This is a genomic window from Pseudomonas sp. FG29, assembly GCF_057809355.1.
Genome location: NZ_JBMDJU010000004.1, coordinates 1 through 55,670 on the forward strand (window position 1 = coordinate 1; position 55,670 = coordinate 55,670).

Sequence of the window (55,670 nt, forward strand, 5' to 3'; positions counted from 1 at the left end):
TCTAACGAGCCTTGGCCAATTGCAGGTCGAGATAGTCGTAGGCGATGCGGCGTGCTTGTGCGGTGTCGAAGGCCTCACCGGACAGCGCGCCGCGCAGCCAGAGTCCATCGATCAGCGAGGCCAGGCCACGGGCGGCGAGGCGCGCCTGATCCTGCGGCAGGGCGCGGCGGAACTGGCCGCAGAGGTTGGAGTAGAGGCGGTGATCGTTGACCCGCTGCAGGCGCTGCAGGGCAGGCTGATGCATGCTGCTGGCCCAGAACGCCAGCCAGGTCTTCATCGCCGGGCCGCTGACCTGGCTGTCGTCGAAGTTACCGTCGATCATCGCGCGCAGGTGGGCCTGTGGGCTGTCATCGGCCAGCGCTTCACGTCGCCCGGCCACAGCCTCGCGCAGTGCCTTCATGAGGTGGCGCATGGTGGCTTCGAGCAGGCCGTTCTTGTCCTTGAAGTAGTGGCTGATGATGCCATTGGACACCCCGGCCAGGCGGGCGATATAGGCGATGCTGGCGTCGGCCATGCCGACCTGGTCGACGGCTTCCAGGGTGGCAGCGATGAGTTGCGAACGACGAATGGGCTGCATGCCGACCTTGGGCATTGCACTCTCCATGGCGAGACAGGAGGGCGCAGTCTAGGCGGATTTTGATCGTCCGATCAATTAAACGGGCGCGCCGGGTGAACCGCAGAAACGACGAAGCGGGCCGCAGCCCGCTTCGTCTTGAGGTTGGATAACCTTATTTCAGCCACTCGGCAACGCGATCCGGGTTCTTGGCGATCCAGGCCTTGGCGGCTTCGTCCGGCTTGGCGCCTTCGCGGATGGCCAGCATGACCGAACCGACTTCTTCGCCGCTCCAGGAGATTTTGCTGAGGAAGGCAGCCGCGTCGGCAGCCTTGGTTTTCAGATCCGGGTTGGCCACGGTGTCGACGTGCTCGTCATCACCGAAGACTTTCTTCGGATCTTCCAGGAAGCGCAGTTTCCATTTGGCGAACATCCAGTGCGGAATCCAGCCGGTGACCACGATGGCCTTCTGGCCTTTTTCGGCACGGGTCAGGGCGGTTGCCATGGCCGGACCGGAGCTCGGCATCAGCTTGATGCTGGCGAGGTTGTATTCCTTGATGGCGTCTTCGGTGCGGCGCATGACGCCGGCGCCGGCATCGATACCGGTGATCTTACCGTCGAAGTCCTTGGCGTACTTCTCCAGGTCTTCGATGCTCTTGGCTTGCACATAGTCCGGCACGATCAGACCGATCTTGGCGCCTGCGTAGTTGGTGCCGAGGACTTCCACCTTGTCCTTGAGCTTCTCGTAGTACTCGCCGTGGGTGGCGGGCAGCCAGGCGGAGAGGGTGACGTCGAGGTCGCCACGGGCCACGCCCTGCCACATGATGGCGGGTTCGACCGGCTTCAGTTCCACCGTGTAGCCCAGTTTGCTTTGCAGGATTTCACCGGCGACATGGGTGACGGCGACACTGTCATCCCAGCCGTTCACGTAGCCGATTTTCAGGGTGGGTTTGTCGGCAGCGAAAGTGCTGCCCATGCCGATGGCCAGGGCGGCAGCGCCGAGGCAGAGTTGCTTGAGTACGCGCATGTTTGTTGTGCTCCGTCAGTTGAGTGGCAGTTGCAAAATCGTTGACTGGCTCGTTCTCATTGCGGGCCTTGCGAAACCGTGTTGCGCAGCAGATTGCCGGTTCGCGGGCAAGGTCTCCCCCGTCACGGCCGAAAATGGGCCGCTAGCGTTAAGCGAGGAGGTTTCCGGGCTCGCCCCCTGAGGAGGAGCGAGCCCGAATCGGGTCGCGGCTTGTTACAGCCCGACGTGTTTCTTCACGGCGGCTACGCCATCCTGACCATCGAAGGTGGTCACACCGCTCAGCCACTGATCCAGAACGCCCGGGTTGGCCTTGATCCAGGCCTTGGCGACGTCCTGCGGATTTTCCTTCTCCAGCACTTTCTCCATCAGCTGGCTTTCCTGAGCGACGGTGAACTGCAGGTTGTTCAGCAGTTTGCCGACGTTCTCGCAGCGTGCTTCGTAATCCGGCGGTACCACGGTGTAGACCTTGGCTGCGCCGTAGTCGGGGCCGAACACATCGTCACCACCGGAGAGGTAGGTGATGTCGTACTGAGTGTTCATCGGGTGCGGCGCCCAGCCGAGGAACACCACCGGCTCCTTCTTCTTGATGGCGCGCGAGACCTGCACCAGCATGCCGGCTTCACTGGACTCGACCATGCGGAAGCTGCCGAGGTCGAACTGGTTCTTCTTGATCATGCCGTCGATCAGCAGGTTGCCGTCGTTACCCGGCTCGATGCCGTAGATCTTGCCGCCCAGCTGATCCTTGAACTTGGCGATGTCCTGGAAGCTCTTCAGCCCGGCCTCGGCCGCGTAGGTCGGCACGGCCAGGGTATATTTGGCGCCCTCGAGGTTGGCCTTGGGCAGTACCTTGACGCCGTTGTCCTTGAGGAAGGGCTCGATGACCGAGTCCATCGATGGCGCCCAGTAGCCGAGGAAGACGTCGACCTGGCCACTCTTCACGCCGGTGAAGGCGATCGGTACCGAGGCCATGATCTTGCGTGGCTGATAACCCAGGCCTTCGGTCAGGGTCATGGCCACGCCGGTGGTGGCGGCGATGTCGGCCCAACCAATTTCGGCGAAACGCACTTGCTTGCAGCTCGCTGGCTCCGCGGCCATGGCGCCCTGAATCATTGCGCACGACAGCAGGCCGATGACGGCGGTGGTCTTGAACGATTTCATCTGCGGTTCCCTGTGAAGTGAAAAAGTGGTTATTGGCGCTGCAGCTTGCCGCTGAACCAGGCGAACACGCCACGCTTGACGGGCTGCTTGGTGCCGAAGCTTTCGGTGATGCGGTCGAGGATGATGGCCAGCAGTACCACAGCCATACCACTCTCGAAGCCTAGACCGATATCCAGACGCTGGATACTCGCCAGCACGTCGTTACCCAGGCCACCGGCACCGACCATGGAGGCGATGATCACCATCGACAGGGCCATCATGATGGTCTGGTTGACCCCGGCCATGATCGACGGCATGGCGTTGGGCAACTGCACCTTGAACAACAGCTGGGAACTGGTGCAGCCGAAGGACTGACCGGCCTCGACGATTTCCTTGTTCACCTGGCGAATGCCCAGGCTGGTCAGGCGCACGGCGGGCGGCATGGCGAAGATCACCGTGGCGATAATGCCGGGCACGCGGCCCAGGCCGAACAGCATCGCGGCCGGGATCAGGTAAACGAACGCCGGCATGGTCTGCATGAAGTCGAGGATCGGGCGGATGATGGTGGCCACGCGTTCGCTGCGCGCCGCCCAGATACCCAGCGGGATACCCAGCAGCAGACTGATCAGCGTCGAGGAGAAGGTCAGCCCGAGGGTGACCACGGTCTGCTCCCAGAAGCCGGTCATGACGATGAGGATGAAGGCCACGGCAGTGAAGACCGCGAAGCGCACGCCGATGCGCCACAGGCCGAGGCCGACGAAGATGGCGATGAGCAGCCAGGCCGGCGGCAGCATCAGCAGGCTTTCGATGCCCTCGGAGAAGCCACTGACCACTTTGCCGATGTTGTCGAACAAGCCGCTGTAGTTGTCCAGCAGGTGCTGAACGACGTCGTTGACCCAGCTACCCAGGTCGAGTTTCTTGTCACTCATAGGATTCTCCCTGCAGGCGGGTCAGCAGACGCCCCTTACTGATGGCGCCGCAATAGTGACCTTCGGCGTCCACCACCGGGATTGGCCCTTCGTTGTCGACCAGGCGGCTGATGACGTCTTCAAGCGGCATGTCTTCCGGAACCGGGACGACCTGTTTGAGCGCATTGGCCTCGAGTGGTTTGGGATCGTCGCCATCGACCATCAGGGCGATCTTCTCCAGGCTGATGGAGCCCTGGAAGTTGTTGTGCTCGTCGACGATGAAGGCGTAGTGCTTGTCCAGCGCCTGCAGCTCCTTGCAGATGCGTGTGGCATCCGGTGCCTTGCCGTTGTACACGTAGGTCGGCACGCTGTCGGACTTGAGCTGGCCTGCTGTGAGGTAACGGCTGGTGTCGACGGTGTCGAAGAAGTTGCGCACGTACTCGTTGGCTGGGCTTTCGATCAACTCTTGCGGGGTGCCGACCTGGATCAGCTTGCCGCCTTCCATGATGCCGATGCGGCTGCCGATACGCATGGCTTCTTCGATGTCGTGGGAGACGAAGATGATGGTGCGGCGATGGGTCTTCTGTAGCTCCAGCAGCACGTCCTGCATCTCGCGGCGCTTGAGCGGGTCGAGGGCGGAGAACGCCTCGTCCATGATGATCATCGACGGGTTGACCGCCAGGGCTCGGGCCAGGCCGACGCGCTGCTGCATACCGCCGGACAGTTCGTTCGGGTACTTGCTGGCGAAGGGCGCCAGGCCGACCTGCTCGAGCACTTCCATGGCGCGCTGCTCGCGTTCCTTGCGGCCGATACCGGCCACTTCCAGGCCGAAGGCGGCGTTGTCCAGCACGCTGCGCGAGGGCATCAGGGCGAAGGACTGGAAGACCATGCTCATGTCGCGGCGACGCAGGTCGATCAGTTGCGACTGCGGCAGCTTGGCCACGTTCTGCCCATCGATATAAACATCGCCAGCGCTGGGCTCGACCAGGCGATTGATCAGGCGAATAAGGGTGGATTTGCCAGAACCGGACAGGCCCATGAGAACGAAGATCTCGCCCTCTTCGACGCTGAACGACACATCACTGACGCCGATCACTGCACCTTTCTCGGCAAGGATCTTCTCCTTGCTCCAGCCTTCCTTGAGCAGGTCGATGGCTTCTTGTGGGTTTGAGCCGAAGACCTTGTACAGGTGCTCGACCACGATCTTTCCAGACTGCATGGGACGTTTCCCCTTCAAACGATATCCTTTCGGCACGGGCACGGCTGGGCACGCATCAGCGAAGCGTAGAACAGCTGCGGCAGGGCTCTGATACCTGTGTGGGTGTTTGCTGAAAGTCGAGGTAGGTAAGTGTTTCGCTGCGCTGGCGGAGGCGACACTCGGGCACAGGCTGTCGACACGCTGGCGGTCGAGCATGCTGACCGTAGCGCCGTTGAATCCTGTAAATGAGTGAGCATTGCCTTGCCGTGCTGCAAACCGCTTTCCAAACCCTCTGGCAGTGTTTCGAAATCCAGTCCGTTGGAGGTTCATGTTCCTTCCTGGAACATGCGTACATCCGAAATTTCTTGTTGGGCTGGCGCCCGCAAAGTTGGTGGGCCAGCGCTTATCTGTTCTTCGGTCCGGGGTTGTGGGGCCCCGGTCTGCCGCTCCCCCTGGGAGTCGGCAGCGACGTCATCGGCTGACTCAACGATATAGCCTTGGAGTCTGCGTAGTTATCGGTTTACGACTCTGACGTGTTGGGCGACGACATAGCGCTGTCCTCTGCATGCACCAATTTTTCACCGGGTCGCCGAGTGAGGCCAAATTCCTCTCTGCACGAGATTTCGAATGGGGTGATTGGGTACACGCGTAAAAACCTTAACAGACCTTTTTACCCCCAGGTCAAGTCTGAAAGCCGCGCGCGGCGCGGTTCTCCGGCTTTCGATGACGCTCCAGGCGCCGTCTCATGGGGGCTACGCTTGTGTTGAAAAAAATTGACAGGAGACCGCCGGCAGGGTTCATTTTTTGCCCAAAAGCGCCATCTGCCGGTTTTGAAGTGTGGGTTTTTTGTGCGTCACCTGGGGGCGCGCGCACCCTTGTCGAAGAATGCCGTTATAGGCTGAAGACTTTTCTTTGTTTTTCAGCTTATTTGTCTGGTTTTTCCGTTATTTCGAAGATTTTAATGAGTTTTCATTGCTGACGCTTGCTGATGCCCAGAATCCAGCCGTTGACCAGCTCGGGATTGTTCTCTATCCACTGCTTGGCCACCCGTCGACGGTTGGTATTGCCTTCGAGTACGCCGCTCATGAGCTGGTTTTCGGCGGCGATGGTGAAGGTCATGTTGCGAAACAGCTGGGCCACGTTCGGGCATTCTTCGGCAAATCCACCGCGCGCCACGGTGTTGACCTGCGCAGCGCCATAGTTGGGGCCGAAATACTTGTCGCCGCCGGAGAGGTAGAACATGCGCAGTTTGTCGTTCATCGGGTGCGGTTCCCAACCCAGGAACACGGCCGGACGTCCCATCTGCTGGGCGCGCTCGACATGGTTGAGCATGCCCTTCTCGCTGCTTTCAACGAGGGTAAAGTCGCCCAGGCCGAAGACGTTCTCCTTGATCATGGTCTTGACCATGCCATTGCCCTCATTACCCGGTTCGATGCCGAATATCTGGCCACGAAGCTGATCCTTGAAGCGATGGATGTCGGCGAAATCATGCAGGCCGGCGTTATAAGCCGGCTCCAGTACGGCGAGGGTGTAGCGCACGGTTGGCAGGTTGGTCTGCAGCTTCTCGATGCGCCCGGTTTTCAGATGCGGATCCAGCAGTTGTGTCTGCGCCGGCATCCAGTTGCCGAGGAAGACATCGACCTGGCCATCGGCCAGGGACTGGTAGGTATCCGGTAGCGACAGCCTCTTCACCTGGGTGCGGTAACCCAGGTCGGTGAGCACCAGGCGGGCGACGGCGGTGGTCATGGTGATGTCGGTCCAGCCGACATCGGCCAGTGTGATCAGCTCGCAACGTTGCGCCTCGGTAGCCTGTGCGCTGGTGCCATACAGGAAACCAAACGCGAGCAGCCAATGAGCGAGCCTTTTCATGTGCGCGTACCTGCCTGTTCTGAAGTGAGTGGTCGAATCACGGACTACAAAGCAATTGACGGGCCGCCTCCCTGAGGAAAAGCGACCTCGGCATATCCAGAACTGACCTTTTGCCACCAATCCTGTGCCGATCGAGCGGATGGCGAGGTGGCGATGAGCGCGATTGGCTGTTTTTCGGACAGCGTGCCACCGGCACTTCGTGGGCGGCTTGGCAACTGCGTTCTCAGGGTCGCTGATATGACCGTTGGTGCCACCCGACGGAGCCCCTGAAATGCCCGAAGCAGAGACGACGCCGAGCATTTTTTCGGTGCCGCGACCTATCTGTGCCGAGCTGGGGCAGGAGCGTCATTTGCGCCAACTTTTGGTGCGCTCGAATCCGCTGGCGAACAGGGCTTGATGGCAGCTGTTACCGCCCATCCGTTACTGCTTCCAGACGGCTACGACGCGCTATCTTTAACAGTGCTACCGAAATGCACAGACCCCCTTGAGACCGGGCCTCTGCGGGGGATCGAAGTTGTGTTACGGCAGCCTGGAAAGCCCGCATGGCGCGTGCGTCATTTTTTATTGAAGGGCCGATCAACTTAGGCATGGGCTTTGCCTGGGTTTAGTGACCAGCTGGTCTCGAATCAGCGCCATAACAAAACCACGATCCGCTCACCGTCGGATCGATACCGTGCTTAGCGTGAGGGCTTCACCAATGTCGCAGTTCAGCCAAGGGGCGCAGCCCCAGAACCGTGTCCCACAGTCCGTCGGCTTCTTGCTGTTGGACAACTTCACGCTGATCTCGCTCGCATCGGCGGTAGAGCCCCTGCGTATGGCCAACCAGTTGTCCGGCAAGGAATTGTATCGCTGGCATACCATCACCCTGGACGGTCAGCCGGTGGTTGCCAGCGACGGCCTGCAGATCACCCCTGACGCCGGTATCCACAGTGCGCCGGTACTGGATGCGGTGATCGTCTGTGGTGGCGTGGATATTCAGCACACCGTCAAGCGCGAGCATGTCAGCTGGCTGCAACTGCAAGCGCGCCAAGGCCGCCAGCTCGGTGCGGTATGCACCGGCAGTTGGGCGCTGGCCAAGGCCGGGCTGCTCGACGGCTACGATTGCAGTGTGCATTGGGAATGTCTGGCGTCCATGCAGGAAGCTTTCCCACGTGCCGCCATCACCACTCGCCTGTTCTCCATCGATCGCAATCGCCACACGTCGTCCGGCGGCACCGCGCCGATGGACATGATGCTGCACCTGATTGGCCAGCAGCATGGTCGCGAACTGGCAGCCGGCATCTCCGAGATGTTCATCTACGAGCGCATCCGCAACGAGCAGGATCACCAGCGCGTACCGCTCAAGCACATGCTCGGCAGCAACCAGCCGAAGCTGCAGGAAATCGTCGCGCTGATGGAGGCCAACCTGGAGGAGCCGATCGATCTCGACGAACTGGCCTGCTTCGTCGACATCTCGCGTCGCCAGCTCGAACGCCTGTTCCAGAAGTACCTGCACTGCTCACCGTCGCGTTACTACCTGAAGCTGCGTCTGATTCGTGCACGCCAGTTGCTCAAGCAAACCAGCATGTCGATCATCGAAGTGGCCTCGGTCTGTGGCTTCGTCTCGACGCCGCATTTCTCCAAGTGCTACCGCGAGTATTTCGGTATTCCGCCGCGTGATGAACGTGCCGGCCAGCAGGGCAACAACCTGGTGGTGTTGCTGCCGATTCCGGAGCAGCAGGTCAATTCCAGTGCGGTGTTGGCACTCAATCGTGCCCAGGGCGAGTCGACCTTCGCCAGCGTACGAATCTGACTCGAGCCGCAATGAAAACGGGGCGCCAATGGCGCCCCGTTGCGTTTGTAGTCGGTGTAGGGTGGGCTTTAGCCCACCAAGCTCTGCCTTGCAGGCCTTTGGTCGGCCGAGGCGGATCGCTCCCGGCTCACCCGGCACGTCTTAAGCGGATCAAGCCGGTTTCGGCACCAACGCCGGTAGCAGATGCTTGCTGATAGCTTCGCGTACGTTTGGTAGCAACGTGGCGCTGCCGCCAAGTAGCTCTTCCACCAGGCGGCGCAGGGCTACTGCGCGCTCGGCGCTGAGGCCGCTGACGGCCAGCTCGCAGGCCTGCTCGGGCGAGGAGCCCGATGGAATGCTCAGGCCCAGCGCTACCAGGCGCTCGCGGAAATCTTCCTGGTCGATCAGATCGGCATGCATCATGGTCTTAGCTCCTCGGCTTGAGGCGTCAACGCAGGACGCCTTCCTCAATCAGTAGCTTGAAGATAGCTTCCGCGCCGTCTTGTGGCGAGACATCCTTGAGCACTTGGCCGCCACCACCGCTGGCTTTGGCCGTCGCTGCCTTCATCCGTTCCGCACCGGTCTTGGCCTTGATCACCTTGAGGCGCTTGGGGCGTGGCTTGGCGGGCTGCAGGCTGGCCTCGGCCAGCAAGGTGTCATCCACCACGGTGACTTCATGCGCTTCGATCTGCCCGCGACGGGCCGGGCCGAAAGCGCTCTGGCGGGCGACCGGGGCGGCGTTGTCGACACTGGCGACGCACGGCAGGCGCACCTTGAGACGACGGCGCTGACCGCGTGGCAAGGCTTGCAGCACCTGAGCCACACCGTTTTCCACCTTTTCCACCTCGGCCAGGCCGACGACCATCGGCCAGCCCAGGCGCTCGGCCAGCAGGAAGGGCAGCATGCCCGAACCTTCGCCGGTTTCTGCCTGGCTACCGGTCAGCACCAGTTGCGTACGGCTGCCTTGCAGGTAATCGACCAGCAGCGGCAGGGCGTCGGCGCCCTCCGGTTGTTCCAGCACATCAAGCTGCTCCAGGCCCATGCCCAGATAGCCTCGGAGGGCTTCGGCCTGCGGGTCGCCGGCGTGCAGCAGTTGCAGGTTCTGACCGCCCAGGCGCAGGCCAAGCTCCACTGCGCGGGCGTCCTGCTCGGCGCGGCGTGGGCGGCCCGAGGTCGGGTGGGCGCCGACCGAGACCAGAGCGACGATATTCAGATCAGTCATGGTGTCCCCGTAGCCCGGATGCAATCCGGGAAAGCTGGTGGTGAACCCGGATGGCATCCGGGTTACGCCGCATCACGTTTTCCTTCCTGGCGCCAGGCAGCAACGCGTTCGATCAGTGCGGCAAGGATCGCCGCCGAGTCGCCGATCACCGAAAGGTCGGCGCGTTTGATCATGTCGCAGCCAGGATCCATGTTCACCGCCACCACCTTGTCGCAGGCGCCGATGCCCTGCAGGTGCTGGATGGCACCGGAAATACCGACGGCCAGGTAGACGCGGGCGGTGACCCAGGTACCGGTGGCGCCGACCTGGCGATTACGTGGCATGAAGCCATCGTCGACCGCGACGCGCGAGGCGCCTTCGGTGGCGCCGAGGGCTACGGCGGCCTGGTGGAACAGCTCCCAGTTCTTCACGCCGTTGCCGCCGGAGAGGATGAACTCGGCTTCGGCCATGGGAATCTGCGCCGGATCCACGGCCACCGGGCCGAGATCCTCGATACGCGGCAGGCTGTGAGCGATCTTCTCGCCCAGATCCAGACTGCGTGCTTCATGGCGTGTGTCACTGACCGGCTCGGCGCATTCGGCCGCGGCCAGGATCAGTCGTGGCAGGGCGCGCTGGATATCCTGCTGGCCACTGCCGGCACGGCCAGTAGCCTGTTCGCCAGCGACTTGCCAGACGCGTGTCGCCGGGCGCTCACCGAGCTTGGCGGCCAGGCGGCGGCCCAGTTCGCCACCACCGGTACGGCTGTCGGGTAGCAGCCAATGGCGGGGGGCCAATTGGCTCTCCACGGCGCTCAGTGCGAGTACGCGAGCTTCCGGGGCGTAGCCGTCGAAGGCATCGCCGACGATACGCAGCAGACGGTCGACGCCGGCCGTGTCGAAAGCGCTTTCCTTGTCTTCACCGAAGATCACGGCAACTACGGCACCGCTATCGCCGGCCAGCTTGCGCGCCAGGCCGAGCAGATCCTTGTCATGGCTGGACAGACGGCCACCGACCATGTCCGGTACCACGCAGATGTGGAACGCAGGCTGCTCGACGACGTGCAGCGGCAGTTGCACCTCGACACTGGCGCTGCTGCGTTTGCCGCTGGTGCCCTGTTGGGCGCCGCTGCGGTCGATACGCTTGAGCCCGGCCGGGCCGATGAACCCGGCGGCGATGGCATGCGGGTTCTTCCGGATGATGCCGTTGGGCCCCATCCAGCTGGTTTCGGCCTTCTGCATCGACGCATGCAACGGGTGCAGGCGGTTGCGGGCGATCCACTCGGCGCGTGGGTCGCGGCGGATGATGTCGCTCATTGCACAGCCTCCAGGGTGAGCGTAGGGCGGGTGCAACCCGCCGTACAGGTGTTGGCGGGTTGCACCCGCCCTACGTCCTTTGCTGTATGCAGTCGCTTCATCACTGCACCTCTGCCATTTCGCGCTTGGCGGCGGGCCGCTTGGCCGGTACTTCAGTGGCTTCGATCAGCACTTCTGCAACCAGCTCGGCGATGTCCTTGATCTCCGGACGCGGTGCGACCACACCTTCGAGCATCGCGGTGCACTGCGGGCAACCGACGGCGACCAACTCGGCGCCCGTTTCCTTGATGTCGACCATGCGCATATCAGGAATACGTTGCTTGCCGGGGATGTCGGTGATCGGTGCGCCGCCACCGCCGCCGCAGCAGCGCGACCGGAAGCCGGAGCGTTCCATCTCCTTGACCTCGATACCGATGGCCTTGAGCACCGCGCGGGGCGCTTCGTACTCGCCGTTGTAGCGGCCGAGGTAGCACGGATCGTGGTAGGTGACGCTGGCGGCCTTGCTCTGGCCGAGATTCAGCGAGCCCTTGCGCACCAGCTCGTCGATGAAGGTGCTGTGGTGCAGAACCTGGTAGTTACCGCCGAGCGCGCCGTATTCGTTCTTCAGCACGTGGAAGCTGTGCGGATCGCAGCTGACGATGCGCTTGAAGCGGTACTTGGCCAGGGTGGCGATGTTGCGCTTGGCCAGGTTCTGGAAGGTCGCCTCGTCACCCAGGCGGCGAGCCACGTCGCCGCTGTCGCGTTCTTCCAGGCCGAGTACGGCGAAGTCGACGTCGGCAGCCTTGAGGATCTTCACGAAGGCGCGCAGGGTGCGCTGGTTGCGCATGTCGAAGGCGCCATCACCGACCCAGAACAGCACGTCGGTCTCTTTCTTGTCCGCCAGTAGCGGCAGGTTCAGGTCGGCGGCCCAGTTCAGGCGACCGCCCGGATTGAAGCCGCCCGGGTTGTCGGTGGCGATCAGGTTGTCCAGCACCTCGGCGCCCTTGTTCGGCGTGGCGCCCTTTTCCAGGGTGAGGTGACGGCGCATGTCGACGATGGCATCGACGTGCTCGATCATCATCGGGCATTCCTCGACGCAGGCACGGCAGGTGGTGCACGACCAGAGGGTCTCGGCATCCACCAGGGCCTTGCCTTGCAGCGACACGATCGGCTGATGCGGGCCGCCGCTGTGTTCGCCCAGTGGCTTGCCGGGGTAGGGCGAGCCGGCGAAGTTGGCGTCATTGCCACCGGCCAGGCCGATGACCATGTCCTGGATCAGTTTCTTCGGGTTCAGCGGCTGGCCGGCGGCGAAGGCTGGGCACATGGCCTCGCACTTGCCGCACTGCACGCAGGCGTCGAAGCCGAGCAGCTGGTTCCAGGTGAACTCGGTGGGCTTTTCAACACCCAGCGGCGCTTTCGGGTTGTCCAGATCGAGAGCTTTCAGGCCGGTCGAGCGACCGCCGCCGAAACGCTCGGCGCGGCGGTGCCAGGCCAGGTGCAGGGCACCGGCGAAGGCGTGCTTCATCGGGCCGCCCCAGGTCATGCCGAAGAACAGCTCGGACACGCCCCAGGCCACGCCAACGGCGAGGATGATGGCCAGCACCCAGCCACCGAAGTTCTCCGGCAGGATGCCGGCAACCGGCAAGGTGGCGATGAAGAAGCTGGCGGCGAACATCAGCAAGCTTTTCGGCAGGCGCATCCACGGGCCTTTCGACAGGCGTGAGGGCGGATCCAGGCGCCGCTTGGCGACGAACAGGGCGCCGACGAACATCAGCACCGTGGCGGCCAGCAGGGCGAAGCCGAGGATACGGTTATGCAGGCCGAAACCGTGCACGACGATGGCCAGCACGGCCGCCAGCACGAAACCACCGGCGGTGGCCACGTGGGTCTTGGACATGTACTTGTCGCGCTCGACCACGTGGTGCAGATCCACCAGATAGCGACTCGGCATCTTCAGCAGGCCGCCGATCCAGTCGACCTTGGCAGGACGACCGCGACGCCACATCAGGAAGCGCTTCAAGGCGCCCAGCACGGCGAGTGCCAGGGCAGCGAAGAGCAGAATGGGAAGAATGGTTTGCAGCATGAGCGTTGGTCTCCGTTGATCGCTGCCGCGCGCTGCGTAGCAACGATTCGCCGGACGCTAGGCGTCCGGCGCGTGTGACGCAGAGCGTCACGAGTCGGGGGTTCCCACGCGGGCGGTTGTACGCCGCGACGTGGGAGCCATCAGTCGACCGTTGTCAGATCAGAAGTCCTTGCACAACCGCAGGGCGTCGTAGATCGCCGCATGGGTGTTGCGCTGAGCCACGCAGTCGCCGATGCGGAACAGCAGGTAACCCCCTGTCTCGCTCAGGCAAGGTTGCGGCTTGATCGCGAACAGTGCGTCGACATCGATCTGACCCTTGTTGCGCGAACCGTCCTTGAGCGCGTAGTAGAGGCCTTCGTCCGGACGGACGCCGTTCTCCACCACCACCTGATCGACCACTCGCTCTTCCTTCTGGCCGGTGTACTCGTTCTCGAGCACGGCCACCAGCTTGTCGCCTTCGCGGTAGACCTTCTCCAGCATCATGTCCCCGGTCATGATCACTTCTTTCGGGTACAGGCTGCGGTAGTAGGTGGGGAAGGTGGTGCCGCCCATGGCCACGCCCGGCTTGATGTCGTCGGTGACGATCTCGACCTGCGCGCCCTTGTCGGCGAGGAAGTCGGCGACCGACATGCCGGTGAATTCGCAGATGGTGTCGTACACCAGCACATTCTTGCCCGGTGCGACCTTGCCGGCCAGTACGTCCCAGCTGCTCACCACCAGGCCTTCGGCGGCGCCCCAGTGCTCGTTCTGCTCGAGGAAGGAGTGACCGCCGTTGGCCAGCACCACGACATCGGGCTTGAGGTCGAGGATGGTGGCTTCGTCGGCCGGAGTGCTCAGGCGCAGGTCGATGCCCAGGCGTGCCAGCTCCAGCTGATACCAGCGGGTGATACCGGCGATCTGGTCACGCTGCGGGGCCTTGGCTGCCAGGGTGATCTGGCCACCCAGTTGATCCTGCTTCTCGAACAGGGTCACGTCGTGGCCACGCTCGGCGGCGACGCGGGCCGCTTCCATGCCGGCAGGGCCACCACCGACGATCACCACCTTGCGCTTCGGCCCGGTGGATTTCTCGATGATGTGCGGCACGCCCATGTATTCACGGGAGGTCGCGGCGTTCTGGATGCACAGCACGTCCAGACCCTGGTACTGACGGTCGATGCAGTAGTTGGCGCCGACGCACTGCTTGATCTGGTCGATCTGGCCCATCTTGATCTTGGCGATCAGGTGCGGGTCGGCGATGTGCGCGCGGGTCATGCCGACCATGTCCACGTAGCCGCCTTCGAGGATGCGCGTGGCCTGGTTCGGATCCTTGATGTTCTGCGCGTGCAGCACCGGTACCTTGACCACTTCCTTGATGCCGGCCGCCAGGTGCAGGAAGGGCTCCGGCGGGTAGCTCATGTTCGGAATGACGTTGGCCAGGGTGTTGTGGGTGTCGCAGCCCGAGCCGACCACACCGATGAAGTCGATCATGCCGGTGGCGTCGTAGTAGGCGGCGATCTGCTTCATATCCTCATGGGACAGGCCGTCCGGGTGGAATTCGTCGCCGCAGATGCGCATGCCGACGCAGAAGTCGTCACCGACTTCCTTGCGCACGGCCTTGAGCACTTCCAGGCCGAACTTCATGCGGCCCTCGAAGGTGCCGCCCCATTCGTCGGTACGCTTGTTGACGCGCGGCGACCAGAACTGGTCGATCATGTGCTGGTGCACGGCGGACAGCTCGACGCCGTCGAGGCCACCTTCCTTGGCACGACGCGCCGCTTGCGCGTAGTTGCCGATCACCCGCCAGATTTCCTCGACCTCGATGGTCTTGCAGGTGGCGCGGTGCACGGGTTCACGGATGCCGGACGGCGACATCAGGGTCGGCCAGTGGAAGCCGTCCCAGCGCGAGCGACGGCCCATGTGGGTAATCTGGATCATGATCTTGGCGCCGTGCTTGTGCATGGCGTCGGCAAGATTCTGGAAGTGCGGAATGATGCGGTCGGTGGACAGGTTCACCGAGCTCCACCATTGCTGCGGGCTGTCGATGGCCACTACCGAGGAGCCGCCACAGATGGCCAGGCCGATGCCGCCCTTGGCCTTTTCCTCGTAGTACTTCACATAGCGCTCGGTGGTCATGCCGCCATCGGTGGCGTAGACCTCGGCGTGCGCCGTGGAGAGCACGCGGTTGCGGATGGTCAGCTTGCCGATCTGAATCGGCTGGAACATTGCTTCGAAGGCCATTACGGCATCCTCACGGTAGGCGCTCTAGCGAGTGGGAGGTGTTGCCGGCGCGACCGAGAGGGTTCGTGCGCCGGCCCTTCCACCGTTTTCTTATGGTTGATTCAGAGTGGACGGGTGACGAACAGGCCGTCGTCATGGCCTTCTTCGGAACCGCTGTATTCCTGCACGGTCACGGTGCGGATCGGGCTGCCCTTGGCGGCCAGGATCTGGTCGATGGCGCCGGAGAACCAGCCGGTGAACATGTAGTCGACCTTGCGGTTCACCTTGCCGTACACGTAGACGAAGGCCGAATGCTTGAGCTTGACCTCGGCATAGCCGGTTTCCAGATCCAGCTTCTGCGTTTCGAACAGGCCCCAGCCGCGCTGCGACAGGCGCTTCATGTAGTGCTCGAATACCGCTGCACCTTCGATGCCGTGGCACTCGGCTTCCTTCTCGCACCAGTGCCAGGCGGACTTGTAGCCGGCCTTGTAGAGGATCTCGGCGTACTTCTCGGCGCCAAGCACTTCCTCGATGCCCATGTGGTTGTTGACGAAGAAGTGACGCGGCACGTACAGCATCGGCAGGGCGTCGGTGGTCCAAACGCCGGTTTCGTCGTCGACCAGGATGGGCATTTCGGGGGCATGGGTGGACATGTTGGGTAACTCCTGAGTTTGTGTCGTAGGAGCGGCTTCAGCCGCGAAGCCTTCAGGTGTGCCGCCCCATGGGGCGGCTCGCGGCTGAAGCCGCTCCTAGATGAATTGGATTGGAAAGGGCTTACTCGCCCCAGACGTCGGCCAGAACCCGTACCCAGTTCTCACCCATGATCTTGCGTACCACGCGCTCGGAGTGGCCGCGCTTGAGCAGGGTTTCGGTGAGGTTGGGGAACTCGCCCACGGTACGGATGCCCAGCGGGTTGATGATCTTGCCGAAGTTGGTCAGGCGACGGGCGTAGCCCTTGTCGTGGGTCAGGTACTCGAAGAATTCCTTGCCGTGACCCTGGGTGAAGTCGGTACCGATACCGATGGCGTCCTCACCGACGATGTTCATCACGTACTCGATGGCTTCGGCGTAGTCGTCGATGGTCGAGTCGATGCCCTTGGCCAGGAACGGCGCGAACATGGTCACGCCGACGAAACCGCCGTGATCGGCGATGAACTTCAGTTCCTCGTCGGACTTGTTGCGCGGGTGCTCTTTCAGACCGGAAGGCAGGCAGTGCGAGTAGGTCACCGGCTTCTTCGATTCGAGGATGACTTCCTCGCTGGTCTTCGAGCCGACGTGCGACAGGTCGCACATGATGCCGACACGGTTCATCTCGGCGACGATCTCACGACCGAAGCCGGACAGGCCGCCGTCACGCTCGTAGCAGCCGGTGCCGATCAGGTTCTGGGTGTTGTAGCACATCTGCACGATGCCCACGCCGAGCTGCTTGAACACTTCGACGTAGCCGATCTGGTCTTCGAACGCATGGGCATTCTGGAAGCCGTAGATGATGCCGGTCTTGCCCTGTTCCTTGGCCTTGCGGATGTCGGCGGTGGTGCGCACCGGCATCACCAGGTCGCTGTTCTCGCGGATCAGCTTGCTGCTGGCAGCGATGCTGTTGACGGTGGCCTGGAAACCTTCCCATACGGACACGGTGCAGTTGGCAGCGGTCAGGCCACCCTTGCGCATGTCTTCGAACAGTTCACGGTTCCACTTGGCGATGATCAGACCGTCGATGACGATGCTGTCGGCGTGCAATTCGGCTGGGCTCATCAGGCTTGTCCCCTATGCGGATGCACCACGTCGATTGGTGGCGCTTTGGGGGAGAGCTTATCCCTGGGGGGCAGGGCGACCCGATGCAAAAACGACTGGGGGTTTGCCGAAAGCGTCAAGCCGGTCGCGTATAGACATGTGGGCTTCGGTGCGCCGCTTTTCCCGTGGTAGGCGCCAGAGGCCAGTTGCTAAGGCGTCGCGTTTCGGCAAATTCACCTGTGAGCGCCTATAAAGGATGGGGCGGGCGTGTTCGTCGGCGGCGTCGGTTTCAGTATGCACGGCGTCGCTGGAGTGCAATTTCTCCGGTGTGGGGATGGCAAGCTCCGCTAATGACCGGGCGCGTGCGCGCAGATGCGCCGCCCAGGCCATTTTCGATGGCGATTCGCCCAGCAACCGTGACGGGCAGAATCGCCACAGCTGCAACCTCCAGGCCCAGAAAACTACAACGGCCTGTGACAGAGGAACGCTGTAATGCCTGATGAGACGCTTCACCTGCCTTTGATTCGAGGCGTGCTGGACGAGCACAAGGACACCGCCGGTGCCCTGCTGCCGATTCTGCATGCCATCCAGGAGGGCATCGGTTACGTACCCGATGTCGCCATCGCCGAAATCGCTCATGCACTGAACCTGACCCAGGCCGAAGTGCGTGGGGTGATCAGTTTCTACCATGACTTCCGCACCAGCGAGCCGGCCAAGCACATCCTGCGCCTGTGCCTGGCCGAGTCGTGCCAGAGCCGAGGTGCCAAGCAACTGGCCGCCCAGGTGCGCGAGCACCTCGGGCTGGATGACCATGGCACCAGCGAGGACGGCCAGATCAGCCTGCGCCCGGTCTATTGCCTGGGCGCCTGCGCCTGTTCGCCGGCCCTGGAACTCGATGGCCAGCTACACGCCCGGGTCACCCCCGAGCGCCTGCAGCAACTGGTCGAGGGTTGCCTGGAGAAAACGCCATGCTGAAGCTCTACGTACCCTGCGACTCCATCGCTCGCGCCGTGGGCGCCGACCAACTGGCCGAGGCCCTGCGCAGCGAAGCCGAGCGCCGTCAGTTGCCGGTCGAGATTCAACGCACCAGCTCGCGCGGCATGTACTGGCTGGAGCCCCTGCTGGAAGTCGACAGCACCGAGGGCCGCCTCGGCTTTGGCCCGCTGAGCGCCGACCAGGCCGGTAGCCTGCTCGATGCGCTGACCAATGGCGGCAATCAGCATCCGAGCGCCGTCGGTCTGGTGGAGGCACTGCCGTTCATCAAGAGCCAGCAGCGCCTGATCTTCGCCCGTGCCGGCATCACCCGTCCCACTGCGCTGGACGATTACCGCACCACGGGCGGCTTCGAGGGTCTGACCCGCGCCATCGGCATGGACGGCGATGCCATCGTCGCCGAAGTGCTGGAATCCGGCCTGCGTGGCCGTGGCGGCGCCGCCTTCCCGGCCGGCATCAAGTGGCGCACCGTGCGCGGCGCGCAAGCCGCGCAGAAGTACGTGGTGTGCAACGCCGACGAAGGTGACTCCGGCACCTTCGCCGACCGCATGCTGATGGAAGGCGACCCCTTCGTGCTGATCGAGGGCATGGCGATTGCCGGCCTGGCGGTCGAAGCGACCATGGGTTACGTCTACATCCGCTCCGAATACCCGCAGGCCGTGCAGGCGCTGCGCGAGGCCATCGAGGTCGCCCGTGCGGCCGGTCTGCTCGGCGCCAATGTGGCCGGCAGTGGTCGCGCCTTCGACATGGAAGTTAGGGTCGGTGCCGGTGCCTATATCTGCGGTGAGGAGACCTCGCTGCTGGAATCGCTGGAAGGCAAGCGTGGCACCGTGCGCGCCAAGCCGCCGCTGCCAGCGCTGCAAGGCCTGTTCGGCCAGCCGACGCTGGTGCACAACGTGCTCACCCTGGCCTCGGTGCCGGTGATCCTGGCGCGTGGCGCAGCCTTCTACCGCGACTTCGGCATGGGCCGCTCGCTGGGCACCATGCCCTTCCAGTTGGCCGGCAATATCCGCCAGGGCGGTCTGGTCGAACGTGCCTTCGGCCTGACCCTGCGCGAGCTGGTGGAAGGCTATGGCGGTGGCACCGCCAGTGGTCGCCCGATCAAGGCGGCACAGGTGGGTGGCCCGTTGGGCGCCTGGGTGCCGCCTTCCCAGTTCGACACCCCACTGGACTACGAAGCCTTCGCCGCCATGGGCGCGATGCTCGGTCACGGCGGCGTAGTGCTGGCCGATGACAGCCTGGACATGGCGCAGATGGCGCGTTTTGCCCTGGAGTTCTGTGCCGAGGAATCCTGCGGCAAGTGCACCCCCTGCCGCATCGGCTCGACCCGTGGCGTCGAGGTGGTCGACCGCCTGCTGGCGGCGCCCGATGACGCGGCACGCGACGAGCAGGTGATCATCCTCAAGGATCTCTGCGATACCCTGACGCACGGTTCGCTGTGCGCGCTCGGCGGCATGACCGCCTTCCCTGTCAGCAGTGCACTCAAGCACTTCCCTGGCGACTTCGGGCTCAAGACCTCGGAGGCAGAACAATGATCAGCTATTTCGACCCCGCTACAGATACCGACTTCGGCACCCCCGCTCGCGAGAGCGAGGTGCAGGTCAGCCTGAGCATCGACGGGCGCAGCATCAGCGTGCCGGCCGGCACCTCGGTGATGCGCGCTGCCGCCATGCTCGGCACCACCATCCCCAAACTCTGCGCCACCGACAGCCTGGAAGCCTTCGGCTCCTGCCGCATGTGCCTGGTGGAGATCGACGGCATGCGCGGCTACCCGGCCTCCTGCACCACGCCTGTCAGCGAAGGCATGGTGGTCCGCACCCAGACCTCCAAGCTGGCCACCCTGCGCCGCAACGTGATGGAGCTGTACATCTCCGACCACCCGCTGGACTGCCTGACCTGCTCGGCCAACGGCAACTGCGAGCTGCAGACCGTCGCCGGCCAGGTTGGCCTGCGTGAGGTGCGTTACGGCTACGACGGCGCCAACCACCTGAGCGAAGCCAAGGACGTCTCCAACCCCTACTTCGACTACGACCCGAGCAAGTGCATCGTCTGCAACCGCTGCGTGCGCGCCTGCGAGGAAACCCAGGGCACCTTCGCCCTGACCATCGAGGGGCGTGGCTTCGAGTCGCGCGTGGCGGCTGCCGGCGGCGACGACTTCCTCAGCTCCGAGTGCGTGTCCTGTGGCGCCTGCGTGCAGGCCTGTCCGACCGCCACGCTGATGGAAAAGAGCGTGGTCGAGAAAGGCCAGCCCGAGCGCAGCGTGATCACCACCTGCGCCTACTGCGGGGTCGGCTGCTCGTTCCGCGCCGAGATGAAGGGCAACGAACTGGTGCGCATGGTGCCGGACAAGAACGGCCAGGCCAACCACGGCCACTCCTGCGTCAAGGGCCGCTTCGCCTGGGGTTACGCCACCCACCCGGATCGCATCACCAAACCGATGATCCGCAAGAGCATCAACGACCCCTGGCAGGAAGTCAGCTGGGACGAGGCGGTGACCTACGCCGCCAGCGAGTTCCGCCGCATCCAGCTCAAGTACGGGCGCGATTCCATTGGCGGTATCACCTCCAGCCGTTGCACCAACGAAGAGGTGTATCTGGTGCAGAAGCTGGTACGCGCCGGCTTCGGTAACAACAACGTCGACACCTGTGCCCGCGTCTGCCACTCGCCGACCGGCTATGGCCTCAAGCAGACCCTGGGGGAATCCGCCGGCACCCAGAGCTTCGACTCGGTGATGCTGGCCGACGTGATTCTGGTGATGGGCGCCAACCCCACCGACGCGCACCCGGTGTTCGGCTCGCAGCTCAAGCGCCGCCTGCGCCAGGGCGCAAGGCTGATCGTCATCGACCCACGCCGCATCGACCTGGTGGACTCGCCGCATGCCCGCGCCGACTACCACCTGGCACTGCGTCCGGGCACCAACGTGGCCATGCTCAATGCTCTGGCCCACGTCATCGTCACCGAGGGCCTGGTCAACCAGCCGTTCGTCGATGCGCGCTGCGAGCCGGCCGATTTCGCCCGCTGGAGCGCCTTCGTCAGCCAGGCGGAGAACTCGCCGGAAGTGCTCGGCCCGATCTGTGGCGTTGAGCCGCAACTGATACGCGAAGCGGCACGCCTCTACGCCACCGGCGGCAACGCGGCCATCTACTATGGCCTGGGCGTCACCGAACACAGCCAGGGCAGTACCACGGTCATGGGCATCGCCAACCTGGCCATGGCCACCGGCAACATTGGTCGTGAAGGTGTGGGCGTCAACCCGCTGCGTGGGCAAAACAACGTGCAGGGCTCCTGCGACATGGGCTCGTTCCCGCACGAGCTGCCGGGCTACCGCCATGTCTCCAACAACGAAGTCCGTGCCCAGTTCGAGCAGGCCTGGGGCGTGACCCTGCAGCCTGATCCGGGTCTGCGCATCCCCAACATGTTCGAGGCGGCGCTCGGCGGCACCTTCAAGGCGCTGTACTGCCAGGGCGAGGACATCGCCCAGAGCGACCCCAACACCCAGCACGTTACCGCCGCCCTGTCGGCCATGGAATGCGTGGTGGTGCAGGACATCTTCCTCAACGAAACCGCCAAATTCGCCCACGTGTTCCTGCCGGGCAGCTCCTTCCTCGAGAAGGACGGCACCTTCACCAACGCCGAGCGCCGTATCTCGCGCGTGCGCAAGGTGATGGAGCCGCTGGCCGGCAAGTCCGACTGGGAAGCCACCATCGCCCTGGCCAATGCCCTGGGCTACAAGATGGACTACCAGCATCCGTCGCAGATCATGGACGAGATCGCCAGCCTGACGCCCACCTTCACCCGCGTCAGCTACGCCGAGCTGGATCGCCACGGCAGCCTGCAATGGCCGTGCAACGACGAGGCCCCGGACGGCACGCCGACCATGCACATCGAAGAGTTCGTGCGCGGCAAGGGGCGCTTCATGCTCACCGGCTACGTGCCGACCGAGGAGAAGGTCAACAGCCGCTTCCCGCTGCTGCTCACCACCGGCCGTATCCTCAGCCAGTACAACGTCGGCGCGCAGACGCGGCGCACCGAGAACGTTGCCTGGCACGAGGAAGACCGCCTGGAGATCCACCCGACCGACGCCGAAAGCCGTGGTATTGCCGACGGCGACTGGGTTGGTGTGGGCAGCCGCTCCGGGCAGACCGTGCTGCGCGCACGGGTCAGTGAGCGCGTCGCACCGGGCGTGGTCTACACCACCTTCCACTTCCCCGAGTCGGGCGCCAACGTGATCACCACCGACAACTCCGACTGGGCGACCAACTGCCCCGAGTACAAGGTCACGGCGGTGGAAGTCACGCGGGTGTACCAGCCGTCGGAATGGCAGAAACGCTACCAGGCCTTCAGCGACGAGCAGCAGCGTCTGCTCAGCGAGCGCCGTAAACAGGAGAAAGCCGAGGTGCGTCGATGAGTGCGGAAAACCTGGTCAAGATGGCCAATCAGATCGCCCAATTCTTCGCCACCGAGCCTGACCCGGTGCTGGCGGTCAAAGGCGTTCAGCAGCACATTCAGAGCTTCTGGACGCCAGCGATGCGCATCGAGCTGATGGCCTGGCAACTGGAGCGCCGGGGGGAGAACCTGCACCCCCTGGTGCAGTCTGCCCTCACCGAAATGGGCCGCTCGGCCTGATGCCAGTGCGTGCCCGGTTCCGGGCACGCTTCTTTCAGCCGTGGGGCAGGCGTTCGTGCCTGTCCTCGCTCGGCGTCACGCCGAAATGCGCCTTGTAGCTGCGCGAGAAATAACTCGGCGACTCGAAGCCGCAGGCCAGGCTCACCTCCAGCACGCTCAGATCGCTCTGGCGCAGCAATTGGCGCGCCTTGTCCAGGCGTAGGCCGAGATAGAAGGCCGACGGCGTGGTCTGCAGATGATGGCGGAACAGTCGTTCCAGCTGACGCACGCTGTCGCTGAGCGATGCCGTGGCAGTGCTGGCGGTGCCCAGCTACACCGCCGACAAGGGGCTCAAGACCCTGGCTGATATCGCTCAATTCAAGGACGAGCTGGACGGCAAGATCTATGGCATCGAGGCCGGCTCCGGCGCCAACACGGCGATCCAGAAGATGATCGACGGCAACCAGTTCGGCCTGGGCGGCTTCAAGCTGGTCGAGTCGAGCGAGGCCGGCATGCTCGCGGCCGTGGGGCGTGCGGTGAAGAACCAGAAACCGGTGGTGTTCTTCGGCTGGAAGCCGCACCCGATGAACCTGTCCATGCCCATCACCTACCTGACCGGCACCGAAGACGTCTTTGGCCCCAATGATGGCGCCGCTACCGTGTCCACCGTCACCGCGCCGGATTACGCCGAGCGCTGCCCCAACGCCAACCGTCTACTGACCAGCCTGCGCTTCACCAGTGAGCAGGAGGCCGCGCTGATGCAGCCGATCATGGAGCGCAAGGCGCCGGAGCAGGTCGCGCGAGAGTGGATCAAGGCCAACCCGCAGGTGGTCGACGCCTGGCTCCAAGGTGTGACCACCCTCGACGGCAAGCCGGCCAACGCCGCGCTGGTCGCCGGCAACTGATACCCGGGCGCCGCGGTTATCCGGCGCCACCTTTCTCCCATTCAAAATCTGCGGCCATGCCGTCGGATCCCGTTCGCCCCTGGAAAGGACAGTCGAAGATGAATTACGAAGTTATCGTCACCTGCGCGGTGACCGGCGCTGGCGACACCGTCGGCAAGCATCCGGCGATCCCGGTCACGCCAAAGGAGATCGCCGCCGCCGCCATCGAGGCGGCCAAGGCCGGCGCCACCGTTGCTCACTGTCATGTGCGTGACCCGCAGACCGGCAAGCCGAGCCGCGACGTGGCGCTGTACCGCGAGGTGGTCGAGCGTATCCGCGAAAGCGACACCGACGTGATCATCAACCTCACCGCCGGCATGGGCGGTGATCTGGAGATTGGCCGCGGCGAGCAGCCGCTGGAGTTCGGCGCCGGCACTGATCTGGTCGGGCCGCTCACCCGCCTGGCGCATGTCGAGGAACTGCTGCCGGAAATCTGCACCCTGGACTGTGGCACGCTGAATTTCGGCGACGGCGACTTCATCTACGTCTCCACCCCGGCGCAACTGCGCGCCGGTGCCAAGCGCATTACCGAGTTGGGGGTGAAGGCCGAGCAGGAGATCTTCGACACTGGCCACCTGTGGTTCGCCAAGCAGATGATCAAGGAAGGCCTGTTGGACGACCCGCTGATCCAGCTGTGCCTGGGCATTCCCTGGGGCGCGCCAGCCGACACCACGACCATGAAGGCCATGGCCGACAACCTGCCGCCGGGCATCACCTGGGCCGGCTTCGGCATCGGCCGCATGCAGATGCCCATGGTGGCCCAGGCCATGCTGCTCGGCGGCCATGTGCGGGTAGGGCTGGAGGACAACATCTGGCTGGATCGCGGTGTGCACGCCAGCAACGGACAACTGGTCGAACGCGCCATCGAGATCATCGAGCGCCTAGGCGGCCGCGCCCTGAGCCCGGCCGAGGGGCGGGAGAAGATGAAGCTCAAGCGTCGTTAGCGGTTTTCTCCCCTCTCCCGCTTGCGGGAGAGGGGCCGGGGGAGAGGGGGCTGTGCGACACGCTCTCTGCCTGATCATTTCTCTATGCCAATTCCCCGGATTGCATCCGGGCTACCGGAGTTCAACCATGACCTTCGTCACCCATATCAAGACCTTCGCCGCCCTCGGCACCGGCGTCATCGGTGCTGGCTGGATCGCTCGCGCCCTGGCCCATGGCCTCGACGTGATCGCCTGGGATCCGGCCCCCGGCGCTGAGCAGGCGCTGCGCACGCGACTGGCCAATGCCTGGCCGGCCCTGGAGAAAAAGGGCCTGGCGCCCGGCGCCTCGCTGGAGCGCTTGCGCTTCGTCAGCAGCATCGAAGACTGCGTGCGTGATGCCGATTTCATCCAGGAAAGCGCGCCCGAACGCCTCGACCTCAAGTGCGAGCTGCACGCCAGGATCAGCGCTGCCGCGCGCCCCGACGTGCTGATCGGCTCCAGTACCTCGGGCCTGTTGCCCAGCGAGTTCTACGCAGATGCTACGCATCCCGAGCGCTGCGTGGTCGGTCATCCGTTCAACCCGGTGTACCTGCTGCCGCTGGTGGAGGTGGTCGGCGGCGCGAAGACCGCACCTGAGGCAGTGCAGGCGGCCATGGAGGTGTATGAAACCCTGGGCATGCGCCCACTGCATGTGCGCAAGGAAGTGCCAGGGTTTATCGCCGACCGCCTGCTCGAGGCGCTATGGCGCGAGGCCTTGCACCTGGTCAACGACGGCGTGGCGACCACCGGCGAGATCGACGACGCGATCCGCTTTGGCGCCGGCCTGCGCTGGTCGTTCATGGGCAGCTTCCTGACCTACACCCTGGCCGGTGGCCCGGCCGGCATGCGCCACTTCATGGCGCAGTTCGGCCCGGCGCTGAAACTGCCCTGGACGTATCTTGAGGCGCCGGAACTGACCGATGGGCTGATCGACGCGGTGGTCGAAGGTACGGCGGAGCAGCAGGGCGAACGCAGCCTGGATGCGCTGGAACGCTACCGCGACGATTGCCTGCTGGCGGTGTTGGAGGCGATTCGCCAGACCAAGGCCAAGCACGGCTTCGAGTTTGCCGAGTAAGCAGCTTCTGATTTTTGCGGGCGGCCGTGATGCTTGCACTATCGCGGCTAAAGCCCCTCCTACAGCAACGGGACACCGCAAGCATGCTCACCACCTACCAAACTCGTGTCGGCAGCGACTGGGTCGACTACAACGGCCATCTGCGCGACGCCTTCTATCTGCTGATCTTCAGCCACGCCACCGATGCGCTGATGGACATGCTGGGTCTGGACGAAGCCGGTCGCGCTCGCACCGGTCATACGCTTTACACCCTGGAGTGCCACCTCAACTTCCTGGCGGAAGTGAAGGAGGACGAAGAGGTCGAGGTGCGCACTCAACTGCTGGCGCATGACACAAAGCGCCTGCATATCCACCATGGTCTTTATCGGCCGGGCGAGGACGCCAGCCTCGCGGAAAGCGAGCAGATGCTGATGAATATCGACAGTACGGCCGGGCGAGCGACGTCTTTCGACGCAGTCGTTGCAGGCAAGGTCGTGCAGCTCGCTTCAGAACATCAGGAGTTGCCACAGCCGGTATGCGTTGGCCGAGTTATCGGCTTGCGCCGCTAGCAAGCTTCGCCCCGGGGCGGAGCTGCTCGTGCTTGCGTAGGAGCCGCGCCCCGCGGCGAATGCGGTATATCAGGCGAGCTGGACGCCAGATCCGCCCGGCAACTTTTCGACTACTTGGGCTTGTACGCGCAATACCCTGGCCGTGGGCCGACCTTGGGGTGATGGCGGCAGGTGTCTGGACGCTTCTCGTAGACGGTGCACAGGCGCGTCTTGCGGTCGAGGAACAGGCAGTCGTTATTGGACATGCGCGTCAGGGTGAAGATGCCCGACTTCTGGTTGAAGCGCTCGACGATGCCGTCCTTCTGCAGGCGCTTGGCGATGTTCTTCGGCGGCTCGCTGCGTTCGAACTCGTCCACCAGTTCCAGGCGGATCAGGTCGTTCAGGCGCACTTCCACCGGTAGGGTGCAGCAGCTGGAGATGCAGCTGTGGCACATGTCGGCGGTGTATTTGGCCCAGGTTTCCAGGCGGTCGATCTCTGCAGCGGCTATCAGGCGGGGTTTGATCATGATGCTTGGCTAGGCCTGTCTTGTCGGCGGACTGTTCGCTTCGCGCGCGAGTCCGCCCTACGGTCACGGGGCGGCGATGATAGCGGGCGCGGGGCGTTTGTGAAGCACCGGCTGGCGGCTGATCGCTTTGCGTTGTGCCTGTGAACGGTTTGGCAGACGTCTCTCTGGGTGTTGGTCGATGCGACTCCTATACTGTGTGCCCGTCTCGGGCGTCCTGATAGGCGCGCGAGACGATCTCTCTCAGGGTTGGGATATACGCATGCAATGGATCTTCATGCTGGTCGGTTTGGTGCTCGGGGCGGGCGCTGGCGAATCGGTCACGGGCGCATTACTGGGTGGCCTGATCGGCCTCAGTATGGGCCAGGCGCTGCGGCTGCAAGGGCTGGAGTCGCGCAACGCGCAGCTGACTGCGCAGCTCAAGGATTTCGCCGAACGCTTCGAGCGTGGCACACGTGCCATGCACGAGCGTCTGCTCAAGGTGGAGCAGGGGGAACGCAGCGAGCCCGAGCCGGTTGCTACGCCTGCCGAGCCTGCCGTCAATCTGCCCCCCGAACCTCAGTCCGACCCCATCGCTGCCGAAGAGCCCTTGCCAGAGCTGGACTGGACGCTCGAACCCTTGCCGGAAGTCGAGCCGCCGCAGCCTGTCGAAGAACCCGAACCTCTGGCCGCGCAGGTCGTCCACGAAGCACCAGTGGCCGCGCAGCAAAGCGCCTGGCGCGAGCCGGTGCCGCCTGAGCCGAACCTGATCGAGCGCGGCATCGCGGCGGCCAAGGCCTGGCTGTTTGGCGGCAATACCGTGCTGCGGGTCGGTGTGGTGCTGCTGTTCCTTGGTCTGGCCTTTCTTCTGCGCTACGCCACCGAAGGCGTCGAGGTGCCGATCGAGCTGCGCTACATGGGCGTGGCGGCTAGCGCCCTGGCGTTGCTCGGTCTGGGCTGGTGGCTCCGCCGACGCAATCGCGGGTACGCCCTGGTGCTGCAGGGCACTGGTATCGCCGTGCTGTACCTGACGGTGTTCGCCGCCATGCGCCTGCATCCGCTGCTCGATCCGGGCATGGCCCTCGGCCTGCTGGTGGCGGTGACAGCGTTCTCGGCCATTCTCGCTGTGCAGCAGGATGCCCTCGGCCTGGCCGCTGCGGCGGCGCTGGGTGGTTTCGCCGCGCCAATTCTCACCTCCACCGGCAGCGGCAATCATGTCGCGCTGTTCTCCTATTTCGCCCTGCTCAACGCCGGCATCTTCGCTATCGCCTGGTTCAAGGCCTGGCGCCAGCTCAACCTGATCGGCTTCGTCGGTACGTTCGGCATCGGCTTCGCCTGGGGGCTGCGCTCCTACACGCCGGAGCTGCTGTGGAGCACCGAGCCGTTCCTGGTGCTGTTCTTCCTGATGTACGTGGCCATCGGCCTGCTGTTCGCCCGCCGCACCCTGCGCGACGCGGCGGATGCGCCCGAGGCACGGGACGAGCTGCTGCGCTGGTCGCTGCGCCGTGGTGATTACGTCGATGCCACCACGCTGTTTGGCCCGCCGCTGGTCGGCTTCGGTCTGCAGGTCGCGTTGGTGCGGCATATCGAGTTCGCCGCCGCCTTCAGTGCCTTGGGGCTGGGGCTGTTCTATCTGCTGCTGGCGCGGGTGCTCAAGGCACGTGCCGGCGAACGGGCATTGCTGTTGGTGGAAACCTGCCTGGCGCTCGGCGTGGTATTCGCCAGCCTGGCCATCCCGCTCGGCCTCGATGCACGCTGGACGAGCGCTGCCTGGGCCCTGGAAGGCGCCGGCATCTTCTGGCTGGGCCTGCGCCAGGGACGGCCGTTGGCGCGTGCGTTTGCCCTATTGCTGCAGGTGGGCGCGGCATTGGCCTTCGTCATGGGGCTGGGTTTCGGCTACGACAGCCTGCTCGATGGCTCGCCGTTGGGCGCGCTGATGCTCGGTGCGGCGCTGCTGTTCAGCTATTGGCAACTGCGCCAGGCGCCGCAGCTCGCCAGTGCCAGGGAAAACCGCCTGCTGCCCTGGTTGGGGCTGGCCGGGTTGGCTTTCCTCTATCTGATCGCGCCGCTGCTGTTCGAGGCGCCCGGTACGGCGATTGCCTGGGCGCTGGCCGGACTGGCAACGCTGTTCATCGGCCTGCGCCTGGCTGCGCCTGGCTTCGTCTACTGTGCCTTCGCCGTCCAGTTGCTCGGCGGTCTGCTGTTCCTCGGCCAGATGGCGCTGGATTCGCTGTTCGGCCGTGGCGGCTTCAGTGCCGGCTGGTTCGGCCTGTTGGCGGCGTCGATGGTCGGCCTGGGGCTGATCGCTGGCATGCTGCTGGCGGCGCGTAATCCGCTGATCCGCGAGAATCGCCGCCTGCTCGGCGCGCTGTCGATGGTGATGCTGGTGGGCCTGGTGTTCATCAACCTGGCGGTGCTGTTCGTGCTGCCCTGGGTGGCGGCAGCGGCGGTGTGGGGCGGCACGGGGCTGCTGATCATGTGGCTGGCGCTGTATCTGCAGCAGCGCGCGGCGTTCCTGTTCAGCCTGGTGCTGCAGGTATTCGCCGGCCTGGCCTTCCTCGCCGCAGGGCCGCTATTGCTGGCGGGTATCAGTAGCGAGGGCCTGTCGCCATTGGCGCACACCGGTTTCTGGACGCCCGCCGTGCTCGGCCTGGCCGCGCAAGTCGGTGCCTGGCGCCTGCATAGCCTGGCACGTAGCGGGCGCGAAACGGGCATCGATGGCGTCAGCCTGCAGCGTCTGGGCCAGTTGCTGTTGGCGTGGGGCGCCGGCTGGTGGGCGCTGGCTGTGAGCAGCGAGGTGCTGCGCTTCGTCGCGCCGGAGCTGCAGGCCAGTGCGTTGCTGGGGCTGGCGGCAGTGTCGGCGCTGCTCTGGATGCTGCTGGCCCTGCGCACCCGCTGGCGTGAGTTGGCACTGTTGAGCAGCCTGCTGGCGCCTGTGGCGGGATCGATCCTGGGCTTTGCCTGGCATGCCTACTATCACCCAGCGGCGAATTTCGGCTGGCTGGGTTGGGCTGCCGTGCTGGTGGTGCATTTGCTGGCGTTGAAGCGACTTGCCGAGCTGCTACCGAGCAGGGCGGCCAGTGTCGCCCATGTACTCGGCTGCTGGCTGCTGATCGGTGTGCTGGCCTTGGAGTTGCGCTACTTGCTGTTGAGCCTGGCCGAGCACTACAACGCCTGGCGCTGGCTGGGCTGGGCACTGTTGCCGACCGCCTATCTGTGGGCCATGGCCCAGGCCCGCCGCCTGCCTTGGCCGGTGGTCAGCTTCGAGCGTGAGTACCGCTTGTGGGCAGCAGCACCGCTGGCGGCACTGATGCTCGCCTGGTTCTGGCTGGCCAATGCCAACAGCGCCGGCGACAGTGATCCGTTGCCCTACGTGCCGCTGTTCAACCCCTTGGAGCTGGGCCTGCTGCTGTGCCTCGGTGCGTTGCTGGCCTGGGGCCGTTTCGCCCTGCCGCGCTTTGGCCTGGAGCCTGCCCGTGCGTTGCAGGTGGTACAGGTCGTGGCGGGAGCGTCGTTGTTCGCCCTGCTGACGGTGATGGTGATGCGTACTGCCCACCACTGGGGTGGTGTGGCTTGGCACAGTGCGGCGCTGTTCGAGTCGATGCTGGTGCAGGCCGGCCTGTCCATCGTCTGGACGCTGATCGCCCTGGCACTGATGCTGTTCGGCCACCTGCGTGCGCGGCGTGAGCTGTGGCTGGTCGGCGCTGCGCTGATCGCCCTGGTGGTGGCCAAGCTGTTCTTCATCGAGTTGGGCAATCGCGGTGGGCTGGAGCGCATCGTGTCGTTCATCGGGGTCGGCGTGTTGCTTCTGGTGGTGGGCTATTTCGCCCCGTTGCCGCCGCGCCAGACCGAGGAAGCCCCTGCGAGCAAGGAGTCGTTGTCGTGAGATTCATCGTCACCGTTGTGTCCCTGATCCTGGCCTGGGCTGCCGTCGCACAGGCCGAGGAAGGGCTGCAGGATTATCGCCAGAATCTGCCGCTGACCCTGAGCGGAGAAGGCCCGTGGTACCGCGTGGAATTGCCCATGGCTGTCTACTACGCGGCTGAGCATGGCGATCTACGGGATCTGCGCGTGTTCAACGGCCAGGGCCAGGCCATGGCCTATGCACTGCTGCCCGGCCAACGTGAGTCGCGCGACGAGGAGCAGGAACATGGCGTGCGCTGGTTCCCGCTGTATGGCGATACCGAGCAAGGCGGCGTGCCACGCCTGCGTGTGCAACGCAACACCGATGGCACCCTGATCGAGTTGAGCGACGAACAGCCGACGCAGACGCAGCGCCAGTTGCGTGGTTGGCTGCTCGATGCCAGCGCCATCGATGCGCCGCTGGTACGCCTCAATCTGAACTGGAGTGGCGGCGAGGAGGGTTTTCAGCGTTTCACCATCGAAGCCAGCGATGATCTGCAGCACTGGCGCAGTTGGGGCGATGGGCAGGTGGCGCGTCTGAGTTTCGCCGATGAGCGTATCGATCAGCGTCAGGTCGAACTGCCTGGCGAGCCGGCGCGCTATCTGCGCCTGCTCTGGCGCAGCCCCCAGCAGGCACCGCAACTGGACGTGGTCACCCTGCGTAGCCGTCGCCAGGCGAGCGGCCCTGCACCCTTGGTATGGTCCGAACCGCTGGAAGGCAAGGCTGGAGCCGACGGGCACTACCAGTGGCAGTTGCCGCAGGCCTTGCCGCTGGAGCGTCTGCGCATCGCGCTGGACGAGCCCAATACTCTGGCGCCAGTCTGGTTCACGGCGCGCACGCGCGAGCAGGAGCCCTGGCAGGCGTTGGCCAGCGGGGTGTTCTACCGCCTGCCCCAGGAAGGACGAGAGGCGCGTCAGGATGAACTGGCCCTGCCAGGCTGGCCGGTGCGTCAGCTCAGCCTGCGCGTCGATGCGCGTGGCGGTGGCCTGGGCAGCCAGGCGCCGCGTCTGCAACTGGCCGTGCGTGCCACGCAACTGGTGTTCCTTGCGCGTGGCGAGCCGCCCTATCAGTTGGCATTGGGCCGTGCGGGGGCCGGTTCGGCAGCGCTGCCGATCACCACGCTGATCCCCGGCTACCAGCCCGAGCGCCTGGCTGCATTGCCCAAGGCCGAGGTGGCTGTCGATGCGCTACAGGTCAGTGCGCCGGCCGCGTCTGCCGCTGCACCTCGCAACTGGCAGCGCTGGGGGCTTTGGGCGCTGCTTCTGGTCGGCGTGGCAATGCTCGCGCTGATGGCCGCCAGCCTGTTGAAAAAATCCGATCCAAGTTGACTCGGCAGGCGTGGCCAGGGGCGTCATGTCCATGCAAATCGGGTATCTTAGGCGGCGTTCACGGTTTCGCGGTTCAGGATGTGCAGCCGCGTTGTGAAGCGTGAGCAGGTTCGGGCGCCACGCGCTCTCTATCCTGGTCAGGACGGCTCCTTGCATACCACGACTTATCCGATCAACTCGGCCGCTATCGCCCGTCACGGGGAGCGCGGCTGATGTACGCCTGCATGGCGCCTGGCTGGTCGCCTTCGCCGCCGGTGCTGGTCACCCTGCTGGTGTGTTTCGGCGCCATCGCGCTGGCGCACTGGATGAGCCGCCAGCGCGACTTTCCCGGGCGTGACAGCTTCATCCTGCTGCACCTGTCCAGCCTCTGGTGGATGGCCTGTGCCTCGCTGGAACTGAGCGTCCAGGCCGCCGACTGCAAGATGTTCCTGGCCGGCATGGCCTGGCTGGGCATCATGTTCACCCCGACCTTCTGGGCGGTCTTTCTCTGGCAGTACGTGCACAGCGTGCGCGCGCCCATGCCGCGCGCTGGAGTCGTGGCCCTGAGCCTGATGCCGCTGCTGGTATGGATCACCGCGCTGAGCAATCCCTGGCATCACCTGTTCTACCTGGTCGGCAGCGCTCCCATCGATGACAGCCCTGGCGCGCCCGTGGACTACCAGCATGGCCCGCTGTTCTACGCCACCGCCGCCTATGTCTATTTGCTGATGACCTTCTGCATGGGCGTGGTGGTACGCGCCGCGCTGCTTAGTCAGGGCGTGCATCGCCGCCATTACCTGGGCTTCGTGTTGGTTACGGCCGCGCCCTGGGCGGCCAATGTCGCCTACGTGGTGTTCGGCTGGACCGTTTTCGGCATCGACCCCACCTCATTTTGCTTCGCCTTTACCCTGGTGGCCTTCGCCTGGCTGATCGTTGGTGCGCGCCTGTTCGATCTGCTGCCGGTGGCGAAACACCTGCTGCTCGAGGCTCTGATCGACCCGGTGCTGGTGGTCGATCCGCGGGGGCGGGTGATCGAGGCCAACCCGGCCGCGCTCAAGCTGGCCGGCCTGCAGCAGGGTTGGCAGGGACGCGCGCTGGTCGACTGGCCGGTATTCGGCAGCGACCTGCAACACCTGCTCGACACGCATGACGAGGACTCAGCCGAGCAGATGCTGACGCTGACCTGCGCCGCCCGCTATTACGAGGTGCGTGTACGCGCTATCGAGCGCACCACGCGCAACGGGTCGATGCGCCTCGGACGCATGCTGTACGTGCGTGATGTGACCCAGCGCCACCTGGCCAAGCTCAAGTTGGCCGAGGCCCTGGCGCTCAGCGAGGAGCGCCTGCGCACCATTTCCCAGCTGCATGAGCAACTGCGCGAGCAGGCGCTGTGCGATCCACTTACCGGGCTGTACAACCGCCGCTACCTGAACGAGTTCTTCGACCGCGAGATCGCTCGCATGCAGCGTGAGCAATTGCCGCTGGCTCTGGCCCTGATCGACCTCGACCACTTCAAACGCCTCAACGATGAGTGCGGGCATCTGGTTGGCGACGACGTGCTCAAGGAGGTTGCGCGGCATTTGCTGGAGAACTTGCGCAGCACCGATGCGGTCTTTCGTATCGGCGGTGAGGAGTTTCTCCTGATCCTGCCTGGAGTCGACCCAGGCGAAGCCACCAGCCGCCTGCATCTGATCTGCTCGCAGCTGGCGAGCCGTGACCTGCCGACCTGTGGTGGCGATCAGCGTGTCACCCTGTCTGCCGGCCTTGCCTGTTGGCCGCAGCAGGGGCAGCAACTGGATGAGTTGCTGCAAGCCGCCGATGCCGCCTTGTACGAGGCCAAACATGCCGGGCGCAATCGCGTCTGCTCCCTGCTGCCGGAGGTGGACACCCGCCATCCATCCCAGCAGGCAGCAATGCGCGGCGACTCGGGTTAAACTGCGCGCAATTTTTTCCTATCCGGAGCTGTCCATGTCCCGCGTCACCCTCAGCCGCTACCTGATCGAACAGACTCGCAGCCATAACACGCCGGCTGATCTGCGCTTCCTTATCGAAGTTGTGGCACGGGCTTGCAAGGCCATCAGCCATCAGGTGTCCAAAGGCGCCCTCGGTGGCGTGCTGGGCAGCCTGGACAGCGAGAACGTACAGGGCGAGGTGCAGAAGAAGCTCGACGTGATCTCCAACGAGATCCTGCTCGAAGCTAACGAGTGGGGCGGCCACCTGGCCGGCATGGCCTCCGAGGAAATGGACAACGCCTACCAGATCCCCGGCAAGTACCCGAAAGGTGCCTACCTGCTGGTGTTCGACCCGCTGGACGGCTCCAGCAACATCGACGTCAACGTTTCGGTCGGCACCATCTTCTCCGTGCTGCGCAGCCCCGAGCGCAATGGCGAGACCGGTGACCTGGGCGAGGAAGCCTTCCTGCAGCCGGGTACCGAGCAGGTCTGTGCCGGTTATGCCATCTACGGCCCGCAGACCATGCTGATGCTGACCCTGGGCAATGGCGTCAAGGGCTTCACCCTGGATCGCGAACTGGGCAGCTTCGTGCTCACCCACGACAACATCAAGGTGCCCGAATCCACCAAGGAATTCGCCATCAACATGTCCAACCAGCGCCACTGGGAAGCGCCGGTGCAGCGTTACGTCTCCGAGCTGCTGGCTGGCGAGACCGGCCCGCTGGGTCGCAACTACAACATGCGCTGGATCGCCTCGATGGTGGCTGATGTGCACCGCATCCTCACCCGTGGCGGCGTGTTCATGTACCCGCGTGATGCCCGTGAGCCGGAAAAGCCCGGCAAGCTGCGCCTGATGTACGAAGCCAACCCGATGTCGATGATCATCGAACAGGCCGGCGGCGCTGCCACCGACGGTAACCAGCGCATCCTCGACATCCAGCCGACCTCGTTGCACCAGCGCGTGCCGGTCTTCCTCGGCTCGAAGGAAGAAGTGCTACGTATCACCGCCTACCATCGCGGTTGATGAACGTCTGGCAGCCGCTGCTCGATTGGTGGTTCGGTGCCGATCATGGCACCGCCAGCGAGGTAGCAGCGGCGCGTCAGAGGTTATGGTTCGGCAAGCGCGACAGCCAGGATCGTGAGGCCGAGGCGCGTTTCGGTGCGCTGGTCGAACAGGCGCTGGCTGACCAGTTGCACGGCTGGGCGCAAGACCCTCAAGGCTGGCTGGCGCAGTTGATTTTGCTCGATCAACTGCCGCGCATGATCTTTCGCGATACGCCGCAAGCCTTTGATGGCGACAGTCAGGCCCGCTTGTTGGTGCAAACGGGCCTCGACCGTGGCTGGGATCGTCAGCTGGCGCCGATCCAGCGGGTCTTCGCCTATCTGGTGCTCGAACATGCCGAAGATCTGCACCTGCAGAACCGTGCCGTGGACTTGTTTCGTGCGCTGCTGAGCGGAGCAGCTGCAGAGGATCGTGCGCTGTTCGCCGACTTTCTCGACTTCGCCGAGCGCCATCAGCGGGTGATCGCTCGTTTCGGCCGTTTCCCTCATCGCAATGCCATTCTCGGCCGCGCTTGCAGTGACGACGAGCAAGCCTTCCTGCGGGAACCTGGCTCGCGTTTCTGAACTCCAAGCGAGCAAGTCGTCGCCGGCTATGCCAAGCTTGCTGGCATCTTCCCATCAGGAGTTGCACCCCATGAAGATGCGTTTTCTTGCCCTGTTCGCCTGCGCCCTGCTGGCCGCCTGCAGCAAGGTCAATCAGGAGAACTATTCCAAGCTCGCGGCCGGCATGAGCAAGGCCGAGGTGGAAAGCCTGCTTGGCGCGCCGGGCGAGTGTGCCGGGGCGCTGGGGATGACCAGTTGTACCTGGGGCGACGACAAGGCCTACATCAGCGTCCAGTACGCCGGGGACAAGGTCATGCTGTTCTCCGGCAAGGGACTCAAGTAACAGGAGCTTCCATGCGTTCGATTCTTCTCGCCGGCGCCATGCTTGCCCTCGCGGGCTGTGCCAACTCCGGTACCGGCAATATTCCTCAGGAACCGCCGCACACCATGCAGGTCGACCTGCAGCGTTACCAGGGCACCTGGTACGAGCTGGCGCGGCTGCCGATGTTCTTCCAGCGCAATTGCGTGCAGTCCGAAGCGCATTATGGGCTGCGTGACGATGGTCGTATCGACGTCACCAACCGCTGCCGTGACAAGGATGGCGAGTGGATCGAGGCCAAGGGTGTAGCCGAACCTCAGGTCGAAGGGAAAACCGACAAACTGTGGGTGCGCTTCGACAACTGGGCCAGCAAGATCCTGCCGATCAAGGGTGACTACTGGGTGATTTACCACGACGAGGATTATCGCGTGGCGCTGGTCGGCCATCCTGAACACAAGTACCTGTGGCTGCTGTCACGCACCCCGGAAGTCGATCAGGAAACCCGCGACAAGCTGTTGAGCGTCGCGCGTGAACAGGGTTACGACACCTCCGAGCTGATCTGGCGCAAGGCCGACTGACGCGCCCGTAGCCCGGATTGCATCCGGGCTACGCCTTCACTCCCAGTCCAGACGCGCGAGTTTCCATTCGTTGCCGTCGAGCCACCATTCAAGCTTTACCGAATAGTGCCGCGCGCTGTCGGGAACCAATCCTTCGGCACCGCTCAGGCCGACCTGTGCCTCGGTGTAGCCCTTGCTGGAAATTGCCGCGTCGATCCAGCTGTTCTTGCCCAGCGCGATCACCTGGATGTTCTTGTGGCGCAGGAACAGCAAGGTCATGGTGCGCTTGGCCCAGTCCCGATCCAGTTCCTGGCGGGCCAGGAAGTCGTCATGCAACTGATCCATCACCGCGCCGGTGCGCTTGCCTTCGATATTGTCCTGCAACTGCTGCACCGCGGCTTCGAGGGCGGCTTGTGGGTCGTCGCGAGCGCCACAGCCGATCATCGAAAGACTGAGCGCGACGAACAGCGACCAAACCAGATGACGCATCGACATGCTGAACTTCCTTTTCATGGTTATGATGCCGGGCAGAGCGGACACGGCAGTTGTAGCCCAGCCAACAGGAGCCAACCATGCAGACTTTGTATCCGGAGATCAAACCCTACGCCCGCCATGAGCTGGCAGTCGAGCCGCCGCACGTGCTGTATGTCGACGAGAGCGGCTCGGCGGACGGGTTGCCGGTGCTGTTCATCCATGGCGGCCCTGGGGCTGGCTGTGATGCTGCCAGCCGTCGCTACTTCGATCCGGCGCTGTACCGCATCGTCACCTTCGACCAGCGTGGGTGCGGCCGCTCGACGCCGCACGCGAGCCTGGAGAACAACACCACCCAGGCGCTGATTGCCGATATCGAGCGCATCCGCGAACACCTGGGGATAGACAAGTTCGTGCTGTTTGGCGGTTCCTGGGGTTCGACCCTGGCGCTGGCCTACGCACAGACACATCCGCAACGCGTTCACGGCCTGATTCTGCGCGGTATCTTCCTGTGCCGACCGCAGGAGTTCAGCTGGTTCTACCAGGAAGGTGCCAGCCGCCTGTTCCCCGATTACTGGGAAGACTACGTGGCGCCCATTCCCGTTGAAGAGCGTGGCAACCTGATGCAGGCCTTCTACAAGCGCCTGACCGGTGCCGATCAGATCGCCCAGATGCACGCGGCCAAGGCCTGGTCGACCTGGGAGGGGCGCACCGCCACGTTGCGTCCCAATACCCAGGTGGTCGATCGCTTCAGCGAGGCGCATCGGGCGCTGTCCATCGCCCGGATCGAGTGCCATTACTTCGTCAACGACGCCTTCCTCGAACCCAACCAACTGCTCCGCGACATGCCGAAGATCGCCCATCTGCCGGGTATCATCGTGCATGGTCGCTACGACGCCATTTGCCCGCTGGACAACGCCTGGGCGCTGCATCAGGCCTGGCCCAACAGCGAGCTGCAGATCATCCGCGATGCCGGCCATTCGGCGGCCGAGCCCGGCATTACCGATGCGCTGATGCGCGCCGCCGAGCAGATGGCCCGACGCCTGCTCGACATGCCGCCGGAGGATGCATGAAGCTGCTGATCCAGCGCGTCAGCGCTGCCCGAGTGGAAGTCGACGGCGAAGTGGTGGGCAGCATCGATCAGGGCCTGCTGGCGCTGGTCGGCATCGAGCCGCAGGACGACCAGGCCAGCATTGGCCGCGCCCTGCACAAGCTGCTCGGTTATCGTGTGTTCAGTGACGAGGCGGGCAAGATGAACCGCTCGCTCGCCGATGTGCAGGGTGGTCTGTTGCTGGTTTCACAGTTCACCCTGGCTGCCGACACCAAGAGCGGCATGCGCCCCAGTTTCTCCAGCGCTGCACCGCCTGCGCAGGGCGCGGCGTTGTTCGACGCCTTGGTCGAGCAGGCGCGCGCTCAGCACCCGCAGGTCGCTACCGGGCGCTTCGGCGCCAATATGCAGGTGCACCTGGTCAACGATGGGCCGGTGACCTTTCTGCTGGAGGTATAGCGGTAGCTTGTGGGAGCGAGCTCTGCTCGCGACTCGAACGCTTCGCGAGCAGAGCTCGCTCCTACGGTTGATCGTTCGTGCTTAGAACAACCTGGCCAGCAGCACCGGTACTGCCGTCTCCACGCGCAGAATACGTTCACCCAACTGCACTGGCTCCAAGCCTGCGGCTTCGCGCAGCAGCTCTATTTCATAGGGAATCCAGCCTCCCTCCGGGCCGATGGCCAGCGTCACCGGCTGTTCGACGGCGCGTGGGCAGGCCGGGTAGTCGCCGGGGTGGCCGACCAGGCCGAGGGTGCCGGTTGCCAGTGCTGGCAGGCGATCCTCGACGAAGGGTTTGAAGCGTTTTTCGATGCTCACTTCGGGTAGCACCGTGTCGCGCGCCTGCTCCAGGCCGAGGATCAACTGTTCGCGAATTTCTTCTGGCTGCAGGAAGGGGGTCTGCCAGAAGCTTTTCTCCACCCGATAGCTGTTGACCAGTACCAGGCGCGGCACGCCCATGCTGGCGATGGTCTGCAGGGTGCGCTTGAGCATCTTCGGGCGGGGCAGGGCGAGGATCAGGGTCAGCGGCAGTTTGGCCGGCGGCGCCTGGTTCAGTTCCACCGCGAGTTCGGCGCTGTCGGCATCCAGGCTGAGCAGATGCCCTTCGCCCATCAGGCCACCCAGACGACCGACGCGCAGGCGGTCACCCGCTTCGGCCCGGTGCACCTCATGCAGATGCTTGAGGCGCCGGCCCGTCAGGCGAACCCGATCGACGCCGATGAAGTCGGCGTCTTCCAGTAGCAGGAGATTCACGACAGCGGCGCAGGCGGCTGATCTTCGGGCTCGGCTTCTTCCTCGCCCTGTTGCTCATCGCGCTTGCGCTTGACCATTGCACCGGCGATCACGCCGCTTTCGAACAGCAGCCACATCGGCACGGCCAGCAGCGTCTGCGAGAACACGTCCGGGGGCGTCAGCACCATGCCGACCACGAAGCAGCCGACGATGACGTACGGGCGGCTCTTGCGCAGCGTGGCCACGTCGACCAGGCCGATCCAGATCACCAGGAAGGTGGCGATGGGAATCTCGAAGGCCACGCCGAACGCGAAGAACAGGGTCAGGACGAAGTCCAGGTACTGGCCGATGTCGGTCATCATCGCCACCCCTTCCGGGGTCACGCTGGCGAAGAAGCCGAACATGATGGGAAACACCACGAAATAGGCGAAGGCCATGCCGGCGTAGAACAGGAAAATGCTGGAAATCAGCAGCGGCACGGCGATGCGCTTTTCATGGCTGTAAAGCCCTGGCGCGATGAAGCCCCAGGCCTGGTGCAGGATCACCGGCATGCCGAGGAACAGCGCGCACATCAGGGTCAGCTTGAACGGTGTGAGGAACGGCGAGGCGACGCCTGTGGCGATCATCGTCGCGCCTGCCGGCAGGTAAGCGCGCAGCGGTGCGGCCACCAGGGCGTAGATATCCTGAGCGAAATAGAACAGGCCGGCGAAGATCAGCAGGATGATGACCACGCAACGCAACAGACGCGTGCGCAGTTCGGTCAGGTGCGAGACCAGGGGCATTTCCTGGTCGGATTCCGGGATGCGGCTCATGGCTGAGGATTCTTGTCCTGAGGCGGCTGGGGCGCGTCGGCTGCGGTTTTGCCAGCAGGGTCTTCAGGCTTGCCGAGCGCGGTGCCGGTCAGTTCCTGTTTCATCGCCTTCATTTCCCGCTCCAGTTCGAGGATCCGTTCGTTATGCAGCTGACGACGGATTTCGTCGGCACCGATTTCGCGCTCCACCTCGGCCTTGATCGAGTTGAAGCTGCGCTTTATCCGGCCGATCCACAAACCGGCGGTACGCACGGCACCCGGCAAGCGTTCAGGGCCCAGCACCACCAGGGCGACCAGGCCAACCAGCAGTAGCTCGGTAAAACCGATGTCGAACATGGCGGGGCGCTCTTAGTCTTTCTTCGCCGGCTCTTCGACCTTGCGTGCCTGGGCGTCGATGGTCTGGCCCTTGGGCTCTTCCACCGCCGGCTTGTCAGCCTCGGCGTTGTCCATCGATTTGCGGAAGCCCTTGACTGCGTCACCCAGATCCGAGCCCAGGTTCTTCAGGCGCTTGGTGCCGAACAGCATGACCACGATGAGCAGGATGATCAGGAGTTGCCAAATGCTGATACCGCCGAGACCCATGATGCGTTCTCCGTTGTGAAGGTTATTCGGATTGCGGTCGCGCGGCTTTTTCCGCGTGGCCGGAAAGGCCGAAACGGCGATCCAGTTCGTCCAGTACGGCCTGCGGGTGCTGGCCGAGGGCGGCGAGCATCACCAGGCTGTGGAACCACAGGTCGGCAGTTTCGTAGATCAGATCCGTGCTATCGCCACTGACGGCGGCGTCCTTGGCGGCGAGGATGGTTTCCACCGATTCCTCACCGACCTTTTCCAGAATCTTGTTCAGACCCTTGTGATACAGGCTGGCGACGTAGGAGCTATCGGGCGCTGCGCCTTTGCGCGCCTCCAGTACTTCGGCCAGGCGGCTCAGGGTGTCACTCATGGCTGTGTCCTGCATAGATGGCGTGCGGATCTTTGAGCACGGCGTCGACGGTTTTCCAGGCGCCGTTCTCGTACACGCGATAGAAGCAGCTCTCACGGCCGGTGTGGCAGGCGATGCCGCCCAGTTGCTCGACCATCAGCACGATGACGTCGGCGTCGCAGTCCAGGCGCAGTTCGTGCAGTTTCTGCACATGGCCGGACTCTTCGCCCTTGCGCCACAGCTTGCCACGCGAACGTGACCAGTAGATGGCGCGCTGTTCGCTGACGGTGAGGGCGAGGGATTCACGGTTCATCCAGGCCATCATCAGAATGCGGCCGGTCTGGTGATCCTGGGCGATGGCCGGCACCAGGCCGTCTTCGTTCCAGTGGATTTCGTCGAGCCAATCGTTCATCGGTGTTCCAAGTCTGCCGGGCGTGCCGGACTGTCAATTCGCCAAGTGTGCCAGTGCTGCTGCTGGCTGGCTATCGGCGCAGCACCAGATAGAGTCCGCCGCCGACCATCAGCCAGGCGGGCCAGGTGGCCAGCAGCGGTGCCAATCCCTGCATAGCGCCGGCGCCAATCAGTGCGGCGCCGAGTAGACGCAGCGGCCACTGAGAACCTTGCGCGGTGGATTGGGGCGCAGGTTGCTGTTGCAGGCGTTCGAGGGTGTCGCGGGCGATCTGCGACAGGTGCGGCACTTGCTCGGCCTGTTGTTGCAGGTTGCGCAGCAGGTGCAACGGGCTGATGCGTTCGCGCATCCAGCGTTCGAGGAAAGGCTGGGCGGTGCTCCAAAGGTCGAGATCCGGATAAAGCTGGCGGCCAAGGCCTTCGATGTTGAGCAGGGTCTTCTGCAGCAGCACGAGTTGCGGCTGCACTTCCATATTGAAGCGTCGCGCGGTCTGGAACAGGCGTAGCAGCAACTGACCGAAGGAGATGTCTTTCAGCGGCCGCTCGAAGATCGGCTCGCACACGGTACGGATCGCCGCCTCGAACTCGTTGACCTTGGTATCGGCTGGCACCCAGCCCGAGTCGATGTGCAACTGGGCGACCTTGCGGTAGTCGCGCTTGAAGAAGGCCAGCAGGTTGCGCGCCAGGTAGTCCTGATCCTCGTCGGTGAGGCTGCCGACGATGCCGCAGTCAATGGCGATGTATTGCGGGCTCCACGGCGTGCGCGTGCTGACGAAGATGTTGCCGGGGTGCATGTCGGCGTGGAAGAAACTGTCGCGGAACACCTGGGTGAAGAAGATTTCCACGCCGCGCTCGGCCAGCAGCTTCATGTCGGTGCGCTGGTCGGCCAGGGTGGCCAGGTCGGTGACCGGGATGCCGTAGATGCGCTCCATCACCAGCACCTGGTGGCGGCACAGATCCCAGTACACCTGCGGCACATACAGCAGTGGCGAGCCATCAAAGTTGCGCCGCAGCTGGCTGGAGTTTGCTGCCTCACGCAGCAGGTCGAGCTCGTCGTAGATGGTCTTCTCGTAATCGCTGACCACTTCCACCGGGCGCAGGCGGCGCGCATCGGCCGAGGCCTTCTCGGCGATGCGGGCGATCAGGAACAGCCAGGCCAGATCCTGACGGATGACCGGTTTGAGCCCCGGGCGCACCACCTTGACCACCACTTCTTCGCCGCTTTTCAGCCGTGCAGCGTGCACTTGGGCCACCGAGGCCGAGGCCAGCGGCTGGCTGTCGAAGCGGGCGAAGACTTCGCTCACCGGCGCGCCGAGTTGGCGCTCGATCAGGGCGATGGCCTGGTCTTCGGGGAAGGGCGGCACGCGATCCTGCAGGTGCGCCAGCTCATCGGCGATATCCGGCGGCAGCAGGTCGCGGCGGGTGGAGAGCAACTGACCGAATTTGATGAAGATCGGCCCCAGATCCTCCAGTGCCAGGCGCAGACGTGCACCGCGCGACAGGTCGAGCGGCTTGCGTGGCAGCCAGCGCCACGGCATCAGCCAAGACAACGCGCGCAGCCATACCGGCAACGGCAGTTCGAGGAGCAATTCATCCAGTTGGTAGCGGATGACCACGCGTTGGATGCGCAGCAGACGGCGAACGGCAAGCAGCTTCATGCGTCGGGCTTATGGGCAGAAGTGAGGCGCTCGATGCGTGCTTCCAGGCGGTCGAGGGCGAGTTTGAGGTGATCCAGCTCGGCGAAGCGCACATCGGCTTCACGCTGGCCGACCAGGGTGCGAGATTCTTCGGCCAGGTAGTCGGCCAGATCCTGTTTGAGGCTGGCGGCGCCATGAGTGGCCAGGTTTATGCGGCTGCGCAGGTGGCTGGCGAACAGCGTGGTGGCCACCGGGCCGAGCCAGCGCGAGACTTCGTATTCCCAGTCCAGCTCCAGATCCTGGAGGATGCCGGCCAGTTGCATCAGCACACCGCTGTCGCCATCGAGCGACACTTCGGGGCTGTGTAGCACGGCGGTCTTGTCGCGGCTCATGGCCAGGCGAACCAGGCTGGCGGCCGGCGCCGTGAGCGTGCAGTCGGCGGGGGCGTGCCACTGAGATGCCAACTGCAGACCTTCGCCGCTGGGCAGGATGAACAGCTCCAGCGCCGGGCTCTGGCAATGCACAGCGATAACCTTGCCGGCCAGGGCGTGCAGACGTGGCAACGCCGTACCGTCGAGGCGCAGGACGCGATTGAGGCCCGTCTCGACGCCGGCCAGCAAGCCCGTGATGAGCATTAAGGCTTGATGCCGCGGTGCAGGGCGACGATGCCGCCGGTCATGTTGTGGTAGGTCACGCGCTCGAAGCCGGCGTCGACCATCATCGCCTTGAGGGTTTCCTGATCCGGGTGCATGCGGATCGATTCCGCGAGATAGCGGTAGCTGTCCGAGTCGTTGGTGATCAGCTTGCCGGCCAGCGGCATGAAACTGAACGAATAGGTGTCGTAGATCTTCGCCAGCAGCGGGTTGCCGGGCTTGGAGAACTCCAGCACCAGCAGACGGCCACCTGGCTTGAGCACGCGCAGCATGGAGCGCAGGGCGTCTTCCTTGTGGGTGACGTTGCGCAGACCGAAGGCGATGGTGACCACATCGAAGTGGTTGTCGGGGAACGGCAGCTTCTCGGCATCGGCCTGGACGAACTGCACGTTGCCGGCCACGCCCTTGTCCAGCAGGCGGTCACGGCCGACCTTGAGCATGGAGTCGTTGATATCGGCCAGCACCACCTGACCGGTAGGGCCGACGATGCTGGAGAACTTGCGGGTCAGGTCACCGGTGCCGCCAGCGATATCCAGCACGCGATTGCCTGGGCGTACGCCAGAGAGCTCGATGGTGAAGCGCTTCCACAGGCGATGCAGACCGCCGGAGAGCACGTCGTTCATCAGGTCGTACTTGGCGGCTACCGAATGGAAAACCTCGGCCACTTTTTCCGCCTTCTGGCTTTCCGGTACGTCCTGGAAGCCGAAGTGGGTGGTGGGTTCCTGCTCCTGGGCCTTGCGTGGATCGCTCATGTCGCTCTCACCGGGTAGAAAACCGCACCATTCTAAAGCTGCGTGCGGCCTTTGTCTTGCCTGGGTGCCAGGTGGCTTGGCGGGCTGTTAGAGTGCTGTGACTTCATGCCGCAGTGCTGCGGTGCCTTTGTGTTCAAGGAGCTGTCATGTCCCGCATTCGTGTCGAACGATCCCATTCCCTCGGCCGTGAGGCCGCGCGCGAGAAGGCCGAACGCCTGGCCGAGCGCCTGGCCAGCGAGTACGACGTGCGCTACCGCTGGAACGGCGACACCCTGGAGTTCAAGCGCAGCGGTGCCGATGGCCAGATCGAGGTGGGCGAGGATCATGTGCGGGTCGAGGTCAAGCTCGGCCTGCTGCTGTCGGCCATGGGCGGGATGATCCAGCGCGAGATCGAGCAGGCGTTGGACAAATCCTTGGCGTAGAAGCAGCTTCAAGCGGCAAGCCACAAGCTTTAAGTCAGAGCGACAGCAGCCCGGTGCGTAGGGTGGATGTCGCTTTTTACATCCACCAGGTTGGTGGAGCGGTGAAGCGTGACTCACCCTACGGGCGTAGCGAGCCGCTGCTCTTAGTATGCGATTTCTAATTTTTCTCCTTAGGGTGTACTCAAGCCTGCACTCAGTGGGCGTTTCCGCTAACTGTCACAGCGCGTGAGGTGCACCATGTCGAAAGTAGCCGTGAAGAAAAAAGTCGAAGCCGTGGTCGAAGACAAGGCTGGCTTGTTCGTTGACGTGAAGGGCTATGCCCGCAAGATCTACCTCGCCGGCCTGGGTGCTTACGCCAAGGCAGGTGCCGAGGGGCTCGATTACTTCAAGGAGCTGGTCAAGGCCGGTGAGGGCGTCGAGACCAAGGGCAAGAAGCTGGTCGACGAGCAGCTCGAAGCCGCCAACAGTCAGATCGACTCGGTCAAGCAGTCGGTCAATGGCAACGTCAGCAGCGTCAAAGGCAAGGTCGAGGTTCAACTCGACAAGATCGAGAAGGCTTTCGATACTCGGGTGGCCGCAGCGCTCAATCGCATCGGCATCCCGTCCAAGCAGGATGTCGAAGTGCTCTCTGCTAAGCTGGACGAGCTGAGCGCGTTGCTCGAGCACGTCGCGCGTACCAAGTAAGGAGATCAGGATGGCTGTTAAGAAGAAAACCGAAAAGCAGACCAGCTCCTGGATCGGCGAGGTCGAGAAATACTCGCGCCAGATCTGGTTGGCGGGCCTGGGGGCCTATTCCAAGGTCAGCAAGGACGGCACCAAGCTGTTCGACACGCTGGTCAAGGATGGCGAGAAGGCTGAGAAGCTGGCCAAGACCGAAGTCGATAAGCAGGTGGATGCGGTGAAGACCAGCGTCGGCTCCCGCGTTGGCACGGCCAAGTCCAAGGTCGATGAGGTCAAGGGCAAGGCCTTTGGCAAGTGGAGCGAGCTGGAGGAAGCGTTCGACAAGCGTCTGAACAACGCTATCTCGCGTCTGGGCGTGCCAAGCCGCAACGAAGTGAAGGCGCTCAACGACAAGGTCGACACCCTGACCAAGCAGTTGGAGAAGTTGACTGGCGTGACCGCCAAGTCGGTGGCCAAGCCTGCGCCGAAAGCGGCCGCCAAACCCGCTGCCAAGCCAGCCGCGAAAGCACCTGCCAAGGCTGCTCCTAAAGCAGCCGCCAAACCTGCTGCGAAGGCTCCGGCCAAAGCGGCTGTGGCGAAACCGGCTGCTGCCGCTGCCAAACAGGCAGCCAAGCCAGCTGCGAAACCCGCTGCCAAGGCCGCCGCGAAACCGGTAGCCAAACCCGCAGCAGCTGCCAAACCGGCTGCGGCGAAGAAGCCGGCAGCGGCGAAGAAACCCGCTGCACCCAAGGCTGCTGCGAAGCCAACTGCACCGGCGCCGGTTGCTGCTGCGACCCCAGCCGCTGCGCCGGCCCCGGCCCCGGCTGCTACTCCGGCCACTCCAGCCAGCGCTTCCTGAGTCTCTTGGAAGCACGAACGCCCGGCCCAGCGCCGGGCGTTTGCATTTTGGGGTACGGCTCGCGTAGGGCGGGTGCAACCCGCCATCGGCGCTCTGGCGGGTTACACCCGCCTTACGATCATGGGCTGCGGTATCGAGCGTCAGGCTTCCAGATAACGCTGGGCCAGGTGCTCGACGGTACCGCGCGCAGGCTGCACCAGGTGCGGGGCGACCAGCATCATGATCTGGTAGACCACCAGACGTACCTCGCCGTCCTGGTCGATGATGCGCTGGTAATCGAGCGAGAACAGCAGGGTCAGGGTGATCTGCTCCACCAGTTGTCCCAGGGCGCGCGTGCCGCTGACCAACTGCCCTTCGGCCATCAGTCGCGCCAGCAGGGCCGCCAGGGTGCGCTTGAGCGCATTGAGCCAGTGGCGAATGCCACGCGCCAGTTTCGGCAGGCGCCCGGCCAGGTTGGACAGATCCTGAAAGAGAAAGCGGTACTGCGAAAGCCGCTCGACGATCAGGTGCAGGAACAGCCAGTAGTCTTCGACGTCCAGGCGGGCATCGGCCGGCGGGTCGAGCAAGGGCGCCATGTCGGCCTGGAAACGCTCGAACAGCTCCAGCACCAGCGGCTCCTTGCCGTGGAAGTGGTAGTAGAGGTTGCCGGGGCTGATCTCCAGCTCATTGGCGATTTCCAGCGTGGAGACATTGGGCTCGCCCTGCTCGTTGAACAGTTGCAGGGCGGTAAGCAGGATGCGCTCGCGGGTTTTCATCCGTGTCTTCTTTTTCGGGGCGCCTGGGGCGTGACGATAGCCTGGCCGGTATGACGCCGGCCATCGTTTTCAGCGGATATGCACGTAGTTGCCAGGCGCTGCTTCCATGGGCGGATGCTTGGCGCTGCCCAGGGCCATCAGCGTGTCACGCTGTTCGCCCGAGCGGGCCTGGATCCACTCCAGCCACAGCGGCCACCAACTGCCTTGCTGGTGCTGGGCATCATGGAACCAGGCGCGTGGATCCGAGGTGAGCTTGGTGTTCTCGTAGTAGTTGGCCTTGGGGTTGCCCGGCGGGTTGAGAATGCTCTGGATGTGGCCACTATTGGAGAGGATGAAGCGGCGATTGCCGCCGAGCAGCAGGGTCGAGCGGTACACGGCGTCCCAGGGCGTGATGTGGTCGTTGATGCCGGCCACGCTGAAGCTGTCGAGGGTGACCTTGCTCAGATCCACCGGCGTGCCGCAGACCTCGAGGGCACCGGCGCGGGTCAGCGGATTGTGCTTGAAGAAGTCGATCAAATCGCCGTGCAGGGCAGCTGGCAGGCGCGTGTTGTCGTTGTTCCAGTAGAGGATGTCGAAAGCCGGTGGCTGTTTGCCGAGCAGGTAGTTGTTGATCCAGTAGTTCCAGATCAGGTCGTTCGGGCGCATCCAGGCGAATACCCGGGCCATGTCGCGGCCATCGAGCACGCCGTTCTGATAGGAGCGGCGCTTGGCCGACTCCAGGGTTTCCTCGTCGGCGAAGAGCATGGCCGGGCTGTCGATCTGGCTGTCTAGCAGGCTGACCATGTAGGTGGCGCTGGCGATCTTGCGCAGTTGCCGGCGCGCCTGCAGATGGCCCTGCAGGGCGGCGATGGTCAGGCCGCCGGCGCAGGCGCCGAGCAGGTTGACGTCCTTGCTGCCGGTGATCGCGCGGCAGGCGTCGACGGCTTCCTCGACGGCCTGTACGTAGCTCGACAGGCCCCATTCGCGATGCCGTGGATCCGGGTTGCGCCAGCTGATCATGAAGGTCTGCAGGTCGTTCTTCAGGGCGTACTGGACGAAGCTCTTGTCGTTGGACAGGTCGAATATGTAGTACTTGTTGATCTGCGGCGGCACGATCAGCAGTGGGCGCAGGTACTGCTTCTCGCTCATCGGCTTGTACTGGATCAGCTCCAGCAGCTCATTGCGAAAGACCACGGCGCCTGGCGTGGACGCCAGGTTACGACCCACCTCGAAGGCGTGCTTGCTGACCTGGCTGGGCATGCCGTCGTTGTGCAGCAGATCCTCGAACAGATGGCGCGCGCCAGTGAGCAGGCTGCTGCCGCCCGTATTGAACAGCTCCTTCATCGCCAGGGGATTGAGCAGGCTGTTGGAGGGCGACAGGGCATCGCCGAGCAGGGCGGCGAGAAAACGCGCGCGGGCACGATCATCGGCCGGCAGGTCACTTTCCTCGATCCAGGCGTTGAGCTGCTTCTGCCAGGCCAGGTAAGCCTGCAGACCGCGCTTGTAGAAGGGATTGAGGTGCCAGGTCGGGTCACTGAAGCGGGCGTCCTGCGGATTGGGTTTGTGCAGGGTGTCGCCGAGCAGCACGCGGCCCAGCTGACCGCCGAACGCCAGCAGATGGCGGGCGTTGTGCAGGGGATTGCGCAGGCTGTGGCCTGCCAGCAGACGCACGGTGGACAGCAGGTCGCGGCCGCGCACGCCGACTACCGCACTTTGGGCATTGAGAAAGCTGGCAGGCGCCGGCAAACCGCCGGCATTCGACTTGTCTCGCATGGGGCAACACTCCATCGTCAAACCGTGTAGACACTGTTAGGCGCTGCTGTCGGGAGCCGAAGCCCCTGATCCATTCGCAGCAAGGCCTGTACCAGACGCGCAGGAGGTGCATTCCAGACTGCCGCGTCGAGAATGGAAAAGGCCGCGAGCGGCCTTTTCGTCGAGCATCCTGAACATCGCGCACTAGGCTGGTGCGGTCAACCTGCTGGCGGTCTGCCAGTCATCCATTCAGTGACGCAGCGGTGCCGGCTGGGGGTGCATCACCGCGCGATGCCGCTCTTCCTCGAGGAATTTCATGATGATCGGCGCCACCGCTTCGGCGCGGGTCACCAGGAACAGGTGGCCGTCGTCGATGATGTGCAGTTCCGAGTTGGGAATACGCCAGGCCAGCAGGCGCATGTTGATCAGCGGGATCAGCGGATCGTCGTCGCCCGCCATCACCAGCGTCGGCTGGCGAATCTTGTGCAGCCAGTGGATGCTGGTCCAGCCGAGGCCGGCGAACAGTTGCCAGTAATAGCCCATCTTGCCGCCCGAGCGCACCTTGCTGGCATGCGCCATGGCCAGCTTGGGGTCGCGGCGGAAGGCGCCGCCATAGATGTCCGGGGCGATGCGAACACCGTAAGAGGGCTGTACGTAGCGCCGAGGACTGGCCATACGCCAGAGCACCTTGGGTTTGCCCGGCACCATCACCGCGCCGGCCGAGGTGGCGGCGAGAATCAGCTTCTTGCAGCGCTCCGGGTAGTCATGGGCGAATTGCTGCGCCAGGGCGCCGCCCCAGGACACGCCGATGGCATTGACCTGGCCATAGTCGAGGTAATCGAGCATGCGCGCCGCCAGCTTGGCCAGGCCGGGGAAGCGGTAGGGCGTGGCTGGCGTGGAGGAACCACCGACGCCGGGTACGTCGAAGGCGATCACCTCCATGTCCGGGTCGAGCGCCGCGACGAAGGGCATGACCAGCTCCAGGTTGGCGCCGATGCCGTTGAAGATCAGCAGCGGCACCAGTTGTCCGTTGCCGGGGCGCACTGCGGTGCGGATGGTCTGCCCATCGAGGTCGATGGTGCGGAAGACGAATGGTTGCGGCATGGGCGCAGCCCCTATCGAGTTGAGCGCTGGTGACGACCGTCCCGGCCGCTACCAGAATGACCAGGACACGCCTGGTTCGCCACGTCCGGCCAGGCCGTCGTGGCGTGCGGCACTTCCCAGTGCCGCATGCTGTTGCGCACGGGGCGCGGTCGATCAGCGCTCGTGCACATAGGTACCAGGCGAGGCTTCGCCGGCCGGGTATTTCTTGTTGCCCAGGCTGGTTGGGGTGTTCTTGGTCTTGCCCGAACGTTCGGCCAGCCATTTCTGCCAGTGCAGCCACCAGGAGTCGGCGTTCTTGGTCGCACTCTCCTGCCAGGCCGCCGGATCCAGCGGCATCTCGCTGTTGGTCATGTAGCGTGCCTTGGGATTGCCCGGCGGGTTGAGGATGCTCTGGATGTGGCCGCTGTTGGACAGCACGAACTCGCACTTGCCGCCGAACAGCAGCGCCGATTTGTAGCAGGACGTCCACGGCGTGATGTGGTCGGTGGTGCCGGCGACGACGAAGAAGTCGCAGTTGACCTGCTTGAGGTCGATGGCCGTTCCGCAGACTTCCAGCGCGCCCGGCCGGATCAGCGGGTTGGTCTGGAACATGTCGATGAACTCGCCGTGCAGCGCAGCGGGCAGGCGCGTGGTGTCGTTGTTCCAGTAGAGGATGTCGAACACTGGCGGCTCGTTGCCGAGCAGGTAGTTGTTGACCCAGTAGTTCCAGATCAGGTCGTTGGGGCGCATCCAGGCGAAGACCTTGGCCATGTCGCTGCCTTCCAGCACGCCGGCCTGGTAGGAACGGCGCTTGGCCGCTTCCAGGGTCTTCTCGTCGGCGAACAGCGCCACCTGGGTGTCGAGCTGGGTGTCGAGCACGCTGACCAGCAGGGTCAGGGCGTTGACCTTCTGCTCGCCGAGCGCCGCATAGTGGCCGAGCAGCGAGGCGGTGGTCAGGCCGCCGGAGCAGGCACCGAGCATGTTGACGTCCTTGCTGCCGGTGATGGCGCAGACCACGTCGATGGCCTCCTTGAGCGCCTCGATGTAGGTGGACAGGCCCCACTCGCGCTGTGCCTTGGTCGGGTTGCGCCAACTGACGATGAAGGTCTGCACCTGGTTGCGCAGGAGGAAGCGCGCCAGGCTCTTCTCCGGCGACAGGTCGAAGACGTAGAACTTGTTGATCTGTGGCGGCACCACCAGCAGCGGACGCTCGTGCACGCTCTCGGTGACCGGCTTGTACTGGATCAGCTCCAGCACGTCGTTGCGGAACACCACGGCGCCGTCGGTAGTCGCCAGGTTCTTGCCGACTTCGAAGGCCTCCATGTTCACCTGGCTGGGCATGCCGCCGTTGTGCACCATGTCCTTGGCCAGGTGCGACAGGCCGTCGAGCAGGCTCTTGCCGCCGGTTTCGAAGAAGCGTTTGACTGCCGCCGGGTTGGCCATGCTGTTGCTCGGCGCCATGGCTTCGGTCATCAGGTTGATCACGAAATGACCACGGCTGGCGTCCTGTTCCGACAGCGAGCTGTGCTCGATCCAGTCATGCAGTTCCTTGCGCCAGGCCAGGTAGGTTTGCAGGTAGCGGCGATACAGCGGGTTCTGGCTCCAGGCCGGGTCGGCGAAGCGGCGGTCGCCATCCTCGGGCTTGAGTTCGGACTGGCCGAGCAGGACGTTCTTCAGTTCGAGGCCGAAGTGGGCGATGTGCTTGGTGCTGTGGAAGGGTTGCTTGAGTGCCTGGCCGAGCACCATGCGCGCAGAGGTCAGAAGATCCCTGCCGCGGATGCCGATCACCGGGTTGAGTCCCAGTGTGTTTTCCGAAGCCTGGCGTTTCAGGTCTTCGCTGTTCTTTTCACTCATCTACGACGCTCCAATGTCCTGAGTCGCGTACCGGCCATGCTCACGGCGAAACAGTGGCCAGGTACTGCTCGGGTTGCCGGGGGCGGATCGAGTCCGCGTCATGCGTGCATCTGGTTGAGCCAAATGCAGGGAACCTGCCAGTTCCTTGGTTACCCGAGTTTTTGCCGTTAGGCAAGCTGGTCGATGGCGCAGGAGTATGCCGCGATAGTTTAGAAAAATCGTTCTAACTACCGGGCATCGAACAGGAAAGACGGAGCGGCCGCTCTGCGGCGAGGTTTTGCTGCCGAGTGTCAGAGCATCAGGCGGACGACGGATTCACTGGGGTCACGTGATTTGCCCGCTGCGGCCAGTTGCGCCAGATAGTCGGCCCACAGACTCTCCTGGCGGGTGGCCAGCTCGAAGAGGTAATCCCAGGTGAACAGGCCGCTGTCATGGCCGTCATCGAAGCACAGTTTCAGTGCATAGTTGCCGGCGGGCTCGATACGTTCGAGGCCGACATGGAGTTTGCCGGTTTGCAGGATCGGCTTGCCGTGCCCCTGGACTTCGGCAGAGGGTGAGTGCACGCGGAGGAACTCGGCGCTGAGCGAGTAGCTCTGTTCGCCGTAACGCAGCTCCAGGGTCTTCGACGCCTTGTGCAGTTTGATCGCGCTGGGAATGGGCATGGCTGAATTCCGTAATCTTTAGAAGGCGCTACGCCCTGGTGAGTGATGGCACCGTCCTGTAGGAGCGGATTTATCCGCGAATTTCGCGGCTGAAGCGGAATGCCGCCCAGCCGCTCCTACAGGATGACGCCGACCACCGGCGACTAGATCGTGCGACAGGGTTTACAGGATGTAGCGCGACAGGTCTTCGTCCTGCGCCAGCTCGCCGAGGTGGCCGTTGACGTAGGCGGCGTCGATGCGAATGGCCTGGCCATCGTGCTGCGCAGCCAGATCACCGGCGCTGAAGGACACTTCTTCCAGCAGGCGTTCGAGCAGGGTGTGCAGGCGACGCGCGCCGATGTTCTCGGTTTTCTCGTTAACCTGCCAGGCGATCTCGGCGATGCGCTTGATGCCGTCTTCGGCGAACTCGATATCCAGCCCTTCGGTCTTCAGCAGCGCGCTGTACTGCTCGGTCAGCGAGGCGTGCGGTTCGCTGAGGATGCGCTCGAAGTCTTCCGGGCTCAGCGCCTTGAGTTCGACGCGGATCGGCAGACGGCCCTGCAGCTCCGGCACCAGGTCGCTCGGCTTGCTCAGATGGAAGGCGCCCGAGGCGATGAACAGGATATGGTCGGTCTTGACCATGCCCAGCTTGGTGTTGACCGTGCAGCCCTCGATCAGCGGCAGCAGGTCGCGCTGCACGCCCTCACGCGAGACGTCGGCGCCGCCGGTGTTGCCACGCTTGGCCACCTTGTCGATCTCGTCGATGAAGACGATGCCGTGCTGCTCGACGGCTTCCAGTGCGCGGGCCTTGAGTTCTTCCTCATTGACCAGGCGCGCGGCTTCCTCGTCGCGTACCAGTTTCAGAGCATCGACGACCTTGAGCTTGCGGCTCTTTTTCTTGCCCTTGCCGAGGCCGGAGAAGAGGTTCTGCAACTGGCTGGTCATCTCCTCCATGCCCGGCGGGGTCATGATCTCCACGCCCATGGGCGACTCGGCCACCTCGATGTCGATTTCCTTGTCATCGAGCTGACCTTCGCGCAGGCGCTTGCGGAACAGCTGGCGGGTGTTGGAGTCCTCGTTGCGGGCCGGCTCGTCGCCGAAACCCTGGCGTGCCGGCGGCAGCAGGGCATCGAGGATGCGCTCTTCGGCGGCGTCTTCGGCGCGGTGGCGGACTTTGACCATTTCCTGCTCGCGCAGCATCTTCACGGCGGCATCGGCCAGGTCGCGGATGATCGATTCGACGTCGCGACCGACGTAGCCCACCTCGGTGAACTTGGTGGCTTCGACTTTCAGGAAGGGTGCATTGGCCAGCTTGGCCAGACGGCGGGCGATCTCGGTCTTGCCGACGCCGGTTGGGCCGATCATCAGGATGTTCTTCGGTGTGACTTCCTGGCGCAGGTCAGCCGGCAGTTGCATGCGCCGCCAGCGGTTGCGCAGGGCGATGGCCACGGCGCGCTTGGCGTCGTCCTGGCCGATGATGTGGCGGTTGAGTTCGTGGACGATCTCGCGGGGCGTCATGGACATGGAATCGGGCTCGCTATCGAATCGGGATGGAAGAACGGACGTCACTCGGGGGCGTCCAGTTCCTCGACGGTCTGGTGATGATTGGTGAAAACGCAGATATCGCCGGCGATGCCCAGCGCAGTTTCGGCCACTTCACGGGCGGACAGATCGGTCTTCATCAGCAGGGCGCGGGCGGCGGCCTGGGCGAAGTTGCCACCGGAGCCCATGGCGATCAGGCCTTCCTCGGGTTCGACCACATCGCCGTTGCCGGTGATGATCAATGAAGCGTCCTTGTTGGCCACGGCCAGCATGGCTTCCAGGCGGCTCAGGCTGCGGTCGGTACGCCAGTCCTTGGCCAGTTCTACGGCGGCGCGCACCAGATGGCCCTGGTGTTTCTCAAGCTGGCCTTCGAAGCGCTCGAACAGGGTGAAGGCATCGGCGGTAGCACCGGCGAAGCCGGCCAACACCTGACCGTGGTAGAGGCGGCGCACCTTCTTGGCGTTGCCCTTCATGACGGTGTTGCCGAGGGAAACCTGGCCGTCGCCAGCCATCACGACCTTGCCGTGGCGGCGTACTGAAACGATGGTGGTCAAGGGTGAATCTCCACGCTGCGGGGCGAATTGCCCGGATGGAGAATCAGATGGGGTGCCCGCTGCGGCTTTTCAACCGCCAGCGGGGGAATCGCTGATCAGCGGACTTGGCGCTGCTGCAACAACAGATTGCCGAAGCCGCTGGCGGCGAGGGATTTCTGCGCGGCGGCGAGTTGTTCGCGGGTGGCGAAGGGACCAACCAGGACGCGGTTCCAGGTTTCATCGCGCACCTTGCCGGCTTCGACCTGCACACTCTGGCCGAGCAGGATGATCTGCGCCCGCAACGCATCGGCATCTTCGCGACGGCGGAACGAGCCGGCCTGGAGGAAGAACTGCGTGGTCAGGGGCGCATTGGCGATCACCTGCGGAGCCGGCGGCGGCACTTCGCCCTTGAGCGCGGCTTCGGCACGGGCCGCATCGATCTTCGCGGCTTCCTCCGGCGTCACCGGCTTTTGCTCGGGCGCAGGCGGTGGGGTTTCCTCCAGCGCCTGCGGCAGGATCACCTCGGACTCCGGCAGCAGGGTATAGAAGTCGTATTTGGGTCGGGTCGGCTCGTCCGCCTTCGGTTTGGGCTCGACTTTGCTGCTCTTGGCAGCTTGTTCGCCCTTGTCGCGGCGTACTTCGTCACGCCCCGGTTCGAGGCTGAACAGGAACATGAAGAAGCCGCCGACCACCAGGCCGCAGGCCAGCCAGATCCAGCCGGGCACCGGCTTCTTCGCCGGTGCCTGATAGCGACTGGCGCCGCGTTTCGGCGCCGGCTTCTTGCGCGCGGCCATTTACATCCGCTCCAGGGTTTCCAGGCCGAGCAGCTCCAGGCCCTGCTTGAGGGTGCGGCCGGTGAGGGCCGCCAGGCGCAGACGGCTGTTGCGTGTGGCTTCGTCCTCGGCACTGAGGATCGGGCAGTTCTCGTAGAAGCTGGAGAACAGCCCGGCGATGTCGTACAGGTAGGCGCAGAGGATGTGCGGCGTACCTTTCTCGGCGACGTTGCCGAGCAGTTCGGCGAACTGCGCCAGCTTGGCAGCCAGGGCCTGTTCCTGGTCGGCGACCAGCGCGATCTGCCCGTCGATCTCGTCCACGGCCTTGCCCAGCTTGCGGAAGATGCTGGCTACACGGGTGTAGGCGTACAGCAGATACGGCGCGGTATTGCCCTCGAAGCTCAGCATCAGGTCGAAGTTGAAGCTGTAGTCGCTGGCGCGGTGCTTGGACAGGTCGGCGTATTTCACCGAGGCGATGCCCACTACGCGGGCGATCTGCCGCAGCTCGTCTTCGGCCAGCTCCGGGTTCTTGTCCTTGACCAGGCTGTAGGCGCGCTGCTCTGCTTCGTCGAGCAGTTGCACCAGCTTCACCGTGCCGCCGTCGCGGGTCTTGAACGGGCGACCGTCCGGGCCGTTCATGGTGCCGAAGCCCATGTGTTCCAGATCCAT

53 protein-coding genes and 2 pseudogenes (1 of these 55 running past the window's edge) are annotated in these 55,670 nt (G+C 64.1%); 21 read left to right on the top strand and 34 right to left on the bottom strand.

Features of this window, described 5'->3' with window-relative positions; translation table 11 throughout:
- Position 1 precedes the first annotated feature (1 nt).
- From betI to ACODS1_RS06710, 6 genes are all read right to left on the bottom strand, one after another.
- Positions 2-592 carry a transcriptional regulator BetI gene (betI, locus tag ACODS1_RS06685; RefSeq protein ID WP_489085019.1) on the bottom strand — a complete coding sequence of 197 codons (591 nt, stop codon included), beginning with the start codon at positions 590-592 and terminating at the stop codon, positions 2-4.
- A 136-nt stretch (positions 593-728) separates the two neighbouring features.
- Complete coding sequence (locus ACODS1_RS06690) at positions 729-1,580, bottom strand: glycine betaine ABC transporter substrate-binding protein (protein ID WP_322979375.1); 852 nt, start codon at positions 1,578-1,580, stop codon at positions 729-731.
- A 213-nt stretch (positions 1,581-1,793) separates the two neighbouring features.
- Positions 1,794-2,738 (bottom strand): choline ABC transporter substrate-binding protein, encoded by a 945-nt coding sequence (locus ACODS1_RS06695; RefSeq protein WP_489085020.1) that lies wholly within the window; start codon positions 2,736-2,738, stop codon positions 1,794-1,796.
- A gap of 29 nt (positions 2,739-2,767) precedes the next feature.
- On the bottom strand, positions 2,768-3,646 hold the full coding sequence (locus tag ACODS1_RS06700) for an ABC transporter permease (protein ID WP_322979373.1): 879 nt from the start codon (positions 3,644-3,646) through the stop codon (positions 2,768-2,770).
- The gene (locus tag ACODS1_RS06705; RefSeq protein WP_322979372.1) at positions 3,639-4,844 is read right to left on the bottom strand and encodes a quaternary amine ABC transporter ATP-binding protein; all 1,206 of its coding nucleotides are present in this window, start codon (positions 4,842-4,844) and stop codon (positions 3,639-3,641) included. Before ACODS1_RS06705 ends, ACODS1_RS06700 begins: the two co-directional genes overlap by 8 nt.
- A 948-nt stretch (positions 4,845-5,792) precedes the next feature.
- A complete protein-coding gene (locus ACODS1_RS06710) occupies positions 5,793-6,692 on the bottom strand; it encodes an ABC transporter substrate-binding protein (RefSeq protein WP_489085021.1) in 900 nt (299 codons plus the stop codon).
- Between the two features lie 697 nt (positions 6,693-7,389).
- On the opposite strand from ACODS1_RS06710, the gene gbdR reads away from it, so the two are divergent.
- Positions 7,390-8,484 carry a choline metabolism transcriptional regulator GbdR gene (gene gbdR, locus ACODS1_RS06715; protein WP_322979370.1) on the top strand — a complete coding sequence of 365 codons (1,095 nt, stop codon included), beginning with the start codon at positions 7,390-7,392 and terminating at the stop codon, positions 8,482-8,484.
- Positions 8,485-8,634: 150 nt separating this feature from the next.
- Here gbdR and ACODS1_RS06720 read toward each other — a convergent pair whose 3' ends face one another.
- The 7 genes from ACODS1_RS06720 to ACODS1_RS06750 form a co-directional block, all read right to left on the bottom strand.
- Complete coding sequence (locus ACODS1_RS06720; protein WP_489085022.1) at positions 8,635-8,886, bottom strand: hypothetical protein; 252 nt, start codon at positions 8,884-8,886, stop codon at positions 8,635-8,637.
- A 25-nt stretch (positions 8,887-8,911) separates the two neighbouring features.
- On the bottom strand, positions 8,912-9,685 hold the full coding sequence (gene etfB, locus ACODS1_RS06725) for an electron transfer flavoprotein subunit beta (protein WP_072423760.1): 774 nt from the start codon (positions 9,683-9,685) through the stop codon (positions 8,912-8,914).
- Between the two features lie 62 nt (positions 9,686-9,747).
- Entirely contained in the window at positions 9,748-10,977 is a 1,230-nt protein-coding gene (gene etfA, locus ACODS1_RS06730) for an electron transfer flavoprotein subunit alpha (RefSeq protein ID WP_322979368.1), read from the bottom strand.
- Between the two features lie 100 nt (positions 10,978-11,077).
- Positions 11,078-13,039 (bottom strand): dimethylglycine demethylation protein DgcB, encoded by a 1,962-nt coding sequence (gene dgcB, locus ACODS1_RS06735; protein WP_489085023.1) that lies wholly within the window; start codon positions 13,037-13,039, stop codon positions 11,078-11,080.
- A 159-nt stretch (positions 13,040-13,198) separates the two neighbouring features.
- Positions 13,199-15,256 carry a dimethylglycine demethylation protein DgcA gene (gene dgcA, locus ACODS1_RS06740; RefSeq protein ID WP_322979366.1) on the bottom strand — a complete coding sequence of 686 codons (2,058 nt, stop codon included), beginning with the start codon at positions 15,254-15,256 and terminating at the stop codon, positions 13,199-13,201.
- A 101-nt stretch (positions 15,257-15,357) separates the two neighbouring features.
- Complete coding sequence (locus ACODS1_RS06745) at positions 15,358-15,888, bottom strand: DUF5943 domain-containing protein (RefSeq protein ID WP_322979365.1); 531 nt, start codon at positions 15,886-15,888, stop codon at positions 15,358-15,360.
- A 121-nt stretch (positions 15,889-16,009) separates the two neighbouring features.
- Positions 16,010-16,987: a dipeptidase gene (locus tag ACODS1_RS06750; RefSeq protein ID WP_024306596.1), complete on the bottom strand. Its 978-nt coding sequence runs from the start codon at positions 16,985-16,987 to the stop codon at positions 16,010-16,012.
- A 471-nt stretch (positions 16,988-17,458) separates the two neighbouring features.
- Here ACODS1_RS06750 and ACODS1_RS06755 point away from each other — a divergent pair, with 471 nt between their 5' ends.
- From ACODS1_RS06755 to ACODS1_RS06770, 4 genes are read left to right on the top strand one after another with little or no spacing between them, the layout of a single operon-like run.
- Positions 17,459-17,941 (top strand): formate dehydrogenase subunit gamma, encoded by a 483-nt coding sequence (locus tag ACODS1_RS06755; RefSeq protein ID WP_322979364.1) that lies wholly within the window; start codon positions 17,459-17,461, stop codon positions 17,939-17,941.
- Positions 17,935-19,494 carry a formate dehydrogenase beta subunit gene (locus tag ACODS1_RS06760; RefSeq protein WP_489085024.1) on the top strand — a complete coding sequence of 520 codons (1,560 nt, stop codon included), beginning with the start codon at positions 17,935-17,937 and terminating at the stop codon, positions 19,492-19,494. Before ACODS1_RS06755 ends, ACODS1_RS06760 begins: the two co-directional genes overlap by 7 nt.
- Positions 19,491-22,367 (top strand): formate dehydrogenase subunit alpha, encoded by a 2,877-nt coding sequence (gene fdhF, locus ACODS1_RS06765; RefSeq protein WP_489085025.1) that lies wholly within the window; start codon positions 19,491-19,493, stop codon positions 22,365-22,367. Before ACODS1_RS06760 ends, fdhF begins: the two co-directional genes overlap by 4 nt.
- Positions 22,364-22,585: a formate dehydrogenase subunit delta gene (locus ACODS1_RS06770; protein ID WP_322979361.1), complete on the top strand. Its 222-nt coding sequence runs from the start codon at positions 22,364-22,366 to the stop codon at positions 22,583-22,585. The genes fdhF and ACODS1_RS06770 overlap by 4 nt, the downstream gene beginning before the upstream one ends.
- A gap of 34 nt (positions 22,586-22,619) precedes the next feature.
- On the opposite strand, the pseudogene ACODS1_RS06775 reads toward ACODS1_RS06770, so the two are convergent.
- Positions 22,620-22,850, bottom strand: a pseudogene (locus tag ACODS1_RS06775) (helix-turn-helix domain-containing protein); the annotation flags it as partial.
- Positions 22,851-22,857: 7 nt separating this feature from the next.
- Between ACODS1_RS06775 and ACODS1_RS06780 the strand changes: the two are divergent.
- The 4 genes and pseudogenes from ACODS1_RS06780 to ACODS1_RS06795 all read left to right on the top strand — a co-directional run.
- Positions 22,858-23,469: pseudogene (locus tag ACODS1_RS06780) on the top strand (glycine betaine ABC transporter substrate-binding protein); the annotation flags it as partial.
- A 98-nt stretch (positions 23,470-23,567) separates the two neighbouring features.
- Complete coding sequence (gene cdhC, locus ACODS1_RS06785; protein ID WP_489085026.1) at positions 23,568-24,452, top strand: 3-dehydrocarnitine:acetyl-CoA trimethylamine transferase CdhC; 885 nt, start codon at positions 23,568-23,570, stop codon at positions 24,450-24,452.
- Positions 24,453-24,579: 127 nt separating this feature from the next.
- Complete coding sequence (locus ACODS1_RS06790; RefSeq protein ID WP_489085027.1) at positions 24,580-25,545, top strand: L-carnitine dehydrogenase; 966 nt, start codon at positions 24,580-24,582, stop codon at positions 25,543-25,545.
- An 83-nt stretch (positions 25,546-25,628) separates the two neighbouring features.
- Entirely contained in the window at positions 25,629-26,093 is a 465-nt protein-coding gene (locus tag ACODS1_RS06795) for a thioesterase family protein (protein ID WP_489085028.1), read from the top strand.
- A gap of 110 nt (positions 26,094-26,203) precedes the next feature.
- Here ACODS1_RS06795 and ACODS1_RS06800 read toward each other — a convergent pair whose 3' ends face one another.
- Entirely contained in the window at positions 26,204-26,599 is a 396-nt protein-coding gene (locus tag ACODS1_RS06800; protein ID WP_322979355.1) for a YkgJ family cysteine cluster protein, read from the bottom strand.
- Positions 26,600-26,858: 259 nt separating this feature from the next.
- On the opposite strand from ACODS1_RS06800, the gene ACODS1_RS06805 reads away from it, so the two are divergent.
- The 7 genes from ACODS1_RS06805 (at position 26,859) to ACODS1_RS06835 (ending at position 36,240) form a co-directional block, all read left to right on the top strand.
- Positions 26,859-30,461 (top strand): DUF2339 domain-containing protein, encoded by a 3,603-nt coding sequence (locus ACODS1_RS06805; RefSeq protein WP_489085029.1) that lies wholly within the window; start codon positions 26,859-26,861, stop codon positions 30,459-30,461.
- Entirely contained in the window at positions 30,458-31,807 is a 1,350-nt protein-coding gene (locus ACODS1_RS06810; RefSeq protein ID WP_489085030.1) for a DUF3999 domain-containing protein, read from the top strand. The genes ACODS1_RS06805 and ACODS1_RS06810 overlap by 4 nt, the downstream gene beginning before the upstream one ends.
- A 212-nt stretch (positions 31,808-32,019) precedes the next feature.
- A complete protein-coding gene (locus tag ACODS1_RS06815; RefSeq protein WP_489085031.1) occupies positions 32,020-33,720 on the top strand; it encodes a histidine kinase N-terminal 7TM domain-containing diguanylate cyclase in 1,701 nt (566 codons plus the stop codon).
- Positions 33,721-33,754: 34 nt separating this feature from the next.
- Complete coding sequence (locus ACODS1_RS06820; RefSeq protein WP_322979351.1) at positions 33,755-34,762, top strand: class 1 fructose-bisphosphatase; 1,008 nt, start codon at positions 33,755-33,757, stop codon at positions 34,760-34,762.
- Positions 34,762-35,364, top strand: a complete 603-nt coding sequence (locus ACODS1_RS06825) for a DUF924 family protein (RefSeq protein WP_489085032.1) — start codon at positions 34,762-34,764, stop codon at positions 35,362-35,364. Before ACODS1_RS06820 ends, ACODS1_RS06825 begins: the two co-directional genes overlap by 1 nt.
- 70 nt (positions 35,365-35,434) lie before the next feature.
- On the top strand, positions 35,435-35,686 hold the full coding sequence (locus ACODS1_RS06830) for a hypothetical protein (protein WP_322979349.1): 252 nt from the start codon (positions 35,435-35,437) through the stop codon (positions 35,684-35,686).
- 11 nt (positions 35,687-35,697) lie between these two features.
- On the top strand, positions 35,698-36,240 hold the full coding sequence (locus ACODS1_RS06835; protein WP_489085033.1) for a lipocalin family protein: 543 nt from the start codon (positions 35,698-35,700) through the stop codon (positions 36,238-36,240).
- Between the two features lie 36 nt (positions 36,241-36,276).
- On the opposite strand, the gene ACODS1_RS06840 is transcribed toward ACODS1_RS06835, so the two are convergent.
- Positions 36,277-36,714 carry a hypothetical protein gene (locus tag ACODS1_RS06840; protein ID WP_489085034.1) on the bottom strand — a complete coding sequence of 146 codons (438 nt, stop codon included), beginning with the start codon at positions 36,712-36,714 and terminating at the stop codon, positions 36,277-36,279.
- Positions 36,715-36,791: 77 nt separating this feature from the next.
- On the opposite strand from ACODS1_RS06840, the gene pip reads away from it, so the two are divergent.
- Positions 36,792-37,763 (top strand): prolyl aminopeptidase, encoded by a 972-nt coding sequence (gene pip / locus ACODS1_RS06845; RefSeq protein WP_489085035.1) that lies wholly within the window; start codon positions 36,792-36,794, stop codon positions 37,761-37,763.
- Positions 37,760-38,197, top strand: a complete 438-nt coding sequence (dtd, locus tag ACODS1_RS06850) for a D-aminoacyl-tRNA deacylase (RefSeq protein WP_489085036.1) — start codon at positions 37,760-37,762, stop codon at positions 38,195-38,197. The genes pip and dtd overlap by 4 nt, the downstream gene beginning before the upstream one ends.
- 81 nt (positions 38,198-38,278) lie before the next feature.
- Here the strand turns inward: dtd and ACODS1_RS06855 are convergent, their stop codons facing one another.
- The 9 genes from ACODS1_RS06855 to ubiE all read right to left on the bottom strand — a co-directional run bounded on the left by ACODS1_RS06855 (position 38,279) and on the right by ubiE (position 44,148).
- A complete protein-coding gene (locus ACODS1_RS06855) occupies positions 38,279-38,989 on the bottom strand; it encodes a 16S rRNA (uracil(1498)-N(3))-methyltransferase (RefSeq protein ID WP_489085037.1) in 711 nt (236 codons plus the stop codon).
- Positions 38,986-39,780 (bottom strand): twin-arginine translocase subunit TatC, encoded by a 795-nt coding sequence (gene tatC, locus ACODS1_RS06860; protein WP_489085038.1) that lies wholly within the window; start codon positions 39,778-39,780, stop codon positions 38,986-38,988. Before tatC ends, ACODS1_RS06855 begins: the two co-directional genes overlap by 4 nt.
- The gene (gene tatB, locus ACODS1_RS06865) at positions 39,777-40,115 is read right to left on the bottom strand and encodes a Sec-independent protein translocase protein TatB (protein ID WP_322979342.1); all 339 of its coding nucleotides are present in this window, start codon (positions 40,113-40,115) and stop codon (positions 39,777-39,779) included. Before tatB ends, tatC begins: the two co-directional genes overlap by 4 nt.
- Before the next feature lie 12 nt (positions 40,116-40,127).
- Positions 40,128-40,361: a Sec-independent protein translocase subunit TatA gene (gene tatA / locus ACODS1_RS06870; RefSeq protein ID WP_322979341.1), complete on the bottom strand. Its 234-nt coding sequence runs from the start codon at positions 40,359-40,361 to the stop codon at positions 40,128-40,130.
- Positions 40,362-40,383: 22 nt separating this feature from the next.
- Positions 40,384-40,719, bottom strand: a complete 336-nt coding sequence (locus ACODS1_RS06875; protein ID WP_322979340.1) for a phosphoribosyl-ATP diphosphatase — start codon at positions 40,717-40,719, stop codon at positions 40,384-40,386.
- A complete protein-coding gene (gene hisI, locus ACODS1_RS06880; protein ID WP_322979339.1) occupies positions 40,712-41,110 on the bottom strand; it encodes a phosphoribosyl-AMP cyclohydrolase in 399 nt (132 codons plus the stop codon). The genes ACODS1_RS06875 and hisI overlap by 8 nt, the downstream gene beginning before the upstream one ends.
- 70 nt (positions 41,111-41,180) lie before the next feature.
- Positions 41,181-42,764 carry a ubiquinone biosynthesis regulatory protein kinase UbiB gene (gene ubiB, locus ACODS1_RS06885; RefSeq protein ID WP_489085039.1) on the bottom strand — a complete coding sequence of 528 codons (1,584 nt, stop codon included), beginning with the start codon at positions 42,762-42,764 and terminating at the stop codon, positions 41,181-41,183.
- Entirely contained in the window at positions 42,761-43,378 is a 618-nt protein-coding gene (locus tag ACODS1_RS06890; RefSeq protein ID WP_489085040.1) for a ubiquinone biosynthesis accessory factor UbiJ, read from the bottom strand. The genes ubiB and ACODS1_RS06890 overlap by 4 nt, the downstream gene beginning before the upstream one ends.
- On the bottom strand, positions 43,378-44,148 hold the full coding sequence (gene ubiE / locus ACODS1_RS06895; protein ID WP_159970036.1) for a bifunctional demethylmenaquinone methyltransferase/2-methoxy-6-polyprenyl-1,4-benzoquinol methylase UbiE: 771 nt from the start codon (positions 44,146-44,148) through the stop codon (positions 43,378-43,380). The genes ACODS1_RS06890 and ubiE overlap by 1 nt, the downstream gene beginning before the upstream one ends.
- A gap of 146 nt (positions 44,149-44,294) precedes the next feature.
- Here ubiE and ACODS1_RS06900 point away from each other — a divergent pair, with 146 nt between their 5' ends.
- From ACODS1_RS06900 to ACODS1_RS06910, 3 genes are all read left to right on the top strand, one after another.
- A complete protein-coding gene (locus ACODS1_RS06900; protein ID WP_489085041.1) occupies positions 44,295-44,570 on the top strand; it encodes a polyhydroxyalkanoic acid system family protein in 276 nt (91 codons plus the stop codon).
- Between the two features lie 237 nt (positions 44,571-44,807).
- Entirely contained in the window at positions 44,808-45,254 is a 447-nt protein-coding gene (locus ACODS1_RS06905; RefSeq protein ID WP_489085042.1) for a phasin family protein, read from the top strand.
- Between the two features lie 10 nt (positions 45,255-45,264).
- Positions 45,265-46,089, top strand: coding sequence for a phasin family protein (locus ACODS1_RS06910; protein WP_489085043.1), 825 nt, complete (start codon positions 45,265-45,267; stop codon positions 46,087-46,089).
- 140 nt (positions 46,090-46,229) lie between these two features.
- On the opposite strand, the gene ACODS1_RS06915 is transcribed toward ACODS1_RS06910, so the two are convergent.
- The 9 genes from ACODS1_RS06915 to argS all read right to left on the bottom strand — a co-directional run.
- The gene (locus ACODS1_RS06915) at positions 46,230-46,844 is read right to left on the bottom strand and encodes a TetR/AcrR family transcriptional regulator (RefSeq protein ID WP_322979862.1); all 615 of its coding nucleotides are present in this window, start codon (positions 46,842-46,844) and stop codon (positions 46,230-46,232) included.
- Between the two features lie 69 nt (positions 46,845-46,913).
- Positions 46,914-48,596, bottom strand: coding sequence for a class II poly(R)-hydroxyalkanoic acid synthase (phaC, locus tag ACODS1_RS06920; RefSeq protein ID WP_322979861.1), 1,683 nt, complete (start codon positions 48,594-48,596; stop codon positions 46,914-46,916).
- Positions 48,597-48,824: 228 nt separating this feature from the next.
- Positions 48,825-49,679: a poly(3-hydroxyalkanoate) depolymerase gene (phaZ, locus tag ACODS1_RS06925; RefSeq protein ID WP_322979860.1), complete on the bottom strand. Its 855-nt coding sequence runs from the start codon at positions 49,677-49,679 to the stop codon at positions 48,825-48,827.
- Between the two features lie 153 nt (positions 49,680-49,832).
- Positions 49,833-51,512, bottom strand: coding sequence for a class II poly(R)-hydroxyalkanoic acid synthase (gene phaC / locus ACODS1_RS06930; RefSeq protein WP_489085044.1), 1,680 nt, complete (start codon positions 51,510-51,512; stop codon positions 49,833-49,835).
- 290 nt (positions 51,513-51,802) lie between these two features.
- A complete protein-coding gene (locus ACODS1_RS06935) occupies positions 51,803-52,174 on the bottom strand; it encodes a gamma-butyrobetaine hydroxylase family protein (RefSeq protein WP_322979858.1) in 372 nt (123 codons plus the stop codon).
- A gap of 162 nt (positions 52,175-52,336) precedes the next feature.
- Entirely contained in the window at positions 52,337-53,677 is a 1,341-nt protein-coding gene (hslU, locus tag ACODS1_RS06940) for an ATP-dependent protease ATPase subunit HslU (protein ID WP_489085045.1), read from the bottom strand.
- A 41-nt stretch (positions 53,678-53,718) separates the two neighbouring features.
- Complete coding sequence (hslV, locus tag ACODS1_RS06945; RefSeq protein ID WP_273252316.1) at positions 53,719-54,249, bottom strand: ATP-dependent protease subunit HslV; 531 nt, start codon at positions 54,247-54,249, stop codon at positions 53,719-53,721.
- Positions 54,250-54,344: 95 nt separating this feature from the next.
- Positions 54,345-55,022, bottom strand: coding sequence for an SPOR domain-containing protein (locus ACODS1_RS06950; protein ID WP_489085046.1), 678 nt, complete (start codon positions 55,020-55,022; stop codon positions 54,345-54,347).
- On the bottom strand, positions 55,023-55,670 hold the 3' end of the coding sequence (argS, locus tag ACODS1_RS06955; protein WP_489085047.1) for an arginine--tRNA ligase. It continues 1,092 nt past the right edge of the window; the window shows 648 of its 1,740 coding nt (coding positions 1,093-1,740); the start codon falls outside the window, past its right edge — the gene reads right to left on this strand; its stop codon occupies positions 55,023-55,025. It abuts the gene before it with no gap.

Excerpts from the sequence above, each read along its gene's own strand:
- betI (WP_489085019.1), bottom strand. The coding sequence starts at position 592 with ATGCCCAAGGTCGGCATGCAGCCCATTCGTCGTTCGCAACTCATCGCT.
- ACODS1_RS06690 (WP_322979375.1), bottom strand. The coding sequence starts at position 1,580 with ATGCGCGTACTCAAGCAACTCTGCCTCGGCGCTGCCGCCCTGGCCATC.
- ACODS1_RS06695 (WP_489085020.1), bottom strand. The coding sequence starts at position 2,738 with ATGAAATCGTTCAAGACCACCGCCGTCATCGGCCTGCTGTCGTGCGCA.
- ACODS1_RS06700 (WP_322979373.1), bottom strand. The coding sequence starts at position 3,646 with ATGAGTGACAAGAAACTCGACCTGGGTAGCTGGGTCAACGACGTCGTT.
- ACODS1_RS06705 (WP_322979372.1), bottom strand. The coding sequence starts at position 4,844 with ATGCAGTCTGGAAAGATCGTGGTCGAGCACCTGTACAAGGTCTTCGGC.
- ACODS1_RS06710 (WP_489085021.1), bottom strand. The coding sequence starts at position 6,692 with ATGAAAAGGCTCGCTCATTGGCTGCTCGCGTTTGGTTTCCTGTATGGC.
- gbdR (WP_322979370.1), top strand. The coding sequence starts at position 7,390 with ATGTCGCAGTTCAGCCAAGGGGCGCAGCCCCAGAACCGTGTCCCACAG.
- ACODS1_RS06720 (WP_489085022.1), bottom strand. The coding sequence starts at position 8,886 with ATGATGCATGCCGATCTGATCGACCAGGAAGATTTCCGCGAGCGCCTG.
- etfB (WP_072423760.1), bottom strand. The coding sequence starts at position 9,685 with ATGACTGATCTGAATATCGTCGCTCTGGTCTCGGTCGGCGCCCACCCG.
- etfA (WP_322979368.1), bottom strand. The coding sequence starts at position 10,977 with ATGAGCGACATCATCCGCCGCGACCCACGCGCCGAGTGGATCGCCCGC.
- dgcB (WP_489085023.1), bottom strand. The coding sequence starts at position 13,039 with ATGCTGCAAACCATTCTTCCCATTCTGCTCTTCGCTGCCCTGGCACTC.
- dgcA (WP_322979366.1), bottom strand. The coding sequence starts at position 15,256 with ATGGCCTTCGAAGCAATGTTCCAGCCGATTCAGATCGGCAAGCTGACC.
- ACODS1_RS06745 (WP_322979365.1), bottom strand. The coding sequence starts at position 15,888 with ATGTCCACCCATGCCCCCGAAATGCCCATCCTGGTCGACGACGAAACC.
- ACODS1_RS06750 (WP_024306596.1), bottom strand. The coding sequence starts at position 16,987 with ATGAGCCCAGCCGAATTGCACGCCGACAGCATCGTCATCGACGGTCTG.
- ACODS1_RS06755 (WP_322979364.1), top strand. The coding sequence starts at position 17,459 with ATGCCTGATGAGACGCTTCACCTGCCTTTGATTCGAGGCGTGCTGGAC.
- ACODS1_RS06760 (WP_489085024.1), top strand. The coding sequence starts at position 17,935 with ATGCTGAAGCTCTACGTACCCTGCGACTCCATCGCTCGCGCCGTGGGC.
- fdhF (WP_489085025.1), top strand. The coding sequence starts at position 19,491 with ATGATCAGCTATTTCGACCCCGCTACAGATACCGACTTCGGCACCCCC.
- ACODS1_RS06770 (WP_322979361.1), top strand. The coding sequence starts at position 22,364 with ATGAGTGCGGAAAACCTGGTCAAGATGGCCAATCAGATCGCCCAATTC.
- cdhC (WP_489085026.1), top strand. The coding sequence starts at position 23,568 with ATGAATTACGAAGTTATCGTCACCTGCGCGGTGACCGGCGCTGGCGAC.
- ACODS1_RS06790 (WP_489085027.1), top strand. The coding sequence starts at position 24,580 with ATGACCTTCGTCACCCATATCAAGACCTTCGCCGCCCTCGGCACCGGC.
- ACODS1_RS06795 (WP_489085028.1), top strand. The coding sequence starts at position 25,629 with ATGCTCACCACCTACCAAACTCGTGTCGGCAGCGACTGGGTCGACTAC.
- ACODS1_RS06800 (WP_322979355.1), bottom strand. The coding sequence starts at position 26,599 with ATGATCAAACCCCGCCTGATAGCCGCTGCAGAGATCGACCGCCTGGAA.
- ACODS1_RS06805 (WP_489085029.1), top strand. The coding sequence starts at position 26,859 with ATGCAATGGATCTTCATGCTGGTCGGTTTGGTGCTCGGGGCGGGCGCT.
- ACODS1_RS06815 (WP_489085031.1), top strand. The coding sequence starts at position 32,020 with ATGTACGCCTGCATGGCGCCTGGCTGGTCGCCTTCGCCGCCGGTGCTG.
- ACODS1_RS06820 (WP_322979351.1), top strand. The coding sequence starts at position 33,755 with ATGTCCCGCGTCACCCTCAGCCGCTACCTGATCGAACAGACTCGCAGC.
- ACODS1_RS06825 (WP_489085032.1), top strand. The coding sequence starts at position 34,762 with ATGAACGTCTGGCAGCCGCTGCTCGATTGGTGGTTCGGTGCCGATCAT.
- ACODS1_RS06830 (WP_322979349.1), top strand. The coding sequence starts at position 35,435 with ATGAAGATGCGTTTTCTTGCCCTGTTCGCCTGCGCCCTGCTGGCCGCC.
- ACODS1_RS06835 (WP_489085033.1), top strand. The coding sequence starts at position 35,698 with ATGCGTTCGATTCTTCTCGCCGGCGCCATGCTTGCCCTCGCGGGCTGT.
- ACODS1_RS06840 (WP_489085034.1), bottom strand. The coding sequence starts at position 36,714 with ATGTCGATGCGTCATCTGGTTTGGTCGCTGTTCGTCGCGCTCAGTCTT.
- pip (WP_489085035.1), top strand. The coding sequence starts at position 36,792 with ATGCAGACTTTGTATCCGGAGATCAAACCCTACGCCCGCCATGAGCTG.
- dtd (WP_489085036.1), top strand. The coding sequence starts at position 37,760 with ATGAAGCTGCTGATCCAGCGCGTCAGCGCTGCCCGAGTGGAAGTCGAC.
- tatC (WP_489085038.1), bottom strand. The coding sequence starts at position 39,780 with ATGAGCCGCATCCCGGAATCCGACCAGGAAATGCCCCTGGTCTCGCAC.
- tatB (WP_322979342.1), bottom strand. The coding sequence starts at position 40,115 with ATGTTCGACATCGGTTTTACCGAGCTACTGCTGGTTGGCCTGGTCGCC.
- tatA (WP_322979341.1), bottom strand. The coding sequence starts at position 40,361 with ATGGGTCTCGGCGGTATCAGCATTTGGCAACTCCTGATCATCCTGCTC.
- ACODS1_RS06875 (WP_322979340.1), bottom strand. The coding sequence starts at position 40,719 with ATGAGTGACACCCTGAGCCGCCTGGCCGAAGTACTGGAGGCGCGCAAA.
- hisI (WP_322979339.1), bottom strand. The coding sequence starts at position 41,110 with ATGAACGATTGGCTCGACGAAATCCACTGGAACGAAGACGGCCTGGTG.
- ubiB (WP_489085039.1), bottom strand. The coding sequence starts at position 42,764 with ATGAAGCTGCTTGCCGTTCGCCGTCTGCTGCGCATCCAACGCGTGGTC.
- ACODS1_RS06890 (WP_489085040.1), bottom strand. The coding sequence starts at position 43,378 with ATGCTCATCACGGGCTTGCTGGCCGGCGTCGAGACGGGCCTCAATCGC.
- ubiE (WP_159970036.1), bottom strand. The coding sequence starts at position 44,148 with ATGAGCGATCCACGCAAGGCCCAGGAGCAGGAACCCACCACCCACTTC.
- ACODS1_RS06900 (WP_489085041.1), top strand. The coding sequence starts at position 44,295 with ATGTCCCGCATTCGTGTCGAACGATCCCATTCCCTCGGCCGTGAGGCC.
- ACODS1_RS06905 (WP_489085042.1), top strand. The coding sequence starts at position 44,808 with ATGTCGAAAGTAGCCGTGAAGAAAAAAGTCGAAGCCGTGGTCGAAGAC.
- ACODS1_RS06910 (WP_489085043.1), top strand. The coding sequence starts at position 45,265 with ATGGCTGTTAAGAAGAAAACCGAAAAGCAGACCAGCTCCTGGATCGGC.
- ACODS1_RS06915 (WP_322979862.1), bottom strand. The coding sequence starts at position 46,844 with ATGAAAACCCGCGAGCGCATCCTGCTTACCGCCCTGCAACTGTTCAAC.
- phaC (WP_322979861.1), bottom strand. The coding sequence starts at position 48,596 with ATGCGAGACAAGTCGAATGCCGGCGGTTTGCCGGCGCCTGCCAGCTTT.
- phaZ (WP_322979860.1), bottom strand. The coding sequence starts at position 49,679 with ATGCCGCAACCATTCGTCTTCCGCACCATCGACCTCGATGGGCAGACC.
- phaC (WP_489085044.1), bottom strand. The coding sequence starts at position 51,512 with ATGAGTGAAAAGAACAGCGAAGACCTGAAACGCCAGGCTTCGGAAAAC.
- ACODS1_RS06935 (WP_322979858.1), bottom strand. The coding sequence starts at position 52,174 with ATGCCCATTCCCAGCGCGATCAAACTGCACAAGGCGTCGAAGACCCTG.
- hslU (WP_489085045.1), bottom strand. The coding sequence starts at position 53,677 with ATGTCCATGACGCCCCGCGAGATCGTCCACGAACTCAACCGCCACATC.
- ACODS1_RS06950 (WP_489085046.1), bottom strand. The coding sequence starts at position 55,022 with ATGGCCGCGCGCAAGAAGCCGGCGCCGAAACGCGGCGCCAGTCGCTAT.